The following is a 55,501-nucleotide window of genomic DNA, read 5'->3' as shown; positions in this document are numbered from 1 at the left end:
GGTTCGCGCGGGCTCATCCCTCGACGGTACCGTCCACCGACCGTCGGGCCCGGGTCTGCTCCGCCCGCTCCGCGAGCTCCGCGTCCGCCGGGTAGCCCACCTCGGTCAGGGTCAGTCCCTTCGCCGGCGCCGTCTTGAAGGCGCTCGTGCGTTCCTCGGCGACGCGCAGTTCCTCGAGGCGGTCGGGGCCGAAGCGGCCCTCGCCGACGGCGATGGTCGCACCGACCATGGCCCGCACCATCGAGTGGCAGAAGGCGTCGGCCTGGAGGCGCGCCACCAGCACGCCGTCCGGCTCGCGGTCCCAGCGGAACTGCTGCAACGTCCGGATGGTCGTCGCCCCCTCGCGCGGCTTGCAGAACGTCGCGAAGTCGTGCAGCCCGAGCAACGTCAGCGCACCGCGCTCCATCGCTGCCGGATCGAGCCGTGCCGCGTGCCAGACCGTGTGCCCACGCCGACGTGGATCGCGCGGGGCGTCGGCGTCCGCGATCCGGTACTCGTACCGGCGCCAGAGCGGGGAGAACCGGGCGTCGAACCCCGCGGGTGCCACCGAGGCACCGGTGACGACGACGTCCCCCTCGGGTGCCGCGATGCCGTTGACCCGCTTGAGCAACCCGTCGAGCGGTGACCGGCCCGTCCCGCGCTTGGCGGTGAGCGCTGCCCACTGTTCTGCCGACAGGTCCAGGTGCGCGACCTGCCCGGTGGCGTGCACCCCGGCGTCGGTGCGTCCGGCGACGGTGAGCAACGGCGGTTCGCCCCAGCGGGTGAACACGGTGCCGAGTGCGGCCTCGAGGGCGCCCTGGACAGTCCGGAGCCCGGGCTGCCGGGCCCACCCGGAGAACGCCGCCCCGTCGTAGGCGATGTCCAGCCGGAGCCGCACCTCACCCGTGCTGTCGGGGTTCTGGAAGCCGACCGTCTCGTCCACGTGACCACCGTAGCGGGGGTGATCCGTGCCTCCCGGCCCGCGCTCGGTCTGCCGGACGGCGGCCGCCCGTACCCGCTCAGCCGCGCGGACGGCCGAACGCCGACGGACCGGTCCGGGTGTCGAGGTCGTCGGTGGCGCGTCGCTCGGACTCGACGATCCCGCGCAGGGCGACGAGCGCGGCCGAGGTGACCGCGACGTGCGAGGGGTTCTCGCGCGACGCGTCGAGCGCGCTCTCGAGTCGTGCGATGGCCTCTTCGGCCTGGTCCTCCGGGGAGTCGCCGCGGATCGTGCTGGCGATCTTCCGCAGTGCCTCGGCGATGGGGGTGGCGAACGCGGGGTCCGGACGCCCGACGCCCTCGGACACCGGGCCGGAGCGTGCCACGAGCTCGGTGAGGTCGGTCGTGTACCAGGCGACCCGCTCCAGTGCGCGGAAGCGTCCGCCGTCCTTCTGGAGCCGTGCTCGCGACCCGCGCAGGGCACCGCGGGGGTTGAGCCGACGGCTCTCGTGCGCAATCGCCACCCGTGACCGGACGTCCGCGATCGCACGGTCCAGGCGGTCCTGCTGGTGGTCCCACGCCTTCTCGTCGCGCTTGCCCTCCTCGAGCACGGCTGCCAGCCCGTCGAGGTGGTCCGCCAGTACGCCGTTCACCGCGTCGATCCGGTGCTCGGCGTCCCAGAAGTGCAGCGGCGGGAACACCAGGAAGTTGACCAGCAGCCCGACCACGACGCCCACGGCCATCTGCACGAGGTACCCGAGCGAGTATCCCTCGGCGTGCGCACCGCCGACGAGCAGGACGAAGAGCGCCGCGGTGGACACCCACGAGCTGCCCTCGCCCAGCACGCGGAACCCGCCGACCAGCACCCCGACGCCGACCGCCAGCGCGATCGCGAGGAAGCCGGGATCGCCGACCCACATCGTGAACGCGGCGATGAGGATGCCGAGGGCGATCCCGACCAGGGTCTGCACGCCGCTCCGGATACCCGCGAACACCGTGGTCTGCATCGCGACGACGGCGCCGAGTGGTGCGTAGTACGGGTACTCGGCCGCGACGCCCGGGATGTGCTGCGCCACGAGCCAGGCGATGACTGCAGCAGCGGCGGCCTTGCCGGCGTGCAGCAGGCGCGGCTGTGTGCCCGAGGTCCGGCTCCACCGCCAGACCCTCGTCCCCAGACCCGCAACGTGCTGGAACGCCATGACTTCCTTCCGTCGCACCCGGCCCGTGACGGTACGCCGAGCAGTCGGTGTGCACGACCAGCCTCGGACGCGAGGAAGCCCCCGCGACCTGGGTCGCGGGGGCTTCCTCGTGGTGGTACAGCGCCCCGGAGGGCACCGGACTACTTGGTGTCGGCGTCGTCCGACTTCTCGGCGGCGTCGGCCTCGACCTCGGCAGCAGCCTCGGTCTCGGACTCGGTCTCGACCGGGGCGGACTCCTCGGTGGTCTCGGTCTCTTCGACCGGGGCCTCCTCGGTGGTCTCGTCGGCGGCGGGCTCGTCGACCGGCGCGGCAGCAGCGGCCGGAGCCGAGTTGCGCTTGACCGGAGCGGGCGTGCTCGAGACGGGCTCGAGGACGAGCTCGATCGACGCCAGCGGGGCGTTGTCGCCCTTGCGGAAGCCGAGCTTCGTGATGCGGGTGTAACCGCCCTGGCGGTCCTCGACCTGGGGAGCGATCTCGGTGAACAGCGTGTGCACGACGGACTTGTCGCGCAGGATGCTGATCACACGACGACGCGCGTGCAGGTCGCCGCGCTTCGCGAACGTGATGAGACGCTCGGCGACCGGACGGAGGCGCTTGGCCTTCGTCTCGGTGGTCGTGATGCGACCGTGCGTGAAGAGGGCGTTGGCGAGGTTGCTCAGGAGCAGGCGCTCGTGGGCGGGACCGCCACCGAGGCGGGGGCCCTTGGTGGGCTTCGGCATGTCAGTTCTCCAGTGGTGAAAGTGGTGCGCGCGGTGTCAGCGCGCTTGCGCGTGAGCGCGAGGTCAGTTGTTGGACTCGTCCTCGTCGTACCCGCTGTAGAAGTGGGCGCCGTCGAATCCGGGGACGGTGTCCTTGAGGGACAGGCCGAGCTCGGTGAGCTTGTCCTTGACCTCGTCCACCGACTTCTGACCGAAGTTGCGGATGTTCATGAGCTGCGTCTCCGACAGGGCGACGAGCTCGGACACCGTGTTGATGCCCTCCCGCTTCAGGCAGTTGTAGCTGCGGACCGACAGGTCGAGGTCCTCGATCGGGGTCTGCAGTTCGTTCGAGAGCACGGCGTCGACCGGCGCGGGGCCGATCTCGATGCCCTCTGCCGCCGTGTTGAGCTCGCGAGCGAGCCCGAACAGCTCGACCAGCGTGCGACCGGCCGACGCGATGGCGTCGCGCGGCGTGATGGCCGGCTTCGCTTCGACGTCGACGACCAGGCGGTCGAAGTCCGTGCGCTCACCGGCACGCGTCGCCTCGACGCGGTAGGTGACCTTCAGGACGGGCGAGTAGATCGAGTCGATCGGGATCTGACCGGCTTCGCTGAACTCGGAACGGTTCTGCGTCGCCGAGACGTAGCCACGGCCACGCTCGATCGTGAGCTCGAGCTCGAAGCGCGCGGTGTCGTTCAGGGTCGCGATGACGAGTTCCGGATTGTGGATCTCGACGCCGGCCGGAGCGGAGATGTCCGCTGCGGTGACCTGACCGGCACCCTGCTTGCGCAGGTACGCCGTGATGGGCTCGTCGTGCTCGCTGGAGACGACCAGGCTCTTGATGTTGAGGATGATCTCGGTGACGTCTTCCTTGACACCGGGAACGGTGCTGAACTCGTGGAGGACGCCGTCGATGCGGATGCTGGTGACAGCCGCGCCGGGGATCGAGGAGAGGAGCGTGCGGCGCAGCGAGTTGCCGAGGGTGTAACCGAAGCCCGGCTCGAGCGGCTCGATGACGAAGCGCGAGCGGTGCTCGGAGATCGGCTCCTCGGTCAGGGTGGGGCGCTGTGCAATGAGCACTGTGGGATTCCTTTCGGCGAAGTGTCCGCTATATGACACTTGGCGGTACGACGGGGCCGCATGGGCCCCGACGGGTCTGTTGAGTTGTGATCACGCGCACACACGTGCGCGATCGAACGACCAGGAATGGCCGCGGGCCCTGCCCGCCCTCGCCGGAACGGATCCGGTCAGGGGACGAGCAGGGCGCGGCCGGTTGCTCCTCGCGTCAGACGCGACGGCGCTTGGGCGGGCGGCACCCGTTGTGCGCCTGCGGCGTGACGTCGTTGATCGAGCCGACCTCGAGGCCAGCGGCCTGGAGGGAGCGGATCGCGGTCTCGCGACCCGAACCCGGGCCCTTCACGAAGACGTCGACCTTCTTGACGCCGTGCTCCTGCGCCTGACGCGCAGCGGACTCGGCAGCGAGCTGCGCCGCGAACGGCGTCGACTTGCGCGAACCCTTGAAGCCCACGGCACCCGAGGACGCCCAGCTGAGGACGGCACCCGACGGGTCGGTGATGCTGACGATCGTGTTGTTGAACGTGCTCTTGATGTGAGCCTGGCCCACAGCGACGTTCTTCTTCTCCTTGCGGCGCGGCTTGCGCGCGGCAGTCTTGGGGGTAGCCATCGGGGTCTCCTATCGAGCCTTCTTCTTGCCTGCCACGGTGCGCTTCGGTCCCTTGCGGGTACGAGCGTTGGTCTTGGTGCGCTGACCGCGCACCGGGAGACCACGACGGTGGCGAAGACCCTCGTAGCTGCCGATCTCGACCTTGCGGCGGATGTCGGCGGCGACCTCACGGCGGAGGTCACCCTCGACCTTGAAGTTGCCCTCGATGAAGTCACGGAGGGCGACGAGCTGGTCGTCGGTCAGGTCCTTGACGCGGATGTCACCGGAGATACCGGTCTCCGTCAGTGCCTGGACGGCGCGGGTACGGCCGACGCCGTAGATGTACGTGAGTGCGATCTCCACGCGCTTCTCGCGCGGGATGTCGACGCCTGCTAGACGTGCCATGTGATGGCTGCTCCTGTTGTCGATGGAGGTGTGGCGCAGTACCGGTGCTCGGGCCTCCGCCCCGAGGTGTCCCCCGGTCGTCGTGCGACCGGGTTCTGGTACTGCGTTGTCGATCTTCAGTTGTGGGTCGTGCTCGAGCAGCCTGGTGTCCGATGGACACCGTCGGCGCCGGTCACGCGCCCGGGACTAGCCCTGGCGCTGCTTGTGACGCGGGTTGCTCTTGCAGATCACCATGACGCGGCCCTTGCGGCGAATCACACGGCAGTGTTCGCAGATGGGCTTGACGCTGGGGTTGACCTTCATGGTTCTTTCCTCGTGCTCGCTGGCTTCGTGCTCGGCAGGATTGCCGTGCCGTTCCTTTCCAGCTCGCGGATCACTTGTAGCGGTAGACGATCCGGCCGCGGGTCAGGTCGTACGGGCTCAGCTCCACGATCACGCGGTCCTCGGGGAGGATGCGGATGTAGTGCTGGCGCATCTTCCCGGAGATGTGCGCGAGGACCTTGTGTCCGTTCGTCAGCTCAACGCGGAACATCGCGTTGGGCAGAGCTTCGAGCACCGAGCCTTCGATCTCGATGACGCCGTCTTTCTTGGCCATAGCCTCACTGTCGCTTGGTTGTGGAACAGGTGTGATCCCCGAACCGGTCTGCGGGTCGGTCGCCACACCCGAGAGGGCATGACACACCAAAGATCGATCTTATGTGGTAAACCCGCAATTGCCAAGTGGGGACGCGGAACACCCCACGTCTGGGGCTTCCGGGGCCGTGCCTGAGCGTTGCACAGTGGTTTGACGGCGCGCTCCGGGCGCACACATGCGCGCGAACCGTAGTTTTGCTCCGCAGCCACGTCCGTCGCACCCGCAGCTCGCGCCGGACCACCGAACGGAGAACACGTGCCCGACGCCATCCGACGCCCCTTCGCCAGCCACGGCAAGCAGGCCCGTCGCCGGGGTTGGGGCACGTTCGTCACCGTCGTCGCGTCCGCCGTCGCCGTCCTGCTCGTCAGCGGCACGAGCGTCGCCGCGATCGCCGGGGCACAGCTCGCCACCGCGCCGCAGACCGTCGCGCTGAGCACCGACGACCAGAGCACCGCGAAGACGGCGGACATCTCGGCGATCAAGGGCGGGGCGAACATCCTGCTCATCGGGAGCGACACCCGGGTCGGCCAGTTCGACTCCGACGAGGACGTCGAGGGCGCCCGCAACGACGTCACGATGCTCATCCACATCTCGGCGGACCACCAGCAGCTCACCGCGGTCAGCTTCCCCCGCGACCTGATGGTCCCCATCCCGGCCTGCACGAACCCCGCGACCGGCACGACCTACCCGGCTTCCACCTCGGCGATGTTCAACACCGCGCTCGGCAACGGCGGTGTCTCCTGCGTCGTGGACACGGTCGAGAACCTGACCGGCCTGAGCATCCCCTACGCCGGGCTCATCACGTTCGACGGCGTGATCGAGATGTCGAACGCCCTCGGCGGTGTGGACGTCTGCGTCGCCGAGCCGATCGACGACACGTTCACCGGCCTGCACCTCACGACGGGCTCGCACTCCCTCGAGGGCTCGGACGCCCTGGCCTTCCTGCGCACCCGCCACGGGGTCGGCGACGGCAGCGACCTCGCCCGCATCAGCTCGCAGCAGGTGTTCCTGTCGGCGCTCCTCCGCAAGGTCACCTCGGACGGCACGCTCTCGAACCCGATCACGCTCTACAAGCTGGCCGGCGCCGCCCTGTCCAACATGACGCTGTCCGACGGCCTGGCCCAGACCGGCACCCTCGTCAAGCTCGCGGCAGCCCTGCGCGGGATGAGCACGGCCAACATGCTCTTCGTGCAGTACCCGGTGGCCGACGACCCCGCCGACAGCGCCCGCGTGATCGTCGACCAGGAGACGGCCCACACCCTGAACGTGGCGCTGCAGAACGACGTCCGGTCGTCGCTGAGCGACTCGAGCACCGGTCGCGCCTCCGAGGAGTCGCCGTCGAGCGGCGGGACGTCGAGCAGCACCGGGTCGTCCGGCTCCTCAGGGTCGTCCGGCACCTCGGGTTCGTCCGGGACCTCGTCGTCCGCCGGCACACCGTCGGCGACGTCGAGCGCGACCGCCACGCGGACGCCGACCGCGTCGGCGACGCCGCTGCCCTCGTCGATCACCGGGCAGAGCGCCTCCGAGGAGACCTGCTCCGTCGGCAACTGACGCGACGCCACGGCGCGTGCGCCCGGCGGTGGTCGGGTGGGTCCACGCGACGTCTTCGACGCGGCGGACGCCAGCCGGGCCTCCCGGCCGTCGCATCGTACGGAGACACCCAGCGTGGGCACCGCGTGCGGACTGGAGGCCCGTCCTACGGGATCGGGACGGGCGTCACACCCAGCGGGGCCAGGCCCCGAGCGCCGCCGTCGGCGGCCGTGAGCACCCAGATGCCGGCCGCGTGCACCGCGACGCTGTGCTCCCAGTGCGCGGCGTCCGAGCCGTCGAGCGTCCGGACCGTCCACTCGTCGTCGTCCGTCGAGCTGTTGATGGCGCCGGCCGTGACCATCGGCTCGATGGCGACCACCAGCCCCGGCTTGACGGCAGGGCCGGCGCCACGGACGCGGTAGTTGAAGACCGGCGGTTCCTCGTGCATCGACCGGCCGATGCCGTGGCCGGTGTAGTCCTCGACGATGCCCCACGCACCGGTCTCGTCGATCGCGTCCTCCACGGCGGAGCCGACCTCGTGCAGGTTCTTCGCGTGGGCGAGCGCGGAGATGCCGTGCCAGAGCGACCGCTCGGTCGTGTCGCAGAGCGTCTGACGGGCTGCGGTGACCGCAGCGTCGCCGCCGGGCACGACGGTCGTGAACGCGCTGTCGCCGTTCCAGCCGTCGACCTCGGCGCCGGCGTCCACCGACACGATGTCGCCGGGCGCGAGCACGCGCTCACCGGGGATCCCGTGCACGATCTCGTCGTTCACCGACACGCACAGCGTGTGGCGGTAGCCGGGCACGAGCTGGAAGTTCGGGACTCCACCGCCGTCCCGGATGGTGCGCTCGGCGATCGCATCGAGTTCACCGGTGGTGATCCCGGGGCGGATCGCTGCACGGACGGCGTCGAGCGCCTCGGCGGTCAGCAGACCCGGCCGGACCATCGCCCGGAGCTCGTCCGGGGTCTTGTAGATCGAGGGCTTCTTGAACCGCACCACGCTGGTCAGACGGTCGCGGAGAGCCCGCGGCCCGCCAGTGCCGTCTGGATGCGGTCGCCGACCTCGTCGATGGCGCCGAGGCCGTCGACGTCGACGACGAGGCCACGCTCGCCGTACGCCGCCACGATGGGCGCCGTCTGCTCGGCGTAGACCTGCTGGCGACGACGGATCGTCTCCTCGTTGTCGTCGCTGCGGCCCTGGTCCTCGGCGCGCTTGAGCAGGCGACCGACGAGCTCGTCCTGGTCGGCGACGAGCTGCACGACGGCGTCGATCCCGGTGCCCTGCTCAGCGAGCAGTGCGTCGAGGTACTCGACCTGACCGACCGTGCGCGGGTAGCCGTCCAGCAGGAAGCCGTGCTCGGCATCGGGCTCCTGCAGGCGGGACTTCACGAGCTCGTTCGTCAGGGAGTCCGGCACGTAGTCGCCGGCGTCCATGATCGCCTTCGCCTGCACACCGAGGGGCGTGCCCTCTGCCACGTTCTTGCGGAAGATGTCCCCGGTCGAGATCGCGGGGATCCCGAAGGAGTCGGCGATGCGGCCGGCCTGGGTGCCCTTCCCGGCTCCGGGAGGTCCGACGATGATGAGACGTGCGCTCAACGGAGAAGCCCTTCGTAGTGACGCTGCTGCAGCTGCGAGTCGATCTGCTTCACGGTCTCGAGACCGACACCCACGATGATGAGGATGCTCGCGCCACCGAACGGGAAGTTCTGGTTCGCGCCGAACAGCGCCAGTGCTGCCAGCGGGATGAGCGCGATGAGACCGAGGTAGAGCGAGCCGGGCAGCGTCACCCGGGTGAGGACGTAGTCGAGGTACTCGGCGGTCGGACGACCGGCACGGATGCCGGGGATGAACCCGCCGTACTTCTTCATGTTGTCGGCGACCTCTTCGGGGTTGAAGGTGATCGCCACGTAGAAGTACGTGAACCCGACGATGAGCAGGAAGTACAGGACCATGTAGAACCAGTTGTCACCCGAGGTCAGGTTGTTCTGGATCCAGGTCACCCACGCGGCCGGCTCGGAACCGTCCGAGGGCTGGTTGAACTGCGCGATCAGGGCCGGCAGGTACAGCAGCGACGAGGCGAAGATGACGGGCACGACGCCGGCCATGTTCACCTTGATCGGGATGTAGGTGTTGTTGCCGCCGTACGTCCGCCGCCCGACCATGCGCTTGGCGTACTGCACAGGGATCCGCCGCTGTGACTGCTCGACGAACACGACGGCCATCATGATCACGAGTCCGACCAGGATCACGAACAGGAAGAGCTCGAACGACTGCGACTGCTCGATCGCCCAGAGCGCCGACGGGAACTGCGCCGCGATCGACGTGAAGATCAGGAGCGACATGCCGTTGCCGATGCCGCGCTCGGTGACGAGCTCGCCCATCCACATGATGAGGCCGGTACCGGCGGTCAGCGTGACGACCATCAGCATGATGGCGTACCAGCTGTCGTTCGAGATGATCGACGTGCAGGACGCGGAGGCGTTGGTGCCGAACAGGGCGCCGGAGCGGGCGACCGTGATCAGGGTCGTGGACTGCAGGACACCGAGCGCGATCGTGAGGTAGCGCGTGTACTGCGTCAGCTTGGCCTGGCCCGACTGGCCCTCCTTGTAGAGGGTGTCGAAGTGCGGGATGACCACACGCAGCAGCTGCACGATGATCGACGACGTGATGTACGGCATGATGCCGAGCGCGAAGACCGAGAGCTTCAGCAGCGCGCCGCCGGAGAAGAGGTTGATGAGGTCGTAGAGACCGCCGGAGGACGACGCGCTGGCGAGACAGCTCTGCACGGCGGCGTAGTCGACGAACGGTGCCGGGATGTACGACCCGAGACGGAACAGCGCGATGATCGCGAGGGTGAAGCCGATCTTCTTGCGAAGATCAGGGGTGCGCATGATGCGCGCGACCGCTCTGAACACGATGACTCCGAACTTGTGGGACCGGGGCCGTCGATCGCGGCCGGACCGGTTTCGGTCGGCAGGGCCGACCCGGCTGGCGGATGCCGGCCACTGTCAAGGAAACCGTAACGGCGGCCCGTGCGCAAACGCACGGGCCGCCGACGGGGGTTACTGGGAGACGGTGCCGCCAGCAGCCACGATCTTCTCGGCGGCGGACGCCGAGACCTTGTCGACCGTGACCGTGATCTTCACGGTGATGTCACCCTGACCGAGAACCTTGACCTTCTCGTTCTTGCGGACGGCGCCCTTGGCGACCAGGCCCGCAACGGTGACGTCGCCACCATCGGGGTAGAGCTCCGAGATCTTGTCCAGGTTCACGACCTGGTACTCGACCCGGAACGGGTTCTTGAACCCGCGGAGCTTCGGGGTGCGCATGTGCAGCGGCATCTGCCCACCCTCGAAGCCGACCCGGACCTGGTAACGGGCCTTCGTGCCCTTGGTACCACGCCCAGCGGTCTTGCCCTTCGAGCCCTCACCGCGACCAACACGGGTGCGGTCCTTCTTGGCGCCCTCTGCAGGACGGAGGTGGTGCAGCTTCAGCACCTGCACGCGCTCGTTCTTCTCGTCGCTCATGCGTCGACCTCCTCGACCTTCACGAGGTGCGCCACCGTCGCGATGTACCCGCGGTTCTGGGAGTTGTCCTCACGCTCGACCGAACGGCCGATGCGCTTGAGGCCCAGGCTGCGCAGGGTGTCGCGCTGGTACTGCTTCTCGCTGATAACGGACTTGATCTGCGTGATCTTCAGCATCGCCATCACGCACCTGCCTTCTCGGTCGCGGCACGCAGGGCTGCGGCCTCGGCCTGGAGCAGACGGGCCGGGACGACCCGCTCGACGTCGAGGCCACGACGGCTCGCGACGGCGCGGGGCTCCTCGAGCTGCTTCAGGGCCTCGACGGTCGCGTGCACGATGTTGATGGTGTTCGACGAGCCGAGCGACTTGCTCAGGACGTCGTGGATGCCGGCGCACTCGAGCACGGCGCGGACCGGACCACCGGCGATGACACCGGTACCGGGGCCGGCCGGACGCAGGAGGACGACGCCAGCGGCGGCTTCACCCTGCACCGGGTGCGGGATCGTGTTGCCGACGCGGGGGACGCGGAAGAAGTTCTTCTTCGCCTCTTCGACACCCTTGGAGATCGCCGTGGGGACCTCCTTGGCCTTGCCGTAGCCGACGCCCACGAGGCCGTTGCCGTCACCGACGACGACGAGCGCCGTGAAGCTGAAGCGACGACCACCCTTGACGACCTTCGAGACGCGGTTGATGGTCACCACGCGCTCGAGGAACTGGCTGTCGCCACCGCGGTTGTTGCGGTCGCGGCCCTGCTGACGGTCACGACCGCCACCACGACGGCCACGGTTGTCAGCGGAGTCGCGGTTGTTCGACGCGGAGCCCGCGGCGGTCTCGACCGGACGCTCGGCGACGGCAGGTGCCTCCGCCTCCTTGCCGGTCTTGGCGCCCTCGGTGGTCGCCTCGGCGGTTGCGTCGGTGGCCGTGGCCTCCGTGCTCGCCTCGGTGGTCTCCGTGGTCTCGACAGCCTCGGTCTCCGTGGCCTCGACGGCCTCGGTCTTGGCGTCTTCGTTGGTGTTCGCGTTGTCGCTCACAGGTTCAGCCCTCCTTCACGGGCACCATCGGCGATCGCGGCGACGCGACCGGCGTACTTGCTGCCACCGCGGTCGAAGACCACGGCCTCGACGCCAGCCGACTTCGCGCGCTCGGCGAGGAGCTCACCGACGCGACGGGCCTTGGCGGTCTTGTCGCCGTCGAACGAGCGGAGGTCTGCCTCCATCGTCGAGGCGCTTGCGAGGGTGTGACCCTTCGAGTCGTCGATGACCTGCACGAACACGTGACGCGACGAGCGGGTGACGGCGAGACGGGGACGAGCCTCGGTGCCGGTGATCTTCTTGCGGAGACGGTTGTGACGACGCGCCTTGGCGGCCGCCTTGCTCTTGCCTCGTGTCTTGAGGAGTCCCATGATCACTTACCTGACTTTCCGGCCTTGCGGCGCACGTTCTCGCCGGCGTAACGGACACCCTTGCCCTTGTAGGGCTCGGGCTTCCGGAGCTTCCGGATGTTCGCGGCGACCTCGCCGACAGCCTGCTTGTCGATACCGGCGACGGTGACCTTGTTGTTGCCCTCCACCGCGAAGCTGATGCCCGCCGGCGGCTCGACCGTGATCGAGTGGGAGTACCCGAGGGCGAACTCGAGGTTCGAGCCCTTGGCCGCGACACGGTAACCCGTACCGACGACCTCGAGGCCCTTGGTGTAGCCCTGGGTCACGCCGATGATGTTGTTGGCGATGAGGGTCCGGGTCAGTCCGTGGAGCGAACGCGACTCGCGCTCGTCGTCCGGACGGGTGACGAGGACCTGGTTCTCCTCGACCTTGGCCTGGATGGGCTCAGCGATGACGAGCGCGAGCTCGCCCTTCGGGCCCTTGACCGCCACGTTCTGACCGTCAACGGAGACGGTGACGCCGGCGGGGATGTCGATGGGGAGACGTCCGATTCGTGACATTGTCGATCACCACACGTAGGCGAGGACTTCCCCACCCACGCCCTTCTGCTCGGCTTCGCGGTCGGTCAGGAGGCCGGAGGAGGTCGAGAGGATCGCCACGCCGAGGCCACCGAGGACCTGGGGGATCTCCGTCGACTTCGCGTAGACCCGGAGGCCCGGCTTCGAGACGCGCTTGATGCCGGCGATCGAACGCTCGCGCTCGGGGCCGTACTTCAGGTCGATGGTGAGGGTCTGCCCGACTCGGGCGTCCTCCACCTTCCACTCGCTGATGTAGCCCTCACGCTTGAGGATGTCGGCGATGTTCTTCTTGAGCTTGGAGCTCGGGAGCGCGACTGCGTCGTGGTGCGCGGAGTTCGCGTTCCGCAATCTGGTCAGCATGTCTGCGACCGGATCGGTCATCGTCATGATGTTCGTCCATTTCTCGCCTGGTTTCGACACCCGTTCCACGAATGCCGACCTGAGCGATCGAGTGATCCCGGGGCGGTTCCCCGAGATCGGTGTGTTCGTGCGTGCGGGCCGGAGGACGTGAATCCTCCGGCCCGCACCGCCCGAAGTAGTTTAGACCGTCTGCTCGTTGGAGCGGAACGGGAAGCCGAGCTGGCGGAGCAGCGCGCGTCCCTCGTCGTCCGTCTTCGCGGTGGTGACGACAGTGATGTCGAAGCCGCGGACACGGTCGATGCGGTCCTGGTCGATCTCGTGGAACACGGACTGCTCCGTGAGACCGAACGTGTAGTTGCCGTTGCCGTCGAACTGCTTGTCGCTGAGACCGCGGAAGTCGCGGATGCGGGGCAGTGCGAGCGTCACCAGGCGGTCCAGGAACTCCCACGCGCGGTCACCACGGAGGGTGACGTGCGCGCCGATGGCCTGACCCTCGCGCAGCTTGAACTGTGCGATGGACTTGCGGGCGATGTTGACCTGGGGCTTCTGACCCGTGATCGCCGTGAGGTCCTTGATGGCCCCCTCGATGATCTTGGAGTCACGAGCGGCCTCGCCGACACCGGTGTTCACGACGACCTTGACCAGGCCGGGGACCTGGTTGACGTTCGCGTAACCGAACTGCTCGGTGAGGGCCGTCTTGATCTCGGCCAGGTACTTCTGCTTGAGGCGCGGCTGGATCTTGCCAGCGGGCGCAGCAGTCGTGTCAGTCATCAGAGCTTCTCACCAGACTTCTTCGCGTAGCGGACACGGACGGTCTTCTTGACGCCGTCCTTCTCCACCTCTTCGGTGCGGAAGCCGACACGCGTCGGCTTCTTCGTCTTCGGGTCGACGAGTGCGACGTTCGAGACGTGGATCGAGGCTTCGTGCTGCTCGATGCCACCGGTCTTCGAACCACGCTGCGTCTGACCGACGCGGACGTGCTTCGTGACGAAGTTCACGCCCTCGACGACGACGCGGTTCTTGTCCTTGAGGACCTCGATGACCTTGCCCTGCTTGCCACGGTCGCCGCCACGCTCCTGCGTCGCGCCCGTGATGACCTGGACGAGGTCACCCTTCTTGATGTTCGCCATGGCTTACAGCACCTCCGGCGCGAGCGAGATGATCTTCATGAACTTCTTGTCACGGAGCTCGCGACCGACCGGACCGAAGATGCGCGTACCGCGCGGGTCGCCGTCGGCCTTGAGGATCACTGCCGCGTTCTCGTCGAACTTGATGTAGGAGCCGTCCTGACGACGGGTCTCCTTCTTGGTGCGAACGATGACTGCCTTGACGACGTCACCCTTCTTCACGTTGCCGCCGGGGATGGCGTCCTTCACCGTGGCGACGATGACGTCACCGAGGCCGGCGTAGCGACGACCCGAGCCACCGAGCACGCGGATGGTCAAGATCTCCTTGGCACCCGTGTTGTCGGCGACCTTCAGGCGGGATTCCTGCTGAATCACTGCTGTCTCCTATTCCGAAGCAGGCCGAGGCCTACTTGGCCTTCTCGAGGATCTCGACCAGGCGCCAGCGCTTGGAGGCGCTGAGGGGACGGGTCTCGCTGATCACGACGAGGTCGCCGACACCAGCGGTGCCGAGCTCGTCGTGGGCCTTCACCTTGGACGTACGACGGATGATCTTGCCGTAGAGCGCGTGCTTCACGCGGTCCTCGACCTCGACCACGATGGTCTTGTCCATCTTGTCGCTCGTCACGTAGCCGCGACGCGTCTTGCGGTAGCCGCGAGTGAGGGCGGCGGAGTTCTTCTCTTCGTTCGCCATTACTTCTCCTCGGCGGTCTCGGCCTCGGTCGACTCGGCCGGCTTGTCAGCCTTCTTCGTCGTCTTCTTGGCCTTGGGGGCGGTCTCGACGGGCGCGGGAGTGGCACGGATGCCGAGCTCGCGCTCGCGGAGGACGGTGTAGATGCGGGCGATGTCGCGCTTGACGGCACGGAGACGACCGTGGCTCTCCAGCTGGCCGGTGGCCGACTGGAAGCGGAGGTTGAAGAGTTCCTCCTTGGCCTTCTTCAGCTCGTCAGCGAGACGCTCGTTCTCGAACGTGTCGAGCTCCGTCGGACGGAGCTCCTTGGAACCGATCGCCATTATGCGTCGCCCTCCTCGCGCTTGATGATGCGTGCCTTGAGGGGCAGCTTGTGGATTGCACGAGTCAACGCCTCACGGGCGATCTCCTCGCTGACGCCGGAGAGCTCGAAGAGCACCCGGCCCGGCTTCACGTTCGCGACCCACCACTCGGGCGAACCCTTACCGGAACCCATGCGGGTCTCGGCGGGCTTCTTGGTCAGCGGACGGTCCGGGTAGATGTTGATCCAGACCTTGCCACCACGCTTGATGTGACGCGTCATGGCGATACGAGCGGACTCGATCTGACGGTTGGTCACGTACGCCGGGGTGAGGGCCTGGATGCCGTAGTCGCCGAAGCTGACCTTGGTACCACCGGTGGCCTGACCCGAACGCTTCGGGTGGTGCTGCTTGCGGTGCTTGACTCGACGGGGAATAAGCATGGTTACGCCTCAACTCCTGCGCCGGCCGGCGCGTCCTGCGGGGCCTGCTGCGGACGACGGTCACCGCGGTCGCCGCCACGACGGTCGCCGCCACGGTCGCCACGCTCACCGCGCGGGCCGCCACGACGCTCCGGGCGCGACGAACGCTGGTTCGCCTGCTCGCGAGCGAGCTCCTTGTTCGTGATGTCGCCCTTGTAGATCCAGACCTTCACGCCGATGCGGCCGAACGTGGTCCGGGCCTCGTAGAAGCCGTAGTCGATGTTCGCGCGGAGGGTGTGCAGCGGCACACGGCCTTCGCGGTAGAACTCCGAACGCGACATCTCGGCGCCGCCGAGACGACCCGACACCTGGATGCGGACACCCTTGGCGCCGGCGCGCTGTGCACCCTGCAGGCCCTTGCGCATGGCGCGACGGAACGCGACACGAGCGGAGAGCTGCTCGGCGATGCCCTGCGCGACGAGCTGGGCCTCGGTCTCGGGGTTCTTGACCTCGAGGATGTTCAGCTGGATCTGCTTCTTGGTGAGCTTCTCGAGCTCACCGCGAACGCGCTCCGCCTCGGCGCCGCGGCGGCCGATGACGATGCCCGGACGAGCCGTGTGGATGTCCACGCGGACACGGTCACGGGTGCGCTCGAGCTCGATGCGTGCGACGCCGGCGCGGTCGAGGGTCTTCTTCAGGTACTCGCGCACCTTGATGTCCTCGGCCACGTAGTCGGCGTAACGCTGACCGGCCTTCTTGCTGTCGGTGAACCAGTGCGAGACGTGGTCCGTCGTGATCCCGAGACGGAAGCCGTACGGGTTGACCTTCTGGCCCATTACTTGCTCGCCTTCTTGCTCGTCGCGGCAACCTCGGCCTCGTCGGGCGTCGCGAGGACGACCGTGATGTGGCTGGTGCGCTTGTTGATGCGGAAGGCGCGGCCCTGGGCGCGCGGCTGGAACCGCTTCAGGGTCGTGCCCTCGTCGACGAAGACGCGGCTCACGTAGAGGTCGCGCTCGTCGAGGAAGCTGTTCGTCGAGTCCGCCTTGACCCGTGCGTTCGCGATCGCCGAGGCGACCAGCTTGTACACGGGCTCCGAAGCGCCCTGGGGGGCGAACTTCAGGATGGCGAGGGCCTCGTGGGCCTGCTTGCCGCGGATCAGCTCGATGACGCGACGGGCCTTCTGAGGCGTGACGCGGATGTGTCGCACGCGTGCGATCGACTCCACCATTTCGTTCCTCCTCTGCGTCGCCGCCTCAGCGGCGACGGCCCTTCTTGTCGTCCTTCACGTGACCACGGAAGGTGCGGGTCGGCGCGAACTCGCCGAGCTTGTGACCGACCATCGACTCGGTGACGAACACCGGGATGTGCTTGCGGCCGTCGTGGACGGCGATCGTGTGCCCGAGCATGTTCGGGACGATCATCGACCGACGCGACCACGTACGGATCACGTTCTTGGTGTTGGCCTCGTTCTGCGTGACGACCTTGCGGAGCAGGTGCTCGTCGACGAAGGGGCCCTTCTTCAGACTGCGTGGCATCTTCTGAACTCCTACTTGCGCTTCTTGCCGGCGTTACGGCGACGGACGATGAGCTTGTCGCTCGGCTTGTTCGGCTTGCGCGTACGGCCCTCGGACTGACCCCAGGGGCTGACCGGGTGACGACCACCGGACGTCTTGCCCTCACCACCACCGTGCGGGTGGTCGACCGGGTTCATGGCGACACCACGGACGGTCGGGCGGACGCCCTTCCAGCGCATGCGGCCGGCCTTGCCCCAGTTGATGTTCGACTGCTCGGCGTTGCCGACCTCGCCGATGGTGGCGCGGCAGCGTGCGTCGACGTTGCGGACCTCGCCCGACGGCAGACGGAGCTGCGCGTAGGGGCCGTCCTTGGCGACGAGACGCACCGAGGCGCCGGCGGAGCGAGCCATCTTGGCGCCGCCACCGGGGCGGAGCTCGATGGCGTGCACGACGGTACCCACGGGGATGTTGCGCAGCGGCAGGTTGTTGCCGGGCTTGATGTCGGCGCCGGGGCCCTGCTCGATGACGTCGCCCTGCTTCAGCTTGTTCGGCGCGATGATGTACCGCTTCGTGCCGTCCACGTAGTGCAGGAGCGCGATGCGCGCAGTGCGGTTGGGGTCGTACTCGATGTGAGCGACCTTGGCGTCGACGCCGTCCTTGTCGGAGCGACGGAAGTCGATCACGCGGTACTGGCGCTTGTGGCCACCACCGATGTGACGCGTGGTGATACGGCCGGAGCTGTTGCGACCACCGGTCTTCGGCAGCGGACGAAGCAGTGACTTCTCCGGAGTCGAACGGGTGATCTCAGCGAAGTCGGCGACCGACGAGCCGCGACGACCGGGGGTCGTCGGCTTGTAGTTACGAATAGCCATGATTTATCCCTCTGGTCCTCAGCCGACAGCCGTGAAGATGTCGATCGAACCGGACTTGAGCGTCACGATGGCGCGCTTGGTGTCCTTGCGCTTGCCGAGACCGAACTTGGTGCGACGGGTCTTGCCCGGGCGGTTCAGCGTGTTGATGCTCGCGACCTTGACGTCGAAGATCTTCTCGATGGCGAGCTTGATCTCGGTCTTGTTCGAGCGGGGGTCCACGATGAACGTGTACTTGCCCTGGTCGATGAGCGCGTAGCTCTTCTCCGAGACGACCGGCGAGATGATGACGTCGCGCGGGTCCTTGTTGAAGCCGCTCATGCGGTGATCTCCTTCGCGGTCTTCGACGCGATGAAGGCGTCGAGGGCGCTCTTGCTGAAGACGACGGCGTCCGAACGCAGCACGTCGTAGGCGTTGAGCTGGCCGTACGAGAGCGCGTGGACGTTCGACAGGTTGCGGATCGACTTGAGCGTCAGCTCGTCGTCCGTCTCGAGCACGACGAGCACGTTCTTGACGGGCGCGACCTTCTCGAGGAGCGTGCGGGCGGTCTTGGTCGACGGCAGTTCAGCCGCGACGAAGCCCTCCACAGCGGAGATGCGGCCACCGCGGGCGCGGTCCGAGAGCGAGCCGAGCAGAGCAGCGGCGATCATCTTCTTCGGGGTGCGCTGCGAGTAGTCGCGCGGGGTCGGTCCGTGGACGACGCCACCGCCGGTGTGCTCCGGAGCACGGACGGAACCCTGACGGGCGCGGCCGGTGCCCTTCTGCTTGAACGGCTTGCGACCGGCACCGCGGACTTCGCCACGGTTCTTGGTCTTGTGGGTGCCCTGACGCGCGGCTGCGAGCTGCGCGGTGACGACCTGGTGGATCAGCGGGACGTTGGTCTCGACGTCGAAGAGAGCTGCGGGGAGCTCGACGGTGCCGGACTTGGCACCCGATGCGTCGAGGACGTCGATCGTGGTTGCGGTCGTGGTGGCCATGATCACTTACCCTTCACGGCGGTGCGGACGAAGACGGAGCGGCCACGAGCACCGGGGACGGCGCCCTTGACGAGCAGCAGACCCTTCTCGGCGTCGACGGCGTGCACCGTGAGGTTGAGGACGGTCACGCGGTCGCCACCCATACGACCAGCCATGCGCATGCCCTTGAAGACGCGCGACGGGGTCGAGGAAGCACCGATCGAGCCGGGCTTGCGGTGGTTGCGGTGCGCACCGTGCGAGGCGCCGACGCCGTGGAAGCCGTGGCGCTTCATGACACCGGCGAAGCCCTTGCCCTTGGAGGTACCGACGACGTCGACCTTCTGGCCCGCCGTGAACGTGCCGTCCACGGTGAGCTCCTGGCCGAGCGTGTACTCAGCGGAGTCGTTGGTACGGATCTCGGTGAGGGTGCGACGCGGGGTCACGCCAGCGGCCTCGAAGTGGCCAGCGGCCGGCTTGTTGACCTTGCGCGGGTCGATGGCGCCGGCGGCGATCTGGATCGCCTCGTAGCCGTCGCGCTCAGCGTTGCGGATCTGGGTGACCACGTTCGGGCCGACCTCGATCACGGTGACGGGGATGAACTTGTTGTTCTCGTCCCACACCTGGGTCATCCCGAGCTTCTTGCCGAGGAGGCCCTTGACGGTCTTGGTTGAGTTCGCCATTGGTCAGCCCCCTTACAGCTTGATCTCGATGTTGACGTCTGCCGGCAGGTCGAGTCGCATGAGCGAGTCAACGGCCTTCGGCGTCGGGTCGACGATGTCGATGACCCGCTTGTGCGTGCGCTTCTCGAAGTGCTCGCGCGAGTCCTTGTACTTGTGAGGGGAACGGATCACTGCGATCACGTTCTTCTCGGTGGGGAGCGGCACCGGGCCGACCACGGTTGCACCGGCACGGGTCACCGTGTCGACGATCTTCCGGGCCGACGTGTCGATGACCTCGTGGTCATACGACTTGAGCCGGATGCGGATCTTCTGTCCCGCCATGTGTCTCTTGTCCTCTCTGCGCCGCGCACCCTCTGGCCGCCTGACGCCGCTCGGTTCCGCATTCCTGCGGACCGTGCTGTTTTCCTGAACCAACCGGCCGCATCCACTGGGGATGACCGCTGTTCACCTGTCAACCTCGCGGGCGACCGTGGCCGTCCAGCGTGGGCAATCGACTGCCTCGTGCTCCGGGCGCAGCAGTGGTACACCGCGTCCGTCACCCTTCGGGGAGTCGTGTTCTGCTGCCTGCGGCCCAACCCAGCCCTGCTGAACAAGGGGGTTGTGCACTGCCAGAGCAGTGATCCTGTGGGCGTACACCCACGGGGAATTCGGAACCGGACAAGTCTCGCATAGCCCTGGCCCACGTGCAACCCGGGCGTGTCGCGAATTGCCGGGCGTGTCCCGCCGGCTCGCTTGCCCGGATCCACGCGGATCGGACGGCCTGGAGGCCCGGCTCGGCCCCGCAACGCGGAGCACCCTCCGGACGGGGTCCGGAGGGTGCGTCGACACGGGTCAGGAGACCGTCACTCGGCGGTCACCGGGGGCACGAACCACGGCGGGAACACGGCCACTCGCGGAGCGTGTCCACCGTGGTCGGCGAGCACGGCGCGGACGGTCTGCCGGGCTTTGTCGTTCGGCACGCCGATGACCGCGACCGACGTGAACGGCACGCTCGGTCCGGCGAGCAGCTCGAGGCCGTGCATCTCCGGGTCCGTGAAGTCGGTGCGACGGATCAGGTTCGTGCCGGCGTCGGGACCGACGGCGAACCGGACGTCGTCGGCGTCGGCGTCCTGGTCGGCGACGATCACCGAGGCACCGAACGCGGAGACCGGCACGACGAGCACGACGTAGTCGATCGCCCGGGTGCGGCGGGCGGCGTCCGACCAGCGCTCGCCCTCGGCGCCCGTACGGAGCTCGTCCCAACGGGTGGCGTCGGGCGACAGCGTGAACGGCACGTGGCCGGCGATCGAGGAGCCGTCGGGCGCCTCGGCCTCGGCGCGGGCAGCGCGGGTGTCGGCGGAACTGACGTCCACGACCGGCTCGGCCTGGTCGGACGCCAGGATCGCGCCGGCGCCGACGATGCCGTCGAGGTTGTCGATGTGGGTGACGTGGTGGGCGCGGAGCGCTGCGAACTCACGTGCTTCGGGCAGGTCGGCGGACGACGAACGGAGCGACGTCGGCGACCGGAGCGACGTCCCGGGCCCGGAGGCCGGCGGGTCGACGCGCAGGTTGGTGGTGATGCGGGTCCGGCGGGGTGCCGGGGTGGCTGGGATCTCCGACGCCTCGCGCTGCCGGGGTGCGCAGATGTCGCAGAGCTCGGTGGGGAATCCGTGGATGCACTCGTCGGTCACGACTGTTGTGGGTCCTTCCGTGCCGTGTGGGGGTGGTCCGGCACGTCGACCAACGCTACGTCATCCGGACGGCCCCCGGGTCATTGTCGGTAGAGCAGTGCCCGGACCTCGGCCTCGGCGGACGCCAGGCGGTTCGGATCGATGGTCTCGCCGTGGTCGTACGCGTCGAGCAACCGGGGGTCGATGTAGCTCTGTCGGCACACCGTCGGGGTGTTGCCGAGCTCGTCGCTGGCGGCCTTCACCGCGTGCGAGACGGCCTTCTTCCGCTTGGCCTGGGACGACTGCGGTCCGGTCTTCGCCAGGTCGACCGCGGCCGCGACCGTCCCGTGCAGGGTCCGGAAGTCCTTCGCGGTGAACTCGTCGCCCGCGCGTTCCTTCACGTACGCGTTGATGTCCTCGGCGGAGAGCGGCTCCCACTCCGCACCGCGACGCTCGCGGAACGAGAGCAACCGCGCGTTGGGCCCGCGACGCTTCATGCCGGCGATGACCCGCGCCAGGTCGTGGTCGTGGATCGACGACGACCACTCCTGCCCGCTCTTGCCGGGGAAGTCGAGCTCGATGTCGTCGCCCGACACGTGGGCGTGCGCGCACAGCAGCGTGGACAGCCCACGACTGCCGTGCTCGGTGGCGTACCGCTCGGACCCGACCCGGAGGGACCCCTGGTCGAGCATGCGGAACGCTGCGGCCAGCGCACGGCGGCGGTCCGGCTCGGGGCGACGGAGGTCCTGCGTGACACCGCGGCGGGCGACCGGCAACGACTCGGCCAGTGCCAGCGCACGGTCGTACTTGATCCGGTCCATCCGTTCACGCCAGGACGGGTGGTACATGTACTGGCGGCGCCCCGCACCGTCCGTGCCGGTGGCCAAGATGTGGCCGTTCGCGTACGGGGAGATCCAGACGTCGTCCCACGCCGGCGGGATCACGAACTCCTCGAGTCGACGGCGCTCGTCCGGGTCCGTCACGGTGTTGCCGTCGGGGTCGCGGAACGAGAAACCGCGTCCGGAACGGACGCGGTGGTAGCCGCGACCGGAGGTCGCGGATCTGCGGAGGCGGGTCACGCGGTCGAGCCAACTCCGTGACGCCTGTGACGGGTCACGGGGCGGACAGGAGGCCCGTGGCGGGCGCCGCCCCGGACCTCCTGTCCGGCGCTCTGTACGGCCCGCCAGTGGCCGCGTACGACGAAGCGGGGCCGGGCCCGAAGGCCTGACCCCGCTGTCGCAAGGAACCGGAGTTACTTGATGATCTTCTCGACCGTACCGGCACCGACCGTACGACCACCCTCACGGATGGCGAAACGGAGGCCCTCTTCCATGGCGATCGGCTGGATCAGCTCGACCGTCATGGCGACGGTGTCACCGGGCATGACCATCTCGGTGCCCTCGGGCAGCGTGATGACGCCGGTGACGTCCGTGGTGCGGAAGTAGAACTGCGGGCGGTAGTTCGCGTAGAACGGGTTGTGACGCCCACCCTCGTCCTTGGTCAGGATGTACGCGTTCGCCTGGAACTCGGTGTGCGGCGTGACCGAACCCGGCTTCACGACGACCTGGCCGCGCTCCACGTCCTCACGCTTGAGGCCACGGATGAGCAGACCGGTGTTGTCACCGGCGACCGCCTGGTCGAGCAGCTTGCGGAACATCTCGATGCCCGTGACGGTGGTCTTCTGCGTCGCGCGGATGCCGACGATCTCGACCTCGGCGTTCAGGTTGAGCGTGCCACGCTCGACGCGACCGGTGACGACCGTGCCACGACCGGTGATCGTGAAGACGTCCTCGATCGGCATCAGGAACGGCTGGTCGGTGGCGCGCACCGGGTCCGGCACGTGCTCGTCGACCTGGGCCATGAGGTCCTGGACCGACTTGACCCACTTCTCGTCGCCCTCGAGCGCCTTGAGCGCCGAGACCTGCACGACGGGGGCGTCCTCGTCGAACTGCTGCGAGCCGAGGAGCTCGCGGACCTCGAGCTCGACGAGCTCCAGGATCTCCTCGTCGTCCACCATGTCGGACTTGTTCAGTGCGACGACGATGTAGGGGACGCCGACCTGGCGGGCGAGCAGGACGTGCTCACGCGTCTGGGGCATCGGGCCGTCGGTGGCGGCGACCACGAGGATCGCGCCGTCCATCTGTGCCGCACCCGTGATCATGTTCTTCACGTAGTCGGCGTGACCGGGGGCGTCGACGTGCGCGTAGTGACGCTTCTCGGTCTGGTACTCGACGTGCGAGATGTTGATCGTGATGCCGCGCTGGCGCTCCTCGGGAGCGTTGTCGATCTGCGCGAAGTCGCGGGCCTCGTTGAGGTCCGGGTACTGGTCGTGCAGAACCTTGGTGATCGCCGCCGTGAGCGTGGTCTTGCCGTGGTCGACGTGACCGATGGTTCCGATGTTGACGTGCGGCTTGGTGCGCTCGAACTTGGCCTTGGCCACTGTGGGTCCTCCTCAGGACTCGGAAGCGTCACCCCCGGCCGGCCCTGGATGGGCTCGGGACCGTTGGTGCGCGGTGTGTGTCTGTACTTTACTTGGTGGCGAGGGGCCCGTCGCCGGGCGCCCCCGCCTGTGGAGAAGCGCTGAGCGCTACTCCCCCGCGTTCTTCGCGATGATCTCCTCGGCGACCTTGGCCGGGACCTGGCTGTAGGTCTCGAAGGTCATCGAGTAGACCGCACGACCAGAGGTCTTCGACCGCAGGTCGCCGACGTAGCCGAACATCTCGGACAGCGGCACGCTCGCGCGGACCACCTTGACGCCCGAGGCGTCCTCCATCGAGGCGATCTGGCCACGACGGGAGTTCAGGTCACCGATGACGTCGCCCATGTACTCCTCAGGAGTACGGACCTCGACGGCCATGATCGGCTCGAGGATCGCCGGACCGGCCTTGCGAGCCGCTTCCTTGTAGGCGATCGAGCCGGCGATCTTGAACGCCATCTCGGACGAGTCGACGTCGTGCGCCGCGCCGTCCTTGAGGATGGCCTTCACGCCGACCGTCGGGTAGCCCGCAAGGATGCCGACCTGCATGGCGTCCTGGATACCGGCGTCGACCGACGGGATGTACTCGCGCGGGACACGGCCACCGGAGGTCGCGTTGACGAACTCGTAGACCTTCTCGCTCGTGACCTCCATCGGCTCGAGCGCGATCTGCACCTTCGCGAACTGGCCGGAACCACCGGTCTGCTTCTTGTGGGTGTAGTCGTAGCGCTCGACGATCTTGGTGAGCGTCTCGCGGTAGGCCACCTGGGGCTTGCCGACGCTCGCCTCGACGTGGAACTCACGCTTCATGCGGTCGACGAGGATGTCGAGGTGGAGCTCGCCCATGCCCTTGATCGTCGTCTGACCGGTCTCGGCGTTGAGCTCGACGCGGAACGTCGGGTCCTCTTCGGCGAGCTTCTGGATGGCCGTGGAGAGCTTCTCCTGGTCGGCCTTCGTGTTCGGCTCGATGGCGACCTCGATGACCGGCTCCGGGAACGTCATCGACTCGAGGACGACCTGGTTGGTCGGGTCGCACAGGGTGTCACCGGTGGTGGTGTCCTTGAGGCCGATGACCGCGTAGATGTGGCCAGCGGTCACGTTGGCGACCGGGTTCTCCTTGTTGGAGTGCATCTGGAAGATCTTGCCGATGCGCTCCTTCTTGCCCTTGGTCGAGTTGATGACCTGGGCACCGGACTCGATCGAGCCGGAGTAGACGCGCACGTAGGTCAGACGACCGAAGAACGGGTGCACCGCGACCTTGAACGCGAGGGCCGAGAACGGCTCCGACGCGTCGGGCTTGCGGATGATCTCCTTCTCCTCGTCCTTGACGTCGTGGCCGATCATCGGCGGCACGTCGAGCGGGGACGGGAGGTAGTCGATGACGGCGTCGAGCATCGGCTGGACACCACGGTTCTTGAACGCGGAACCGCAGAGGACCGGGTAGAGCGTGCTGCTCACCGTGAGGGCACGGATGGCTGCCTTGATCTCTGCGACCGAGAAGTCGGTGTCGCCCTCGAGGTAGCGCTCCATGAGGACGTCGTCCGCCTCGGCCACGCGCTCGATGAGCTTCTCGCGGTACTCGGCGGCGCGGTCCTGCAGGTCGGCCGGGATCTCTTCGATCTCGTACTTCGCGCCCATCGCGACGTCACCCTTGGCGTCGCCGCGCCAGGTGAGTGCACGCATCTGGACGAGGTCGACGACGCCTTCGAACGAGCTCTCGGAACCGATCGGCAGCTGGAGCACGAGCGGCTCCGCGCCGAGGCGGTTCACGATGGTGTCGACGGTGTAGTAGAAGTCGGCGCCCAGCTTGTCCATCTTGTTGACGAAGCAGATGCGCGGGACGTCGTACTTGTCGGCCTGACGCCAGACGGTCTCGGACTGGGGCTCGACGCCCTCCTTGCCGTCGAAGACGGCGACCGCACCGTCGAGGACGCGGAGCGAGCGCTCCACCTCGACCGTGAAGTCCACGTGACCGGGGGTGTCGATGATGTTGATCTGGTTGTTGTCCCAGAAGCAGGTCGTCGCGGCCGACGTGATCGTGATGCCGCGCTCCTGCTCCTGCGCCATCCAGTCCATCGTGGCAGCGCCGTCGTGGACCTCACCGATCTTGTGCGTGATGCCCGTGTAGAACAGGATGCGCTCGGTCGTCGTGGTCTTGCCGGCATCGATGTGCGCCATGATGCCGATGTTGCGGACCTTGTTCAGGTCGGTGAGCACGTCCTGTGCCACAGGGTTCCTCCGGAAGAGTTGTAGGAGAGGTTGGCGGCCGTCCGGGCGCCGGGGTTCTTGACCACCGGCACCCGGACGGTGCCGGGACTACCAGCGGTAGTGGGCGAAGGCCTTGTTCGACTCGGCCATCTTGTGCGTGTCCTCGCGGCGCTTGACCGCGGCACCGAGACCGTTCGACGCGTCGAGGATCTCGTTCATGAGACGCTCGGTCATCGTCTTCTCGCGACGAGCCTTGGCGTACGAGGTGAGCCAACGGAGCGCGAGGGTGTTCGCGCGGTGCGGCTTGACCTCGACCGGGACCTGGTAGGTCGAGCCACCGACGCGGCGGCTACGGACCTCGAGGGTCGGACGGACGTTGTCGAGCGCCTTCTTCAGCGTCACGACGGCGTCCTGCTGGTTCTTGGCGGAAACGCCCTCGAGTGCACCGTAGACGATGCGCTCGGCGAGGCCCTTCTTGCCGTCGAGCAGGATCTTGTTGACGAGCTGGCTGACGATCGGCGCACCGTAGACCGGGTCGGCGACGACGGGACGCTTGGGGGCGGGACCCTTACGAGGCATCTAACTCAACCCTTCTTCGCGCCGTAGCGGCTACGAGCCTGCTTACGGTTCTTGACTGCCTGGGTGTCCAGGGCGCCACGGATGATCTTGTACCGCACACCCGGGAGGTCCTTCACACGACCGCCGCGGACGAGCACCATCGAGTGCTCCTGGAGGTTGTGGCCCTCACCGGGGATGTAGGCCGTGACCTCGGTGCCGTTCGAGAGCTTGACACGAGCGACCTTGCGCAGTGCCGAGTTCGGCTTCTTGGGGGTGGTGGTGTAGACGCGGGTGCACACACCACGCTGCTGGGGGTTCGCCTTCAGGGCGGGCGCCTTGGTCTTGGTGACCTTCGGCGTACGACCCTTGCGAACCAGCTGCTGAATAGTAGGCAACTGTTCTCCTGGTTCTTCGCTCGTGCTCTCTGGCCGGCGCGTTCCGCCGGCTTCCTCGTCCCACGCTGAGCACCGCCGGACGGCGGGTGTTCGAGTGGGGGACGGAGTGGTCCGGCTGGGCGATCCCGCTCACCGGACTTTTCGGGCGCGCCCGAGGGCGCACACCCGGTAGAGACTACCCGCGTAACGGGACGAAATCAATCCGGGTCACCCCGGGAACCGACACCGTCATGTGCCGGTGTCGGACGACCCGTTGCCCACCGCCGAGCGGAACGTGGCGCCGTCGCTCGAGAAGCCCGTGACGTACCCGCTCGCGTTCACGTTGAGCGGCCCCGCGGAGGCCGTCCCGGTGCCGGCAGCACCCGAGATGTCGGCCGTGTACTTCGCCCGGCCGGGTGCCGTCGTCGTGATCAACCAGCCGTTCGTCGTCCAGCTGCCGACCCGGACCGTCGGCCGCGTCTCGAGCGTCCACTTCTGGTTCGAGTACGTGTACGCCGGGTTCTGCCCGTACGCGTAGAAGCTGCACCCGGCGGGGGCGGCGTCGGTGGAGGCGATGCAGCCGTCCACCCAGTCGTCCACCGCCCGCTTGGCGGCCTGCTGCCCGGCGGTGGTCAGGGTCGTGGTCATCTGCACCGGGGTCGAGGTCGACCGACCGAACCCGCTGACGCTCGCCGATCCCCCACGGGCCGTGGTCCACTTGCCGCCGTCGAAGGCGACGTCGTACGTGCCTGGCAGCGCGCGGAGGCTCACCGTGCCGTCCTTCGCGGTCTTCACGTTCCGGCCGGCGACGGTGACCGCCGCACCGGACGGCCCCCGCACGGCGACGGCGACCGATCCGAGCTCGGGGGCCTGCAGCTCCCAGATGGGGAACACACCCCAGTCCGTCCCGGTCTTGTCCAGTGTGAAGGTCGCAGCGACGTCCTGCCCGCCCTGGCGCAGGTACGCGCGGACCGTCGCGGTGTCGCCGTCCGTCCGCGTCGCGGCGACGCGGTAGCCGGTGACCTTGTCCGATGCCTTCGCGTAGGCGGCTTCGCCGAGCAGCACGTCGGTCTTCTCGCGTTCGATGCCCGCGTCGTCGAGGGCGTCGGCCACGCGTCCGGCCGTCAGGTCGTCGAGGAACGCCCGCACCGGGCGGTCCGCCGAGTGCGAGGAGGAACCGACCGAGTAGCCGACGACACCGGCGACGAGCAGCAGGACGACCGCCGTGCCGCCCGAGATGATGCCGATGAGCTGACCGCGGCGGAGCTTCCGGCGAGGACGCTGCGGCACCGGTCCGGGCATCCCGGGGAATCCGGGGGCTCCTGCGCCGGGACCCGGACCGAACCCCTGGGCCGCTGCCTCGGACGTTCCGTCGGTCCCACGGATCGAGGCCACCGGCGGGACGGCACCCCAGCCGCCCTGCTGGTCCGGATCCTGCGCGTGCTGGTCGCTCATCGTTCCCCCGTTGCGTGTGCGTCGTGCCCTGCGAACACTACCGTCCGGCGGGTTCCTCGCCCGCGTTCGTCCGGTTGTGCCCGGAGCGCTCGTCAGGCCCGTCCAGACGCGCCGCCCCGGCCGCGCCCGAGCCGCCATCGGTCCGTGCCTGGTGGCGAGCCATCGTGATCCCGCCGAGCACCGACAGGAGCGCCACCACGACGGACCCGACCACGAAGGGCCCGAGGGCGTACCCCGCGGGGAAGACGAGGAGCTCCGTCGCGTCCGAGCGGACGAGCGCGTAGCCCACGGCTCCGACGCCGAGCATGACCAGGTAGACCGTCGCTGCGGCCACCAGCGCGGTGACCCCGGGGTTGCCGTCGCGCACGCCGGCCGCGGTCGCGAGGAAGACCACCACCGCGCCACCCACCACCATCGCGGGCCCGAGGTACGGGGTGGCGTCGGGCTGCGAGATGACCTCGACGTCGGCGAGCAGGGCTTCGAAGCCCGTGACGGCGATCACGAGCGCGATGAAGAGGACGGACGTCATCGTCGCGATCAACCACCGGGACATGGGCCGATCGTATCGCCGACCGGCTGGTCAGCGAGCGGGTTCGGCGTGGTCCGTGTCGTCCGCGTGCTCGCGACGGTCCGCCCGGTCGGACTGCTCCTGCGCTGCGGCGACCAGGGCGAGCGCGATCGTCGCCGTGATGATCGGGACGGTTTCCGTCATGGGGGCAGGCGCAGCATCCGGCGTCTTCTCGTCCGCCGCGTCCGTCGGGTCGTCGGACTGGAGGCCCGTGGTGCCGTCCGCACCAGCGGCCTCCTCCGGCTCGTGGTCACGCAGCGCCGGGCCGATGACCGGCAGGACCCCGGTGGTCGCGGCCGGTTCAGCGCGCAGGACCGGCGGCTCGGTGGACACGGATCCGTCGCGCTTCGCCGCGCGGCGCGCTCGGCCCATCTTCACCAGGACGACGACGGCGACGATCGCCCAGATCCCGTTGACGATGGTCGAGGGGACGGCGTGGTGCGCGGCGACGTTGATGGCCACCGCGAGGCCGCCGACGAGGTTGAACAGCTGGTAGAGCGGGCCGTTCGGGATCTTGCCGGTGGAGAACAAGATGTAACCGGCTAGAACGGTTACTGCACCGAACCAACCCAGGAATTCCACGATTCCGACCAACACGCGCGACTCCGGGCACGACGAGGAACGGCCGGTTCGAGCCGACCGTTCGAGAGGGGATGAGCAGCCGCGATCACGGCGTCTGGTGCATCGTAATCACAACGACGGGTGTCGCGGAAGTGGGGTCGGCGTGGCGCGGACGACCCCAGTCCGTGGGGGTCGGGTCAGCCCTTCGCAGCGGTGTCCGATTCGGCGGTCAGGACGTACACGTAGCCACCGAACGTCCACGTCGTCGCAGCCGCCGCGGCCGGGTCGGTCGAGTCCTGCGAGATGGAGGACGACACCGTGGTGACGAGGAAGAGTCGAGCGCCGTCCTGCATGCCGCCGACGAAGGACAGGGCCTGGTCGAACGACCCGTCGACCGACACGGAGACGGGGATGGCCGAGAAGTTCGCGGCCGAGATCGCCGGATCGGTCACGGGCGCCGTCGCGGCGCCGGTGGATGCCGCGGTCGGATCGGGCGTCGCCGCGTCCGTCGCCTCGTCCGTCGCGGAGGCCGACGAGTCCTCGGTGCCCGCGGCAGTCGAGGCTGCGACGGGGGCGGTGTACGCCACAGCGTCCGACGTCGTGATCGCGGACACCTTCACGCCCGCCCGGGCTGCCACGCCGTCGACTGCGCCGTAGAAGGAGGACATGTTCGCACTCGACGGCACCGAGGTGGTGAGCTCCGCGAGTTTCGCCTTCATCGCCGGCAGGGACTTCGCGCGGTCCTTGAGCCGGGCGAGTTCCGCCGCCGTCGTCCGGTTCGTCGCGTCCACCGACACCTGGTCGGTACGGTCACTCGCGGCCTGTGCGAGATGTGGCTGTACGCCGAGGAAGAACCCCGCGAGTGCCACCACGACCATCGCCACGACGGCGAGGAGCATGTTGAGTCGGTTGCGGGTCATCTCACTCGCCCTCGTCCTGGTACTTGCCGTCGAAGGCGGCCTGGTCGACGTGGATCGTCATGTTCACCGTGTACGTCCCGGTCGTCGGGTCGAGCGTGACCGAGTTCGCGGTCGCGTCGACGAAGCCCTTGAGCCCCTTGACGGCATCGAGCCACGACGGAACGGACGGCAGCGTCGGGCTCTGCGCGTCGATGGTCAGGGTCGCGACACGCTGCCCCTGGAGCGGGGTGTCGGCCTGCGCGTAGGTCTCCAGCGGCGTGGCCGAGTCGATCGCGACGCCGGTGATCTCGACTCCCGCCGGGAGCGACGCCTTCAGCGAAGCGAGGTACGGCTGCCAAGCGATCTCCGTGGCCCCGCCGACGGACTGCGCGGCTTCACGCAGCGCAGTACCGGCCTCCGTGTCCCGGACCTCGCGGTAGTTCGCCTGCTGCTGCAGGAGCGACAGGGTCTCGTCCTGCGCGTGGGTCAGGTCGTCGTGGGCCTGGCTGGACAGGAGGCTGGCTCCGGCGGTCGCGATCCCGACCACGATCGCCACGAGGACGACGCCCGCCCACATCCGACGGACGACACGGCTGCTGCGTCGGTCGGCGAGGACCTCGGTGGGCAGCAGGTCGACACTGGGGCGGCCCCCGACGACGATCTCGCTGGGCGTGGTCCGACGCTGGCGCTTGACGCGCTCCGCGGTCTCGGCGGCGACGCGCAGGGCGGGGTCGGGCGCCGCTCCTCGGCGGCGACTCCGTCCAGAGCGCGAGGGCTTCGACTTGGTCGACTGGCTCATGCTGCCTTCCCTCCCGCGGCGAGTCCCCATGCCACGGCGATCGATGCGCCGTGCGCGTGCAGGTCCTCGACCCGGATGGACTTCGCGAGCGCGACGTTGGCGAACGGCGCCCCGAACCGGACGGGCGTCCGGGTGAACTCCGAGAGCGCTGCGGCGAAACCGGGGAGCGCAGCTGCAGCGCCGCAGAGCAGGATCTCGCCCACGGGCTCGGCAGGGTGGGTGTTGACGAAGTAGTTGACGGTGTTGCGGAGACTCGAGAGCAGTTCGCCCATCGTCTCGCGGACTGCCGCGACCGCGAGCGCGTCGTCGCCGGTCCGCGCCCGCTCCGGATCCATGCCCAGGTGGCGCTTGACGGCTTCGGCCGCTCCCTCGTCGATCGTCAGCCGGCCGGCGAGGAGCCGCGTGATGTCATCGCCGCCGGTCGGCACGATGCGGACGAACTTCGGGACGCCGTCGGTGACGATGACGACGGTCGTCGTGTTGCCGCCACACTCGACGATGGCCACGGTGCCCGGCCTGTTCGCCGGCGCGAGGACACGTGCCAGGGCGAACGGGATGAGGTCGACACCGACCGGCTTGAGCCCGGCGTTCTGGACCGCGCGGACGTTGGCGAGCACGGCGTCCTTCACGGCGGCGACGAGGAGACCGCTCACGGTGGGGCCGTTCTCCCCCGTCTCCTCGCTGGTCGGGTAGAAGTCGAGGATGGCGTCGCCCACGGGCACCGGGAGCATGTCCTGCACCTGGAAGGGCAACGATTCGCGGATCTGCGCGATGGGGGCCTTCGGGACCGTCAGGTCGCGCGACAGCACGCGCTGGTTGCCCATGCCGAGCACGACGTCCTTCGAGCGGAAGCGCCCGAGCGACCAGAGCTGTCGGAGCGCACCCGCGACCGTGTTGGGCTCGAGCACCTCCCCCTGCTTCGTCGCGCCCGGGGGCACGGGCACCTCGGCGAACCGCAGGATCGTCGGTCTCGGCTTGTCGGCGTCCTGGACCTCGACAGCACGGATCGCGGCGGCGCCGATGTCGACGCCCACGATGCTCTTCGACATGGGTGGTCCTTCCGTGACCGTCTTCGGGTCGGTCTGGTGGGTCAGCGCGCGACGAGGCGTCAGGCGAGTCCGAGGAGGCGCAGGTAGCCGCCCCAGGCGGGGGCACCGACGGCGATGCCGAGCCACGCACCCGCGAGCATCCAGGGGCCGAACGGGATCCCGCTGCGACGGCCCGCCCGGCGCACGACCAGGAGGACGACTGCGAAGGTACCTCCGAGCAGGAACGCCGCGAAAGAACCCACTGCGAGGGGTCCCCATCCGAGGTACGCCAGCACGAGGCCGAGCACGCCGGCGAGCTTCACGTCGCCGAGCCCCATCCCGCCGGGCACCGCCAGCGCGAGCACGAGGTAGACGCCGCCGAGGACGACCAGGCCGATGAGGCCCCGGAGCGCGGCGCCCCAGTCCCCGGACGCCGCCGACGCCGCCAGCAGGAGCACGGGCAGCACGACGTAGGCCGGCAGCACGATCCGGTTCGGCAACGTGTGGGTGTCGAGGTCGATGAGCGTCAACGAGATGCTGATCGCCATCAGGTACAGGAGTGCGACGAGCAGGATCGCAGCGTGGATCGTTCCGGGGACGCCGTCCGGCCCCGCCAGCGGCGACCACGGAGCGAGTACCGAGAGCAGCGTCATCGCGACGAACAGGAGGCCCGTGGCGGCTTCGACGAGCGGGTACCGGGCCGAGATGGGCGCGCCGCAGTCGCGGCACCGGGCGCGCAGGACGAGCCATGAGATCACGGGCACGTTGTCGCGACCTCGGATCGCGTGACCGCATCCGGGGCAGGAGCTGGCCGGCGCGACGACGGACATGCCCGCGGGCACCCGGTACACGACGACGTTCAGGAACGACCCGATCGCGAGACCGAGCACACCGACCAGCGCGGCGACGAGGGGCGCCACCGAGGCGAAGGAAGCCACGGTCACTTCCCCGTCGGGGTGCCGTCGGCGCGGAAGGCCGTCGCGGACTCGGTCTCGGTCGTCACACCGTAGGTGGTCGAGACCGGCTGCAGGAACTTGGGCGGGGCCGAGGACTTGAGTCTGCTGTCGTACGAGTACGCCTTCGCGTACCCCGTCAGCAGGCCGTTGCCGTACGAGGTGCGGACCGAGCCGCGGAACTGCTGGGCGATCGATCCGTAGATCGTGAGGATGCCGAGGTTCGACCCGTACTGGCTGTTCTGGACGTTGAACGTGCCGAGGTTGCTGGCGATGGCCGCGTCGATCTCGATGTTCTTGGTCGGCGCCGTGTTCGTCGAGTAGGAGCTGCTGCCCGTGTTGCACACCGTGTTCGACCAGCCGGAGTAGCTCGAGCACGACACGGGGTTGTAGACGGAGACCGCCTTCTGCCCGACGAGCCCGAGCATGTCGTCCGAAGTCCGGCCGTTCTGGTAGACGATGTTCCCGGTGACGTACAGGAAGTTCTCCGCGGCGAGGGTCATCTGTCCGCCGAAGGACCCGGACACGAAGGCATCACCGCTGCGGCACCCGTAGTACCCGGCATCCCCGCGCGTTCCGGTGAACTCGCCGTTGAGCGGGTACCCCAGGCCGTTGCCGTAGTCCGAACTCGTCGAGTTCCCCGACTTGACCGTCTGCTGGCAGTAGACCGGCGAACCCGCGTTCACGGTCCCGTTGACCGTGCCGGACGGTGTCGCGCTGGACGCCCAGTAGTTCGGGTCACCGACCGTCGACGGCACGCTCTGCACGTAGACCAAGTTCGCGGGCAGCGTGGGGATGACGGCACCGGTTCCCCGGAGGGCAGCGACCGAGCCGCACAGGGCGTCGTTCCCCGGACCCGGCGCGATGGCGCTGCCCGTGGCGTTGCCCTTGACCTGTGTGGAGATGGTCCACGGTGAGACCACGCGCATCTTGCCCCCGGCGAGGAACGTGATGGACGTCGGACCGGTGTACAGGCACCCGGGCTTCGCCACCTTCTCGGGGATGTCGGTCCGTGCCTCCTGCTTCATGTTCGCGTTGGTGCTCGGCATGGGGAGCGTCCCGACGTTCTTGATCTTCCCGCCGATGAACTTCGTGGACGAGCGGCAGGCGGAGTCGATGGTCGTCGCCTTGCTCGTGTAGAAGAAGTCGGCGGGCCCCGTGTCCTGCACGCTCGAGTTGAACGTCGCTCCGCAGGCGGTGATGACGTCGTTCGACCGGACCGGCCCGTCGAGGACGTCACCGCTGGCGAACGTGACCGCTTCACAGCTGCTGCTGGAGCTCCAGTCGTCGTCGTTGCGGTGGTTCGAGACGCAGCCGGCGTTCGTCAGGCTCGGGTCCTGGGACTCGTAGTTCGTGAAGTACAGGTAGTTGACGAAGCCGTCACCGCGGAGGTCCACGACGATGGTCCTCGTCGTGGCACCGGCCTTCCCCGTCACGCGCAGGCGGACCTTGCCGGTCGTCGAGTAGTCGGAGTTGTCGACCTCGTACCGGTAGGACTGGTCGGTGCTCCCGACCACGTTCGCCCACGAGCCGTCCTTCGCGGTGCCGAAGGCCTTGTTCGCCGGATCTGCCGTGTACGTGCTCGTCGACGAGAACGCGGTGCGCACGCCGTACTTGACGTAGGCGTTGTCGGCTGCGAGGCGGCCCTGGTAGTCGGAGAGACCCGCGTACGCGGCCGCGATCGCCTTGTTGTAGTTCGTGTCGGTCGTCGCCTTCGTCGCACCGCTCGTCGCGGTGGCGACGACGAGGGACAGCACGATCATGAGCACCGCACCGATCCCGATGACGGCCGCGAGGGCGACCCCGCGTTCGTCGTCTCGGGCACGCAGGCCTCGGAGGATCCGGATGAGCATCATGACTCCGTGGCTGCGCCGTAGTCGAGGTTGCGCAGGTTGATGGTGGCCTGGAACGTGCTGTCGTTGGTGGTCACGCCGTCCGTCGACCCCACCGTCAGCGCCACGCGGACGGACCGGATCGTGTCGTAGGTGGCGTTCGCCGGCGCAGACACGGGGCCGTTGTCCGCGTCGACGTACGAGAAGAGCGTGCCGGCACGGACCACGTCGGCGAGCCACAGCGTCCGGGTGGCGCCGGTGAACGTGCAGTACCCGCCGGTCGGGCAGTCGCCCCGCTGCAGCTGCATGCGCAGCCGGTTCGACACGACGTCGACCGTCACCTTGGTGAGCCCGGCCCGCGCGCTGGACAGGTCGACACCCGAGTAGAACTGCACGCTCCGGCCAGTGGCGCTCACGATCGCGGGCGCGCTGACCGTCTTGCTCACCTGCCAACGAGATGCCTCACGCAGGTACCGACTGAGCTGCGTCATCGACGTGGTGCCCTGTCGGGTGCTGTCGTTGACCGAGGACACCGTGCGCTGCGCCTTCGAGATCGACACGAAGAAGCTCCCGACCAGGGTGAGCAGCAGCGACGTCACGAGCATGGCGACGAGGAGCTCCACGAGCGTGATCCCGCGTTGATCGCCACGCAGACGACGGAGGAGCGCGCGCATCAGCTGGCCGGCCTCGGGTCGACGAGGACGACGCCATCGGTGACGGCACCGTTGCTGACCATCGCGGTGTTGGTGGCGGTGAGCGTGAGCGGCGTCGTCGCCGCGCCCGCGGTGCCGCCCGTGAACAGCTTCCAGGTTCCCCAAGGCAGGGCGATCGTCATGCTGTCGGACGTCGGCTTCGGGAAGCTCAGGGTCATCCCCTTCGCGCAGCCGGGATCGCCGTTCACGGCCGTCGTGGTCTTCGCGGTGATGAAGAGCGCCTTGTCCGGCTTGGCGAGCGTGATCGCGCCCATGCTGATCGAGATCGGCCCGGTCGCGTCCTTGAACTCCGTCGCCGTCCCCTTCTTGCCGGCCTTGTTGGCGGTCGTCCAGGCACCTGGTTCCGGGCCCAGGCAGGTCGCTGCGGCGTCGGACGACACGTCTGCGGAGTACAGCCCCGCGACCGCCTGGTACCCCGAGGGGAACGGGAACAAGGCCGCGCTCGTCGGGGCGGGGTTCAACACGGTCGTGCCCGACGTCCCGTTGGTGATCGACAACGGCAGGTTGGTCGGCAGGATAGCGGACGATGCCGGCGAGGTCAGGTACTTGAACGAGTAGGTCGTCACCTTGTCGAAGGTGAAGGCGGCGGCACCGGAGCTCCCGACCGACACCGTCACCGACTGCGACGACGGACTCGGCTGTTGGGTCGAGTCGATGTACCCGGTGCGGGCGACCGACACCTTGTAGGTCCCCGGCGCGACGCCGGCCACGTAGGTGCAGCCCTCCGCGTCCGTTGCCGGGAACGTGACCCCGGCGGGGCCACCGCTCACGGTCGGCACGATCCCGGACACACCGATCCCGTTCGCGTTCGTCACGCCGACGAGGATCGAGCCCGTGGTGTCCGAGTTGATGTTCGTGAGTGGAGCGATGGCACTCGACATCTCGACCTGCTGGGTCCCGGACGCTGCGGCGCTGGTCTTCCAGCGCACCGTGACCGTCACGGCCTTGTACGACAGGCTGCCGTCACCCGTGCCGCAGGCGGTGGCCGCGCCGGACGACCGGGTCCACGAGACCTTGCGGGTCAGGTCGAAGACCTGGTTGCCGACCTGCTTGGTGGCGGTGCCGCTCTTCACGTTGAAGATGCTCGGGGTGTCCCGGAGGTCGTCGATGTCCTCCATCGCGATCGTCGATGCGACCTCGCGCGCACGGGTGTCCTTCGACAGCACCAGTGAGGCAGCGATGCCGGCGGCGATCCCGGCGGCGATCAGGGCGAAGATCGTCATCGCGACCATCACCTCGATGATCGTGAAGCCGTCCTCGTTGTCCCGTGCGGAACGCAGTCGCTCGGCGATGCGCGAGATCATGGCGTCCCTTCTGGATGGAGTGCCTGGACGTCGGGGCGGACGACGACCGATCAGTCGCCGCCCGCCCCGAGTGCTGTGTTAGGAGGCCTTCTTCGTGAACACGCCCGAGGCGCAGGTGCCCTCGGCGACACCCGAGGAGTCGGTTGCGCCGAAGGTCTTGGTGGTCGCCGTGCTCCTGCCCTGGATGCAGAAGGCGGTCTTGTCGGCGTTGACCGTGTAGGTCAGCGTCGTGTCCGACCCGGCAGTCGAACCAGCCTTCTTGTAGTCGGCCGAAGTCAGGTCAGCGCTGTCCGGGAACGCCCCGGTGCCATTGGTCGCGATGCTCACCACGGCGGTCTTCGCGTTGGTGACGTCCGACTTGACTGCCGAGTCCTTCGCGTTGTTCTGCACGCCGATGTACACCGGGATGGCGATCGCGGCGAGGATGCCGATGATGATGACGACGACGAGGAGCTCGATGAGCGTGAAGCCCTTCTCGCCGTCCTTCAGGAGACCCTTGCGGCGAGCGTCGAGCTTGCCCATGAGAGCGAAGTACATGGTTGTTTCCATTCTGCGGGGAATGTCGGGGAAATGATTTCGGGGCTTGCTCGGCCGCCGCAGATCAGCGTATTGGGGGCACATCGAGCGGCCAATCCCGAGAACGGGGGCCATGCTGGGCACAAAACACCCCCAGTGCGGGGGAGGGTCGATATCGACAATGCCCCCGCATGGGGGTGGGATGACTAGGAAGCGTTCTGCACGACGTTGGTGATCTGGAAGATCGGCATGTACAGCGCGATGATCATCCCGCCCACCACCACCCCCAGGAACGCGATGAGCAGCGGCTCGATCAGCGAGGTGAGGGCATCGGTGGTCGCCTCGACTTCGGCGTCGTAGAACACCGCGATCTTCTCGAGCATGATCTCGAGGGAACCGGCGTCTTCACCGACCGCGACCATCTGCGTCACCATTGCCGGGAAAACCGATTGTGCGGCGAGCGGCACCGCGATTGATTCACCTTTCCGCACGGCCTCTGCGACATTGTCGAGCGCGCGCTTCACGACGAAGTTGTTCGACACTTCCCCGACGATCCGCAATGCCTGCAGAATGGGAACGCCGGCGCCGATCATGTTCGAGAAGTTGCGCGCGAACCGAGCAATGACGATCTTCTTCTGCAGCGGGCCGAACACCGGGAGTTTCAGGGTGATCGGATCGATGAACGCTCGGACGCGTTCGGTGTTCTTGTTCGCTCGCCACCACAACCACGCCAGCACGACGACGATCGCGAGCGGGATCGCGACGTACCGCATGGCGTGTGACAGCGTCACGAGGATCTGCGTCGGCAGCGGGAGCGTGCCGCCGAGCGACGAGAACATGTCCTGGAAGATCGGGACGATGAAGATGAGCATGATGGCGACCGCCACCAGTGACATCACGAGCACGACCACCGGGTAGGTCATCGCCGACTTGATCGTCGAGCGGAGCTTGTGCTCCTTCTCGAAGTTCGTCGCGATGGAGTCCATGGCCTGGTCGAGGAACCCGCCGGTCTCCCCCGCACGGATCATGTTGATCATGATCGGCGGGAAGTCGACCGGGTACTTCGCGACGGCGTCGGAGAACGAGACGCCGCGCTCGACGTCGTCGCGGACCTTGCCGAGGATGTCCTTGAGCTTCTTGTTCTCGGTCTGGTCGGACAGGATCGTCAGGGTCCGCAGGAGGGAGAGCCCCGAGGTGAGCATCGTCGAGGCCTGTCGCGACATGATCGCGAGGTCCTTGAGGCCGACGCCCTTCTCGAACCCGGGGATCTTGATCTCGGTCTGGAGCCCGGTGCCGGCCTTGGCCTCGGTGATGGCGATCGGTGAGACGCCCATCCCCCGGAGACGCTGGACGACGGCCCCCTCGGACGCGGCGTCGAGGCGGCCCTTGACGAGCTTGCCGGCGCCGTCACGCCCGCGGTAGTCGAACGCGAGTGACATCAGTAGCCTCCGGAGAACTTGTCGCCGAAGTCGATGCCGCTGGCGGCGATCGCGGCGGCCGAGGAGTCGGACGGGGACTCGACGCGCTGGACGAGCCGGTCGAAGCCCTCTTCGTCGTGCACCTTCTCCATCGCGGCCTTGCGCGAGATCGTGCCGACGTTGACCAGTTCGGCGAGGTCCTGGTCCATGGTGTGCATGCCGAGGTCACGGCCGGCCTGCATGGCGGAGGTGATCTGGTACGTCTTGCCCTCGCGGATGAGGTTGCCGATGGCCGGGGTGATCGTCATGATCTCGGTGGCGACGACCCGGCCGACGCCGTTGGCCTTCGGGACGAGGGTCTGGCAGACGACACCCTGCAGGGTGGCCGCGAGCTGGGTGCGGATCTGCCCCTGCTGGTGCGGTGGGAAGACGTCGATGACGCGGTCGATCGTGCCGGGTGCGCTCTGCGTGTGCAGGGTGGCGAACACCAGGTGACCGGTCTCGGCGGCGGTGAGCGCGACGGAGATGGTCTCGAGGTCGCGGAGCTCACCGATCAGGATGACGTCGGGGTCCTGCCGCAGCACGTGCTTGAGCGCGGAGGCGAAGGAGTGGGTGTCGGCGCCGACCTCGCGCTGGTTGATGATCGACCGCTTGTGGTCGTGCATGAACTCGATCGGGTCCTCGACCGTGACGATGTGGTCGGCACGGCTCTCGTTGACCAGGTCGATGAGCGCCGCGAGGGTGGTCGACTTGCCCGAGCCGGTCGGGCCGGTGACGAGGACCAGGCCACGGGGCAGGCCGGCGAAGTCACCGACGTGCGCGGGGATGCCGAGCTGCTTGAGCGTCTTGATCCTGGTGGGGATGATGCGGAACGCGGCGCCCCAGTTGCCGCGCTGCTGGTAGTAGTTCACGCGGAAGCGGTACTCCGGCGACAGCGAGTACGCGAAGTCGAGCTCCTGGTGGTGGTCGAACTGCCCGGCCTGTTCGACGGACAGCAGCGTCTTGAGTGCCGCGATGACCTTGCCACGCGACCACGCGCCTCCGGGCACGGCCGGCCGGAGTGAGCCGTCGACGCGGACGGTGGGCGGGGCGTCGGCCGTGACGTGCAGGTCGGAGGCCCCCTGGTAGACGACCTGTGCGAGTGCGGTGATGAGGTCGGGGTCGGCGACCTCGCGTGCGTGCCGGGCGAAGTCGATGTCACCCGCCGAGGCCGCGGCGGGGGCCGGAGCAGGTGCCGGCGGTGCGGCGTGGTGCGCGCCGCTGTAGGCGATGGCCGGCAGCTGCTGGGTCGCCGGCTCGGCGTACCCGTAGGTGGCCGTCGACGACGGCACCGCGGCGGGCGGCGTCGCCGGAGCAGTGGCGGACTGCGCCACGGGAGCGGCGACCGGAACGCCCACGGGCCCGGCAACCGGGCTCGCCACGGCCGTGCCGGTGGGCGCGGGCCACACCGCCGAGTCGTCCGTCAGGTCGTAGACCTGCTCGGGCGGAGCGGCGGCGGCGGCCAGACGCGCGGCACGGCGGGAGCCGACCTCGGCGCCGGGCGTGCCGGGGTGCCACCCGGCGACGGGCTCGTCGCCGGGCATGGTGATGTCGTACACGGAGTCGGTCATCTGCTCGTCCTGTTCCCCGGTCACGCGACGACGCGCAGGATCTCGTCGACGCTCGTCATGCCGAGCTTGACCTTCTCGAAGCCGTCCTGGCGGAGCGTGAGCATGCCCTGCTGCTGGGCGACGCGGCTGATCTCCGCGCTCGAGGCGCGGCCGACGGCGAGCCGCTCGATCTCCTCGGTCACGGTCATGACCTCGTGCAGGGCGATGCGGCCGCGGTAGCCGGTGTTCGAGCAGACCGCGCAGCCGACCGGGGCGAAGAACGCGGGCATCTCGTCGCCGGGGGCCAGGAACCCGAGTGCCCGGAGCTGCTCGATCTCGTACACGGCGGGCGCCTTGCACCGGTCGCACAGCCGGCGGGCGAGTCGCTGGGCGACGACGGAGTCGAGGGCGGACCCGACCAGGAACGGCTCGATGTCCATCTCGGTCAGACGGGTCACGGCCGACGGGGCGTCGTTGGTGTGCAGGGTCGAGAGCACGAGGTGCCCGGTCAGCGACGCCTCGATCGCGATCTGGGCGGTCTCGTGGTCGCGGATCTCACCGAGCAGCACGACGTCGGGGTCGGAGCGGAGGATCGAGCGGAGCGCGGAGGCGAACGTCAGGCCGGCCTTCGGGTTGACCTGCACCTGGTTGATGCCGGCCATCCGGTACTCGACCGGGTCCTCCACCGTGATGACGTTGATCTCGGGCTTCGCCACGGCGTTGAGGGTCGTGTACAGCGTCGTCGACTTGCCCGAACCGGTGGGACCGGTGACCAGGATCATGCCGTACGGCTTCGAGTAGGACCGCTGGTACGCCTGGAAGTTCTGCTCGAGGAGGTTGAGGTCCTTGAGGGTCAGCGAGGTGTTCGTGTTGTCGAGGATCCGCATGACGACCTTCTCGCCCCACACGGTGGGCAGCGTCGCGACACGGAGGTCGATCTGCCGGCCGCCGTGCCGCACGGACATGCGGCCGTCCTGCGGCTTGCGACGCTCGGCGATGTCGATGTCGCTCATGATCTTCAGGCGGCTGATCACGCCGTTCTGGATGTTCTTCGGCGCCGGCGCCATCTCGTGCAGCACGCCGTCGATGCGGTACCGGATCCGGACCTCGTGCTCGCCGGGCTCGATGTGGATGTCGGACGCGTGGTCCTGGATGGCCTGCGACACGAGCAGGTTCACGAACCGGACGATCGGGACGTCGTCGAGGGCGCCGTCGGCGATGTCGATCTGCGCCTTCGAGGTCGTCGATGCTTCTTCTTCCAGCGACGACGTCAGGTCGTTCAGCTCGTCGTCGGCACGCAGGTACCGGTCGAGGGCAGCGACGAGGTCACGCTCCTCGACCTGCAGCGGCTTGATCGCGCGACCAGACGCCGTCCGGGCGTCGTCGATGGCGAGCACGTTCGTGGGGTTCACCATCGCGAGGATGAGCAGATCGCCCTCGAACCCGACGCCGAGCACACCGTGACGACGGCACAGGGCCGCCGGCAGGATCGACACCGCGGTGCCGTCGACGGGGTAGTCGCTCAGCGGGACGGTGCGTGAGTTGTTCGACGCGGCCCGGGCGGTGATGAACTGGGCCTCGCTCACGACGCCCTGGTCGACCAGGCCACGGATGGCGCGCTCGTCGAGGTCCTCGTCACCCGTCATCGCATCGAGGTGCTCGATGGGCAGGGCGCCGTTCAGGATGAGGATCTCGGACAGGGTCGCCATGAGTCCCGTGCCTCCTTGGACTCGCGCACGGCGAGACGTCGTCGGGTGATGCGCCACCAGGGATGTGGCGCCCGACCACGCTACTTCTGGGGCCCTCGCCGACCGCAGTCCCAGAAAGAGGGGGCGGAGGGGGTCCGGCTGCACCCAGAACTGGGGTCCACGACCGGTTCGGCCCCGGTCCGGGGGACGCCTGGGCCGGTTCGCGGTGGCCGTCGGAGGGTGCATGTCCGCCAGCCTCCCGGACCCCGCACGGCTGCCGGAGTCCTGGCGAGCGGTCCGTGGAGAACGTCGGTGTCACACGGGGGTGTGGAGGAACGAGGCCGTCGTCCGACGCGGGCCGGACAGCGCGGCGCCGCGGAATCCCTCTCGACGCGCGCCCCCACCCGGGCACATGATGAGACATGGACATCACGAGCGTGACCGTGGGGTTGCCCGTCAGCGACATCGAGGCGTCCTGCCTCTGGTACGGCGCGGTCTTCGAGCGCACCGAGCCGGACCTCGAGCCCGAGGACGGCGTCGCCGAGTACGAGGTCGGCGGCATCTGGATCCAGCTCTACGTCGACGAACAGGCCGAGGAGAACCCGGTCAGCGTCCGATTCGGCGTCGACGACGTCGCCGCGCAGCACGCACGCATCGGCGCGCTCGGCATCGACATCGGCCCCGTCGAGTGCGTCGACGGGGCGGTCGACTGGTTCGACGTCCGCGACCCCGACGGCAACGTGCTGAGCCTGTTCTCGCTGGTCGACGAGACCGGACGCGGTTCCGGCCGCGACAACGGCGCGGGCCGCGCGCTCTAGCCGCGACCCCACGGCGGACGGGAGGCCCGTGGCGGCCCCGCACCGCGCCTCCAGGCCGTCACGGGGTGACGACACGACGAAGGCCCCGCCTCCTTGCGGAGACGGGGCCTTCGTGGGATCACATCAGGCTCAGTTGTACGTGCCCGGCGTGAAGTCGTCCGACGAGAAGCTGTCGAAGTCGACGAAGCTCAGGTCGGCGTCCGAGAACGACGAGTCGTCAGCGAAGATGCGGTTGGGGTACCGCTCCGCCTTCGCCTCTTCGGTCGCGTTCACGTCCACGTCACGGTACCGGCTGAGGCCCGTCCCGGCGGGGATGAGCTTACCGATGATGACGTTCTCCTTGAGGCCGACGAGGTGGTCCTGCTTGCCCTCCATGGCCGCCTGCGTGAGCACGCGGGTGGTCTCCTGGAAGGAAGCGGCGGACAGCCACGACTCGGTCGCGAGGGACGCCTTCGTGATGCCCATGACCTCCTGGCGAGCCGAGGCGGTCTTGCGACCCTCCTGCAGCGCCGCACGGTTCAGCGCGTTGTAGCGCGACCGGTCGACGAGCTCACCCGGAAGCAGGTCGGTGTCGCCGTGGTCGACGACGGTGACCTTGCGGAGCATCTGGCGGACGATGACCTCGATGTGCTTGTCGTGGATCGGCACACCCTGCGAGCCGTAGACGTCCTGCACACCGTTGACCAGGTGCTTCTGGACCTCTCGGACACCCTTGACCCGGAGGACTTCCTTCGGGTCGACGGTGCCGGCGATGAACTGCTCGCCGAGCTCGACGTGCTGGTTGTCCTCGATGAGGAGCGTCGCACGCTTGAGCACCGGGTAGATGAACGGCTCGTCGCCGTTGTCCGGCGTGAGGATGATCCGACGACCCTTGTCCGTGTCCTCGACCACGACGCGGCCGGGGGCCTCGGCGATCGGGGACGCGCCCTTGGGGGTACGCGCCTCGAAGAGCTCCGTGACACGCGGCAGACCCTGGGTGATGTCGTCGGCCGAGGCCGAACCACCCGTGTGGAAGGTACGCATCGTCAGCTGGGTACCGGGCTCACCGATGGACTGCGCGGCGATGATGCCGACTGCCTCACCGATGTCGACCAGGTTGCCGGTGGCGAGCGAACGGCCGTAGCACTTCGCGCAGACACCGACGGCCGACTCGCAGGTCAGGACCGAGCGCACCTTGATGCTCTCGACACCGGCTGCCAGCAGCTTCTCGAGGAGCACGTCACCGACGTCCTCGCGAGCCTCTGCCACGACCGTGCCCTGTGCGTCCACGGCCTCGGTGGCCAGGGTGCGGGAGTACACGGTGTTCTCGACGCGCGGGTCGCGGACGAGCTTGCCGTCGGCGTCCACGGTCGCGATCGGCAGCTCGAGGCCACGCGTCGTGCCGCAGTCGTCCTCGCGGATGATGACGTCCTGCGAGACGTCCACGAGACGACGGGTGAGGTACCCGGAGTCCGCGGTACGGAGCGCGGTGTCGGCAAGACCCTTACGAGCACCGTGGGTGGCGATGAAGTACTCCGCCACGGTCAGGCCCTCGCGGTACGAGTTGATGATCGGGCGGGCGATGATCTCGCCCTTCGGGTTGTTCACCAGACCACGCATACCGGCGATGTTGCGGACCTGGAGCCAGTTACCACGAGCACCGGACGACACCATGCGGTTGATGGTGTTGTCGACCGGGAAGTTGTCGCGCATCTCCTGCGCGATCTCGTTCGTGGCCTCGGTCCAGATCTTGATCAGGTCGGCGCGACGCTCGGAGTCGGTGATCAGACCCTTGTCGAACTCGCCCTGCACCTTGGCGGCCTGGATCTCGTAGCCCGCGATGATCTCCTTCTTGCGAGGAGGCGTCACGACGTCCGACAGGGCGACGGTCACACCGGAGCGGGTGCCCCAGTAGAAGCCGGCGTCCTTGATCCGGTCCAGCGCAGCGGCCGTCTCGGTCTTGGAGTAGCGCTCGGCGAGGTCGTTGACGATCGCGGAGAGCACGCCCTTGTCGGTGACCTTCTGGACGAACGGGTAGTTCGCCGGGAGGGTCTCGTTGAAGAGCGCACGGCCCAGGGTCGTCTCGAGCAGCACGGTGTCGCCCTGCTCGTAGCCCTCGGGAGCTTCACCCTCGGCGAAGTGGACACCCGTCATGCGGATCTTCGCCATCGCGTTGAGGTGCAGCGTGTGCTGGTCGTTGGCCAGGATCGCCTCGGCGACCGAGGAGAACGCACGGCCTTCACCGACGGCGCCCTCGCGGACGGTCGTCAGGTGGTGCAGACCGATGATCATGTCCTGTGCAGGCAGGGTCACCGGACGGCCGTCGGACGGCTTCAGGATGTTGTTCGAGGCGAGCATCAGGATGCGGGCCTCGGCCTGGGCCTCGACCGACAGCGGCAGGTGCACGGCCATCTGGTCACCGTCGAAGTCCGCGTTGAACGCAGCACACACGAGCGGGTGGAGCTGGATGGCCTTGCCCTCGACGAGCTGCGGCTCGAACGCCTGGATGCCCAGACGGTGCAGCGTCGGCGCACGGTTCAGCAGGACGGGGCGCTCGCGGATGATCTCCTCGAGCACGTCCCACACCTGCGGACGCGAACGCTCGACCATGCGCTTGGCCGACTTGATGTTCTGCGCGTGCGACAGGTCGATGAGGCGCTTGATCACGAACGGCTTGAAGAGCTCGAGCGCCATCTGCTTGGGCAGACCGCACTGGTGCAGCTTCAGCTGCGGGCCGACGATGATGACCGAACGGCCCGAGTAGTCGACGCGCTTGCCGAGCAGGTTCTGGCGGAAACGACCCTGCTTGCCCTTGAGCATGTCGCTCAGGGACTTCAGGGCACGGTTGCCGGTACCCGTGACCGGACGACCACGACGACCGTTGTCGAACAGCGCGTCAACGGCTTCCTGCAGCATGCGCTTCTCGTTGTTCACGATGATCTCGGGGGCACCGAGGTCGAGCAGGCGGCGGAGACGGTTGTTGCGGTTGATCACACGACGGTAGAGGTCGTTGAGGTCCGACGTGGCGAAACGGCCACCGTCGAGCTGCACCATCGGGCGCAGCTCCGGCGGGATGACCGGCACGACGCCGAGCACCATCGCGGCCGGCGAGTTGCCGGTGGCGAGGAAGGAGCTGACGACGCGCAGACGCTTGATCGCGCGGATCTTCTTCTGGCCCTTGCCCTCGGCGATCTGCAGACGCAGTGCCTCGGCCTCGGCGGCCAGGTCGAACGCCTCGAGCCGGAGCTTGATCGCCTCGGCGCCCATGTAGGCGTCGAAGTAGATCCCGAACCGGTCCTGGAGCTCGTGGAAGACGGCGTCCTCGGGCTTGAGGTCGCCCACCTTGAGGTTGCGGAAGTCCTCCCACACACGCTCGAGACGGGTGATGTCCTCGTCGAACGACTTGCGGACCTGGGACATCTCCTTCTCGGCGGTGTCCTTGGTGCGGCGCTTGACGTCGGCCTTGGCACCCTCTTCCTCAAGGGCTGCGAGGTCGTCCTCGAGCTTCTTGAGGCGGTCGGCGATGATCGAGTCGCGCTGGCCCTCGAGGGTCTTGATCTCGAGACGCATCTCGTTCTCGAGACCCGGCATGTCCGCGTGACGGCCCTCTTCATCGATGTCGATGATCATGTACGCCGCGAAGTAGATGACCTTCTCGAGGTCCTTCGGCGCCATGTCGAGGAGGTACCCGAGGCGCGATGGGACGCCCTTGAAGTACCAGATGTGCGTGACGGGGGCAGCGAGCTCGATGTGGCCCATGCGCTCACGACGGACCGAGGACTTGGTGACCTCGACGCCGCAGCGCTCGCAGACGATGCCCTTGAACCGGACACGCTTGTACTTGCCGCAGGCGCACTCCCAGTCGCGGGAAGGACCGAAGATCTGCTCGCCGAACAGACCGTCCTTCTCGGGCTTCAGGGTGCGGTAGTTGATGGTCTCCGGCTTCTTGACCTCGCCGTACGACCACTGACGGATGTCCTCGGCGGTCGCGAGGCCGATCCGAATGGCGTCAAAGGAAGTTGCTTCGAGCAATGTTCTTCTCTCTTGCTGATTCAGGCTTCGATGTACGGGCGGGATCAGATGTCGTCGACAGAGGACGACTCGAACCGCGAGGAGATGTTGATGCCCAGCTCCTCCGCAGCGCGGAAGACCTCGTCATCGTTGTCGCGCAGGCTGACCGCCTGGCCGTCAGCCGAGAGGACCTCGACGTTCAGGCAGAGCGACTGCATCTCCTTCATGAGGACCTTGAAGGACTCGGGGATGCCGGGTTCCTGGATGTTCTCGCCCTTGACGATCGCCTCGTAGACCTTCACGCGGCCGAGGATGTCGTCGGACTTGATCGTCAGGAGCTCCTGGAGGGCGTAGGCGGCACCGTACGCTTCGAGCGCCCACACCTCCATCTCACCGAATCGCTGTCCACCGAACTGCGCCTTACCACCCAGCGGCTGCTGCGTGATCATCGAGTACGGACCGGTTGAACGCGCGTGGATCTTGTCGTCGACCAGGTGGTGCAGCTTGAGGATGTACATGTAGCCGACCGAGACGGGCTCCGGGAACGGCTCGCCGGAGCGGCCGTCGAAGAGCTGCGCCTTGCCGGACGAGCCGATCAGGCGCTCGCCGTCGCGGTTCGGGAGGGTCGAGTCGAGGAGGCCCTCGATCTCGCGCTCGTACGCACCGTCGAACACCGGGGTGGCGACCTTGGTGCCGGGCTCGGCGCTGTGCGCTGCCTCCGGCAGGTTCTCGGCCCAGTCCTGGATGCCCTCGACGTTCCAGCCCTGCTTGGCGAGCCACCCGAGGTGGATCTCGAGCACCTGGCCGAAGTTCATGCGGCCGGGGACGCCGAGCGGGTTGAGGACGATGTCGACGGGGGTGCCGTCGGCGAGGAACGGCATGTCCTCGACCGGGAGGATGGTCGAGATGACGCCCTTGTTGCCGTGACGACCGGCGAGCTTGTCACCCGCGGTGATCTTGCGCTTCTGGGCGATGTAGACGACCACGCGCTGGTTGACACCAGAGCCGAGTTCGTCGTCACCGTCCTGCGAGTCGAACACCTTGACGCCGATGATCGTGCCCTCTTCACCGTGGGGCACCTTGAGCGAGGTGTCGCGGACTTCGCGCGACTTCTCGTTGAAGATGGCACGGAGCAGACGCTCCTCGGCGCTCAGCTCGGTCTCGCCCTTCGGCGTGACCTTGCCGACGAGGATGTCGCCGGGGCGGACCTCGGCACCGATGCGGATGATGCCGCGCTCGTCGAGGTCGGCCAGCAGGTCCGGGCTGACGTTGGGGAGGTCACGGGTGATCTCCTCCTTGCCGAGCTTGGTGTCGCGGGCGTCGACCTCGTACTCCTCGATGTGGATCGAGGAGAGCGTGTCGTCCTTGATGAGGTTCTGCGACAGGATCATCGCGTCCTCGTAGTTGTAGCCCTCCCACGGCATGAACGCGACGAGGAGGTTCTTGCCGAGCGCGAGCTCGCCGTTCTCCGTCGCGGGACCGTCGGCGATGACCTCGCCCTGCTCCACGCGCTCGCCTGCGGAGACGATGACGCGGTGGTTGTAGCTCGTGCCCTGGTTGGAGCGGTCGAACTTGCGCAGGTAGTAGGTCTGCGTGCCGCCCTCGTCGAGCTGCAGGGTGACGGCGTCGGCCGAGACCTCGGAGACGACACCGGCCTTGTCGGCGGTGACGACGTCGCCGGCGTCGATGGCCGTGTAGCCCTCCATACCGGTACCGACGAGCGGCGACTCGGAACGGAGCAGCGGGACGGCCTGACGCTGCATGTTCGCACCCATCAGGGCGCGGTTCGCGTCGTCGTGCTCGAGGAACGGGATGAGCGACGTCGCGACCGACACCATCTGGCGCGGGGAGACGTCCATGTAGTCGACCTCGTCCTTGGCGACGAGTTCGACCTCGCCACCCTTCTTGCGGACGAGCACCTTGTCGTCGGCGAAGTGGAAGTCGTTCGTCAGCGGGGCGTTGGCCTGAGCGACGACGAAGTCGTCCTCTTCCGAAGCGGTGAGGTAGTCGATGGTCTTCGTGACCTCGCCGTTGACGACGCGACGGTACGGGGTCTCGATGAAGCCGAAGGAGTTGATCCGACCGAAGGACGCGAGCGAACCGATCAGGCCGATGTTCGGGCCTTCCGGGGTCTCGATCGGGCACATGCGGCCGTAGTGCGACGGGTGGACGTCACGGACCTCGACGCCGGCACGCTCACGGGACAGACCACCCGGGCCGAGGGCCGAGAGACGACGCTTGTGCGTCAGGCCCGCGAGCGGGTTGTTCTGGTCCATGAACTGCGACAGCTGGGACGTTCCGAAGAACTCCTTGATCGCGGCGACGACCGGACGCACGTTGATGAGCGTCTGGGGCGTGATCGCCTCGATGTCCTGCGTGGTCATGCGCTCGCGGACGACGCGCTCCATGCGGGACAGACCCGTGCGGACCTGGTTCTGGATGAGCTCGCCGACGGCGCGGATGCGACGGTTGCCGAAGTGGTCGATGTCGTCCACGTCGAGGCGCAGCTGCACCGGCTCGCCGTCACGGACGCCGTCGATCGTGGTGCGCTCAGCGTGCAGCGACACCAGGTACTTGATCGTCGCGACGATGTCCTTGACGGTGAGCACCGAGTCGGACAGCGGGGCGTCCATGCCGAGCTTGCGGTTGACCTTGTAGCGGCCGACCTTCGCCAGGTCGTAGCGCTTCGGGTTGAAGTAGAAGTTGTCGAGGAGCGCACGCGCGGCCTCGGCAGCGACCTGCTCGCCGGGACGGAGCTTGCGGTAGATGTCCTTGAGCGCCTCTTCCTTCGTGAGGACGGCGTCCTTCTCGAGGGTCGACTCGATCGACGCGAAGCCCTGGAACTCGTCCATGATCTCTTCGCTCGTCAGGCCGAGGGCCTTGAGGAAGACGGTCACGGACTGCTTGCGCTTGCGGTCGATGCGCACGCCCACCTGGTCGCGCTTGTCGATCTCGAACTCGAGCCAGGCACCACGCGACGGGATGATCCGCGCCGAGTAGATGTCCTTGTCGGAGGTCTTCTCCTGCTGGCGCTCGAAGTACACGCCGGGCGAACGGACGAGCTGCGACACGACGACGCGCTCGGTGCCGTTGATGATGAACGTGCCGCGTTCGGTCATGAGCGGGAAGTCGCCCATGAAGACCGTCTGCGTCTTGATCTCACCCGTCATGTGGTTCATGAACTCGGCGTTGACGTACAGCGGAGCGGCGTAGGTCTTGCCGCGCTCCTTGCAGTCGTCGATCGAGTACTTCGGGTCTTCGAGCTCCGGCGCGGTGAACGAGAGCTGCATGGTCTCGCCGAGGTCCTCGATCGGGGAGATCTCCTCGAAGATCTCCTCGAGCCCCGAGTGCAGCGCGAGGTCGGTACGACCCTGCTCCTGCCCTTCGGCGAGGCGGGCCTTCCAGACGTCGTTGCCGACGAGCCAGTCGAAGCTCTCCGTCTGGAGTGCGAGCAGATCAGGAACCGTGAGGGTGTCCGTGATCTTGGCGAACGAGAGTCGCGAGTGGTTGCGACCGTTCTTGGGGTTGGTGGATGCGTTGGGCGCAGCAGCCAAGGGTGTGACCTCCGGTAGGCCCCGTCGGGCCGACACTGACGAGCAGTGTGTAGGTGAGTGGATTGATCGCTCGGCGAACCCTGAGATGCAAGCCCTGCGACCACGCCGACGCGTGCCTGACGCGGAACGTCGGTGCACGTGTGGGATGATCTCCGTGAGCGGTACCCGCCGCCATATACGGGTCCGGCTGCACCAGGGCGAGATGAGTTTCTGTCTCAGAACTCTGCGTCGACCGCAATATGACGACACGGATGCCAGGGAGCGCGAACTGTCATCATAGTTCGCTCCGTGGCGCGCTGTCCAGTCCCGGCTTGACCGGATTCGGCAGTGGCGTGTATAAGCCGCCACACGCCGCTTCCATTCCCGGGCTCAGCCGGCACCCTGCTCAACAGGGCCCCTGCTCAGCCGAGCCCCTGATCAACCGAGACGCTCGCGCTCGACGCGATCCGCGCCTCCCGGCCCGCCCGGCAGTCCGGCCAGCGCACGGAACGCGTCCTCCGGGCGACGTGTGCGGACGAACGTGACCCGGCCCCGGTCGTCCGTGAGCTCGATCCCGAGCCCCGGCGTGAGGATGAGCGCACGCTCGCCGCGACGGATCCGCAGGCCGACACCGCCGTAGGTGGCAGCGTCCGCCTCGACCAGGCGGACGTCGGTGATCCGCCGGCGCGGGATGCGCCGCGGCGGGAGCGGACGGAAGTGCAGGGTCACGTGCCGCTCGGTGACGGTGAACCCGGCCCGGGCGAGCAGGAGCAGCGACCCGAGGGCGACGGCGAGCAGGGCCGGCACCAGCAGGGCGACCTCCGGCGCGTCCCCGGGCCAGCCGAGCACGGCGGCGGACAGCCCGGCGCCGCCGAGGAGCAGCGCCGTGCCGACGACCCGCATCCAGGTGGGTGCGGTCTCGCGGTCGGCGTGGAACGGCAGGGCGGCGCTGGACGGATGGGCGGCACGGGACGGCCGGGAGGCCCGGATCACCCGGGTGGGTCGGGTTCCGGACCGGTGGGTGTCCGGGGTGGTGAGGCGTGCGGTGGGCACGCTCATGGTGTCGGCGGTCATGACGGAGGTCTCCTGCGGCGGATCAGCAGTGGTGCACTCGTCATCGGGTGCGGTGCGTTCGACGGCCAGCGCGCGCGGGTGGCCGGAGGGGTGGCGCGCAGCAGCACGCCGACGGCGCGCACGCTCGAGCGGTGGGGGCGCTCACGGGCACGTCGTGGTCACGGTGTCCGGGCGGACGCGTGGAGTGTGGGGCACACACGCATCGACGCTCTGGCGTCGTGACGACAGGCGTCAACGGTACGCAACGAGTCTTGGCGTCCGCTGGTCGTCCATGTGTACGCATTCACGTGTCCGCAGCGCGTCGCCCGGGGACGACGGGGTGCTGCGGGTGGTCAGCGCAGGACGCGGGCGACGGCCTCGGCGCGGGTCCGGACCCCGAGCTTCGCGAACACCTGGTTCACGTACGACTTCACGGTGGGCACCGTCAGGAACAGTTCGGCGGCGATCTGCGGGTTCGTCCGGCCGTCCGCGATCCGCTCGAGGACGTCCACTTCGCGCGGGGTGAGGTCCGGGAACCGAGCACCGAGCGACGGACCGGGATCGGTTGACGCAGGCGCCGCGGAACCAGCAGCGACACCGGCACCGGCACCGCCGGCGAGGCGCGCCACCAGCCGGGCCCCCACGGTCGCGTCGAAGGTCGACTGCCCGGCGGCCACCGCACGCACCGCGGTCGCGATCTCCGCCCGTCCGGCGTCCTTCGTCAGGTAGCCGCGGGCTCCCGCCCGCAGCGCGGTGACGATGGAGTCGTCGTCGGCGTAGGTCGTCAGCACCAGGACCGCGACCCCGGGGTGCTCGGCGACGATCCGCGCGGTGGCGGTCGGCCCGTCGACCCCCGGCATCCGCAGGTCCATCAGGACGACGTCGGGCACGTGCCGGTCGACGGCGGCGATCGCCTCGGCACCGTCGGCCGCCTGCCCGACGACCTGCAGGTCGGGCACGAGCGACAGCACCGTCACCAGGCCGTCGCGGACGATGGCCTGGTCGTCGACCACGAGCACCCGGATGGTCACGAGCGGTCGTCCTCCGCGGCGACCGCAGCGTCCGCAGTGTCCGCGTCGCGCGTGCCGTCGACGGGCAGGTGCATGGCGACGACGAACTCGTCGTCGGAACGCTCGGCCTCCACCGTGGCCTCGCTGCCGAGTTCCGCGAACCGCTCGCGCATCCCGAGCACCCCCTGCCCGCCGCTCGGCAGCGGGTTGGCCACGACGACGTCCACGGCGTCGCCGTCCCGGATCACGGACAGGGAGACTGGGCGGCCGGGAGCGTGCCTGCGGGCGTTGCTGAGGGCCTCCCGGACGACCTGGACCACGGCGGCACGGTGGACGTCGTCGAGGACCGCGAGGGTCGCGTCACCCTGCACGACGGCCTCGCCGCCGAACGAACGGTGCGCGTCGAGCAGGGCCGTCAGGCCCGACGCGTGGTCGGCGGACGGACTGGAGGCACGGGTCGGCTCCGGCTGACCGGGCTGCGGTTCGTCGCGGAGCGCGTGCACCGCACGCCGTGCCTCGGCCAGGCCGTCCGCGGCCAGCGCGCGTGCCTCGCCGGCTCTGCGGGTGGCCTCGTCGACGCGGCCGGCCTCGAGCAGGGCCTCGACCGCGTCGAGCTGCAGGACCAGGCCGCCGAGCGAGTGGGCGAGGACGTCGTGGATGTCCCGGGACGCCCGGGACCGGTCGGCGAGGAGCCGTGCGCGCTGCTGCTGCCGCTCGGTCTCGCGGGCCTGCGCCGTCGTGATCCGGACCTGCCGACGACTGAAGCCGACGAGCACGCCGAGCAGCAGCCCGCCGCTCACGCCGAGGACGAACTGCACCGACGTCTGCGCGAGCGTCGCGGTGACGGCCACCACCACGACGGCGGCGAGCGCGGCGACCGCGGCCGTCCAGACCGGCAGACGCAGGTCCGCGCCGAGGATGACGAGCCCGACGATCACCGGGACCACCAGCAGCGAGTCGGTCGGCACCACGGCGAGCGATCCGGCGGCGATCATCACGCCGGCTGCGGCGACGAGGACGCGGGGCGTGCGTGCCCCTTCGCGGACGGCCCAGGCGGCGAGCGCCACGGCCCCGACGGCCCAGACCCACGCGGGGTGGTGGAGCAGGAGGCCGTTCCGCACGAACCAGAAGGCGACCACGGCGATCCCGACGGCGTTGAGTCCCCAGGAGAGCACCGAGGCGGACCGGACCCCGGCGGGGTCGGTCCGGTCCGGGTCGGTCGGCAGGCTCACCGCACCATCATGCCGCGGCGGGCGGCCGCCGACCGGTCGCCGCCACGGGGGATGCGCTGGTCGACGACCAGGGCACGGGCTGCACGGTTCAGGGCGAGCACGAGCAGGATCGTGCCGGTCGAGGTGAGCAGGTGCGCACCGAGGTGGCCGCCGAGGACGTCGAGCCCGACGCGGGCGGCGATCAGGACGATCCAGAGCGCGGCGCCGAGCCACCCGGTGCGGGACTGCAGCGTGCGGCCCTTGTCGTCCGGCGTCGTGACCGTGCGGAACCGGGTCATGGCCCCCATCGCGAGGCCGACGCCGACGGTGAGCAGGGCCTCGAGGCCGAGGAACACGACATCGGTGGTGGTGACGCTCGTCGTGGTCTGTGCGAGGACGACCACGCCGACGATCGCCATCACGAGCGGTCCCCGCCAGATGCGCGCCGGGTCGAGGGACCGCCAGGTCGCCTGCCGGTACGCCAGGAAGGCGACGAGGGCGAGGCCGATGAGCACGTTCGCGAGGAGCTGGACCGACATGGTGTGCCTTTCGAGGTGGTCCGGCGGAGTGTTCCGACCGGTGACATCAGCCTCGTTCCAGGTGCTCCGCGGGCACACCAACCAGGGGTGGGGACGCGGGTGGTGATCGCGGTGGTGTTCCATTGACGGCATGGCTGATGCGTTCGACGGGTTCCGGATCGGTGCGGGGTACTCGGTGGTGGAGCCGGACCGGCACCGACCGGGGTCCTTCACCCTGGTGGTGGACGGCACCCCGCAGTCGCACGTGGACCTCGAGGACCCGACCCACCTGGCGTTCGAGTACATCCGGCGGATCGGGCACGCGATCGACCTGCTGCCGGACGGCCCGATCACGGCACTGCACCTGGGCGCCGGCGCCCTCACCCTGCCCCGCTACGTCGCGGTGACCCGCCCCGGTTCGCGGCAGCAGGTGATCGAGCTCGAGCGTGACCTGGTCGAGCACGTGCGCGAGGCCCTGCCGTTCCCCCGCGGTGCCTCGATCCGGGTGCGGTACGGCGACGCCCGGGAGGTCCTCGGCAAGCTGCCCGCCGGACTCCGCGGCAGGGTGGACCTGGCGGTGGTGGACGTCTTCGGTGGTTCGCAGATCCCCGCCCACGTGACGAGCGTCGAGTTCTACCGCGAGGTCGCCGCGTTCCTGTCGCCGACGGGCATCGTCGCGGTGAACGTGGCCGACGGCGCCGGGTTGGCGTTCGCCCGCGGGCAGGCCTCGACGCTGCAGTCGGTGTTGCCGTCGGTCGCAGCGGTCGCGGACACCGGCATGCTCAAGGGCCGGCGGTTCGGGAACATCGTGCTGCTCGGGTCGCCGACCGACCTGCCGGTGTCGGACATGCCGAGGCGGTACTCGTCCGACCCGATGCCGGCGAAGGTCGTGCACGGTGCGGAGCTCAGGGCGTTCATCGCCGGGGCGCCGATCGTCACCGACCAGACGGCGGTCGCGTCGCCGGAGCCGAACCGGAGCGTGTTCGGGGGCTGATGCCCGCGCGGCACCGCCGGGGACGGACTTCGGGCACTCGGCGGGTCCGGCTGTCAGGATGGTCTGAACGACCGCGCAGGTGCGCGACCGAGCGATGGGAACCCTGATGACGAACGACGACCGGAACGACCAGGACCGGACGGGCGACGGCCAGGCGCCGCGCTGGGGCGACGCCCCGCAGCAGCCCGACGCCGAGGCCCCGCGGTACGGCGAGCGGGTGGACCCGGCGCCGACCTCGACCCCGCAGTACGGCGAGCAGTACGGGCAGGGCCAGCAGCAGCAGTACGGGCAGCAGTCCGGGCAGGGTCAGCAGTACGGCCAGCCGAACGGCGAGCAGCA

General features: G+C 68.5%; 62 protein-coding genes (2 of these 62 only partly in view). 4 read left to right on the top strand and 58 right to left on the bottom strand.

Annotated features, from left to right (window positions below):
* The 9 genes from DEJ01_RS03685 to infA all read right to left on the bottom strand — a co-directional run.
* A protein-coding gene (locus DEJ01_RS03685; protein ID WP_111092225.1) for an MBL fold metallo-hydrolase crosses the window boundary here: on the bottom strand, window positions 1–17 show its 5' end (the start). Its footprint begins 727 nt before the window's first position; the window shows 17 of its 744 coding nt (coding positions 1–17); it begins with the start codon at window positions 15–17; its stop codon lies beyond the left edge, outside the window.
* Window positions 14–922, bottom strand: a complete 909-nt coding sequence (gene truA / locus DEJ01_RS03680) for a tRNA pseudouridine(38-40) synthase TruA (RefSeq protein ID WP_258375632.1) — start codon at window positions 920–922, stop codon at window positions 14–16. The genes DEJ01_RS03685 and truA overlap by 4 nt, the downstream gene beginning before the upstream one ends.
* A gap of 76 nt (window positions 923–998) precedes the next feature.
* Window positions 999–2,135 carry an aromatic acid exporter family protein gene (locus tag DEJ01_RS03675; RefSeq protein ID WP_139196613.1) on the bottom strand — a complete coding sequence of 379 codons (1,137 nt, stop codon included), beginning with the start codon at window positions 2,133–2,135 and terminating at the stop codon, window positions 999–1,001.
* A 122-nt stretch (window positions 2,136–2,257) separates the two neighbouring features.
* Entirely contained in the window at window positions 2,258–2,836 is a 579-nt protein-coding gene (rplQ, locus tag DEJ01_RS03670) for a 50S ribosomal protein L17 (protein WP_071245471.1), read from the bottom strand.
* Window positions 2,837–2,899: 63 nt separating this feature from the next.
* Window positions 2,900–3,895, bottom strand: coding sequence for a DNA-directed RNA polymerase subunit alpha (locus tag DEJ01_RS03665; protein WP_017885506.1), 996 nt, complete (start codon window positions 3,893–3,895; stop codon window positions 2,900–2,902).
* Window positions 3,896–4,100: 205 nt separating this feature from the next.
* Window positions 4,101–4,499, bottom strand: a complete 399-nt coding sequence (gene rpsK / locus DEJ01_RS03660; protein WP_017885507.1) for a 30S ribosomal protein S11 — start codon at window positions 4,497–4,499, stop codon at window positions 4,101–4,103.
* A gap of 9 nt (window positions 4,500–4,508) precedes the next feature.
* Complete coding sequence (gene rpsM, locus DEJ01_RS03655) at window positions 4,509–4,883, bottom strand: 30S ribosomal protein S13 (protein ID WP_017885508.1); 375 nt, start codon at window positions 4,881–4,883, stop codon at window positions 4,509–4,511.
* Window positions 4,884–5,069: 186 nt separating this feature from the next.
* On the bottom strand, window positions 5,070–5,186 hold the full coding sequence (gene rpmJ / locus DEJ01_RS03650; RefSeq protein WP_022903266.1) for a 50S ribosomal protein L36: 117 nt from the start codon (window positions 5,184–5,186) through the stop codon (window positions 5,070–5,072).
* A gap of 70 nt (window positions 5,187–5,256) precedes the next feature.
* Window positions 5,257–5,478: a translation initiation factor IF-1 gene (infA, locus tag DEJ01_RS03645; RefSeq protein ID WP_017885509.1), complete on the bottom strand. Its 222-nt coding sequence runs from the start codon at window positions 5,476–5,478 to the stop codon at window positions 5,257–5,259.
* A 294-nt stretch (window positions 5,479–5,772) separates the two neighbouring features.
* Between infA and DEJ01_RS03640 the strand changes: the two genes are divergently transcribed.
* On the top strand, window positions 5,773–7,068 hold the full coding sequence (locus DEJ01_RS03640; protein WP_111053731.1) for an LCP family protein: 1,296 nt from the start codon (window positions 5,773–5,775) through the stop codon (window positions 7,066–7,068).
* A 145-nt stretch (window positions 7,069–7,213) separates the two neighbouring features.
* Here DEJ01_RS03640 and map read toward each other — a convergent pair whose 3' ends face one another.
* The 43 genes from map to DEJ01_RS03425 form a co-directional block, all read right to left on the bottom strand.
* Complete coding sequence (map, locus tag DEJ01_RS03635) at window positions 7,214–7,993, bottom strand: type I methionyl aminopeptidase (protein ID WP_375342374.1); 780 nt, start codon at window positions 7,991–7,993, stop codon at window positions 7,214–7,216.
* A 59-nt stretch (window positions 7,994–8,052) separates the two neighbouring features.
* Window positions 8,053–8,643, bottom strand: coding sequence for an adenylate kinase (locus DEJ01_RS03630; RefSeq protein WP_110863215.1), 591 nt, complete (start codon window positions 8,641–8,643; stop codon window positions 8,053–8,055).
* A complete protein-coding gene (gene secY, locus DEJ01_RS03625) occupies window positions 8,640–9,962 on the bottom strand; it encodes a preprotein translocase subunit SecY (protein WP_027466722.1) in 1,323 nt (440 codons plus the stop codon). Before secY ends, DEJ01_RS03630 begins: the two co-directional genes overlap by 4 nt.
* A gap of 147 nt (window positions 9,963–10,109) precedes the next feature.
* Window positions 10,110–10,574 (bottom strand): 50S ribosomal protein L15, encoded by a 465-nt coding sequence (gene rplO / locus DEJ01_RS03620; protein WP_027466723.1) that lies wholly within the window; start codon window positions 10,572–10,574, stop codon window positions 10,110–10,112.
* Window positions 10,571–10,756, bottom strand: a complete 186-nt coding sequence (gene rpmD, locus DEJ01_RS03615; protein WP_017885515.1) for a 50S ribosomal protein L30 — start codon at window positions 10,754–10,756, stop codon at window positions 10,571–10,573. Before rpmD ends, rplO begins: the two co-directional genes overlap by 4 nt.
* Window positions 10,756–11,604 carry a 30S ribosomal protein S5 gene (rpsE, locus tag DEJ01_RS03610; RefSeq protein WP_071406161.1) on the bottom strand — a complete coding sequence of 283 codons (849 nt, stop codon included), beginning with the start codon at window positions 11,602–11,604 and terminating at the stop codon, window positions 10,756–10,758. Before rpsE ends, rpmD begins: the two co-directional genes overlap by 1 nt.
* Window positions 11,601–11,975 carry a 50S ribosomal protein L18 gene (gene rplR, locus DEJ01_RS03605; RefSeq protein ID WP_027466725.1) on the bottom strand — a complete coding sequence of 125 codons (375 nt, stop codon included), beginning with the start codon at window positions 11,973–11,975 and terminating at the stop codon, window positions 11,601–11,603. The genes rpsE and rplR overlap by 4 nt, the downstream gene beginning before the upstream one ends.
* Before the next feature lie 2 nt (window positions 11,976–11,977).
* Window positions 11,978–12,514 (bottom strand): 50S ribosomal protein L6, encoded by a 537-nt coding sequence (gene rplF / locus DEJ01_RS03600; RefSeq protein ID WP_017885518.1) that lies wholly within the window; start codon window positions 12,512–12,514, stop codon window positions 11,978–11,980.
* 6 nt (window positions 12,515–12,520) lie between these two features.
* Window positions 12,521–12,919: a 30S ribosomal protein S8 gene (gene rpsH, locus DEJ01_RS03595; RefSeq protein WP_017885519.1), complete on the bottom strand. Its 399-nt coding sequence runs from the start codon at window positions 12,917–12,919 to the stop codon at window positions 12,521–12,523.
* Between the two features lie 153 nt (window positions 12,920–13,072).
* Window positions 13,073–13,663, bottom strand: coding sequence for a 50S ribosomal protein L5 (gene rplE, locus DEJ01_RS03590; RefSeq protein WP_042537502.1), 591 nt, complete (start codon window positions 13,661–13,663; stop codon window positions 13,073–13,075).
* Window positions 13,663–14,022, bottom strand: coding sequence for a 50S ribosomal protein L24 (rplX, locus tag DEJ01_RS03585; RefSeq protein ID WP_017885522.1), 360 nt, complete (start codon window positions 14,020–14,022; stop codon window positions 13,663–13,665). Before rplX ends, rplE begins: the two co-directional genes overlap by 1 nt.
* A 3-nt stretch (window positions 14,023–14,025) precedes the next feature.
* The gene (gene rplN, locus DEJ01_RS03580; RefSeq protein WP_017885523.1) at window positions 14,026–14,394 is read right to left on the bottom strand and encodes a 50S ribosomal protein L14; all 369 of its coding nucleotides are present in this window, start codon (window positions 14,392–14,394) and stop codon (window positions 14,026–14,028) included.
* A gap of 31 nt (window positions 14,395–14,425) precedes the next feature.
* Complete coding sequence (gene rpsQ / locus DEJ01_RS03575) at window positions 14,426–14,710, bottom strand: 30S ribosomal protein S17 (RefSeq protein WP_017885524.1); 285 nt, start codon at window positions 14,708–14,710, stop codon at window positions 14,426–14,428.
* Window positions 14,710–15,030, bottom strand: a complete 321-nt coding sequence (rpmC, locus tag DEJ01_RS03570; RefSeq protein ID WP_017885525.1) for a 50S ribosomal protein L29 — start codon at window positions 15,028–15,030, stop codon at window positions 14,710–14,712. The genes rpsQ and rpmC overlap by 1 nt, the downstream gene beginning before the upstream one ends.
* Window positions 15,030–15,449, bottom strand: coding sequence for a 50S ribosomal protein L16 (gene rplP, locus DEJ01_RS03565; RefSeq protein WP_017885526.1), 420 nt, complete (start codon window positions 15,447–15,449; stop codon window positions 15,030–15,032). The genes rpmC and rplP overlap by 1 nt, the downstream gene beginning before the upstream one ends.
* Before the next feature lie 2 nt (window positions 15,450–15,451).
* Complete coding sequence (rpsC, locus tag DEJ01_RS03560) at window positions 15,452–16,264, bottom strand: 30S ribosomal protein S3 (RefSeq protein WP_017885527.1); 813 nt, start codon at window positions 16,262–16,264, stop codon at window positions 15,452–15,454.
* Window positions 16,264–16,656, bottom strand: a complete 393-nt coding sequence (rplV, locus tag DEJ01_RS03555) for a 50S ribosomal protein L22 (RefSeq protein WP_035809257.1) — start codon at window positions 16,654–16,656, stop codon at window positions 16,264–16,266. The genes rpsC and rplV overlap by 1 nt, the downstream gene beginning before the upstream one ends.
* 25 nt (window positions 16,657–16,681) lie before the next feature.
* Window positions 16,682–16,963: a 30S ribosomal protein S19 gene (gene rpsS, locus DEJ01_RS03550; RefSeq protein ID WP_017885529.1), complete on the bottom strand. Its 282-nt coding sequence runs from the start codon at window positions 16,961–16,963 to the stop codon at window positions 16,682–16,684.
* 11 nt (window positions 16,964–16,974) lie between these two features.
* Complete coding sequence (gene rplB / locus DEJ01_RS03545) at window positions 16,975–17,814, bottom strand: 50S ribosomal protein L2 (protein WP_027466728.1); 840 nt, start codon at window positions 17,812–17,814, stop codon at window positions 16,975–16,977.
* A gap of 18 nt (window positions 17,815–17,832) precedes the next feature.
* Window positions 17,833–18,132, bottom strand: a complete 300-nt coding sequence (gene rplW, locus DEJ01_RS03540; RefSeq protein WP_027466729.1) for a 50S ribosomal protein L23 — start codon at window positions 18,130–18,132, stop codon at window positions 17,833–17,835.
* Window positions 18,129–18,788 (bottom strand): 50S ribosomal protein L4, encoded by a 660-nt coding sequence (gene rplD / locus DEJ01_RS03535; protein WP_027466730.1) that lies wholly within the window; start codon window positions 18,786–18,788, stop codon window positions 18,129–18,131. The genes rplW and rplD overlap by 4 nt, the downstream gene beginning before the upstream one ends.
* A gap of 2 nt (window positions 18,789–18,790) precedes the next feature.
* Entirely contained in the window at window positions 18,791–19,447 is a 657-nt protein-coding gene (gene rplC / locus DEJ01_RS03530) for a 50S ribosomal protein L3 (RefSeq protein ID WP_027466731.1), read from the bottom strand.
* Between the two features lie 12 nt (window positions 19,448–19,459).
* Window positions 19,460–19,768, bottom strand: a complete 309-nt coding sequence (rpsJ, locus tag DEJ01_RS03525) for a 30S ribosomal protein S10 (RefSeq protein WP_017885534.1) — start codon at window positions 19,766–19,768, stop codon at window positions 19,460–19,462.
* Between the two features lie 521 nt (window positions 19,769–20,289).
* Complete coding sequence (locus DEJ01_RS03520) at window positions 20,290–21,117, bottom strand: DarT ssDNA thymidine ADP-ribosyltransferase family protein (protein ID WP_084741336.1); 828 nt, start codon at window positions 21,115–21,117, stop codon at window positions 20,290–20,292.
* Between the two features lie 80 nt (window positions 21,118–21,197).
* The gene (locus DEJ01_RS03515) at window positions 21,198–22,175 is read right to left on the bottom strand and encodes a DNA topoisomerase IB (protein ID WP_111023287.1); all 978 of its coding nucleotides are present in this window, start codon (window positions 22,173–22,175) and stop codon (window positions 21,198–21,200) included.
* A 173-nt stretch (window positions 22,176–22,348) separates the two neighbouring features.
* Entirely contained in the window at window positions 22,349–23,536 is a 1,188-nt protein-coding gene (gene tuf, locus DEJ01_RS03510) for an elongation factor Tu (protein WP_027466734.1), read from the bottom strand.
* 147 nt (window positions 23,537–23,683) lie between these two features.
* On the bottom strand, window positions 23,684–25,801 hold the full coding sequence (gene fusA / locus DEJ01_RS03505; protein ID WP_027466735.1) for an elongation factor G: 2,118 nt from the start codon (window positions 25,799–25,801) through the stop codon (window positions 23,684–23,686).
* Between the two features lie 87 nt (window positions 25,802–25,888).
* On the bottom strand, window positions 25,889–26,359 hold the full coding sequence (gene rpsG, locus DEJ01_RS03500; protein WP_017885539.1) for a 30S ribosomal protein S7: 471 nt from the start codon (window positions 26,357–26,359) through the stop codon (window positions 25,889–25,891).
* A 5-nt stretch (window positions 26,360–26,364) separates the two neighbouring features.
* The gene (gene rpsL, locus DEJ01_RS03495; RefSeq protein WP_017885540.1) at window positions 26,365–26,733 is read right to left on the bottom strand and encodes a 30S ribosomal protein S12; all 369 of its coding nucleotides are present in this window, start codon (window positions 26,731–26,733) and stop codon (window positions 26,365–26,367) included.
* Between the two features lie 228 nt (window positions 26,734–26,961).
* Window positions 26,962–28,167: a hypothetical protein gene (locus DEJ01_RS03490; protein WP_111092224.1), complete on the bottom strand. Its 1,206-nt coding sequence runs from the start codon at window positions 28,165–28,167 to the stop codon at window positions 26,962–26,964.
* A gap of 37 nt (window positions 28,168–28,204) precedes the next feature.
* Entirely contained in the window at window positions 28,205–28,720 is a 516-nt protein-coding gene (locus DEJ01_RS03485) for a DUF6121 family protein (RefSeq protein ID WP_111092223.1), read from the bottom strand.
* Between the two features lie 27 nt (window positions 28,721–28,747).
* Complete coding sequence (locus tag DEJ01_RS03480; protein ID WP_111092222.1) at window positions 28,748–29,266, bottom strand: hypothetical protein; 519 nt, start codon at window positions 29,264–29,266, stop codon at window positions 28,748–28,750.
* 227 nt (window positions 29,267–29,493) lie between these two features.
* Complete coding sequence (locus DEJ01_RS18045; RefSeq protein ID WP_181438343.1) at window positions 29,494–30,216, bottom strand: hypothetical protein; 723 nt, start codon at window positions 30,214–30,216, stop codon at window positions 29,494–29,496.
* A 1-nt stretch (window position 30,217) separates the two neighbouring features.
* Window positions 30,218–30,994: a hypothetical protein gene (locus DEJ01_RS03470; RefSeq protein WP_111092221.1), complete on the bottom strand. Its 777-nt coding sequence runs from the start codon at window positions 30,992–30,994 to the stop codon at window positions 30,218–30,220.
* Window positions 30,991–32,043 (bottom strand): type IV pilus assembly protein PilM, encoded by a 1,053-nt coding sequence (gene pilM / locus DEJ01_RS03465; RefSeq protein WP_111046462.1) that lies wholly within the window; start codon window positions 32,041–32,043, stop codon window positions 30,991–30,993. Before pilM ends, DEJ01_RS03470 begins: the two co-directional genes overlap by 4 nt.
* 59 nt (window positions 32,044–32,102) lie before the next feature.
* On the bottom strand, window positions 32,103–32,966 hold the full coding sequence (locus DEJ01_RS03460; protein ID WP_375342373.1) for a prepilin peptidase: 864 nt from the start codon (window positions 32,964–32,966) through the stop codon (window positions 32,103–32,105).
* Window positions 32,963–34,831, bottom strand: coding sequence for a hypothetical protein (locus DEJ01_RS03455; RefSeq protein WP_111092220.1), 1,869 nt, complete (start codon window positions 34,829–34,831; stop codon window positions 32,963–32,965). Before DEJ01_RS03455 ends, DEJ01_RS03460 begins: the two co-directional genes overlap by 4 nt.
* A complete protein-coding gene (locus tag DEJ01_RS03450; RefSeq protein ID WP_111092219.1) occupies window positions 34,828–35,481 on the bottom strand; it encodes a PilW family protein in 654 nt (217 codons plus the stop codon). Before DEJ01_RS03450 ends, DEJ01_RS03455 begins: the two co-directional genes overlap by 4 nt.
* Window positions 35,481–36,824, bottom strand: coding sequence for a prepilin-type N-terminal cleavage/methylation domain-containing protein (locus DEJ01_RS03445; RefSeq protein WP_111092218.1), 1,344 nt, complete (start codon window positions 36,822–36,824; stop codon window positions 35,481–35,483). Before DEJ01_RS03445 ends, DEJ01_RS03450 begins: the two co-directional genes overlap by 1 nt.
* Window positions 36,825–36,902: 78 nt before the next feature.
* On the bottom strand, window positions 36,903–37,361 hold the full coding sequence (locus DEJ01_RS18515; RefSeq protein ID WP_309146940.1) for a prepilin-type N-terminal cleavage/methylation domain-containing protein: 459 nt from the start codon (window positions 37,359–37,361) through the stop codon (window positions 36,903–36,905).
* 185 nt (window positions 37,362–37,546) lie between these two features.
* Window positions 37,547–38,779 (bottom strand): type II secretion system F family protein, encoded by a 1,233-nt coding sequence (locus tag DEJ01_RS03435; RefSeq protein WP_111023277.1) that lies wholly within the window; start codon window positions 38,777–38,779, stop codon window positions 37,547–37,549.
* Window positions 38,779–40,368, bottom strand: a complete 1,590-nt coding sequence (locus tag DEJ01_RS03430; protein WP_309147055.1) for a type IV pilus twitching motility protein PilT — start codon at window positions 40,366–40,368, stop codon at window positions 38,779–38,781. The genes DEJ01_RS03435 and DEJ01_RS03430 overlap by 1 nt, the downstream gene beginning before the upstream one ends.
* 20 nt (window positions 40,369–40,388) lie before the next feature.
* Window positions 40,389–42,056, bottom strand: coding sequence for a GspE/PulE family protein (locus DEJ01_RS03425; protein ID WP_111023276.1), 1,668 nt, complete (start codon window positions 42,054–42,056; stop codon window positions 40,389–40,391).
* A gap of 401 nt (window positions 42,057–42,457) precedes the next feature.
* Between DEJ01_RS03425 and DEJ01_RS03420 the strand changes: the two genes are divergently transcribed.
* Entirely contained in the window at window positions 42,458–42,853 is a 396-nt protein-coding gene (locus DEJ01_RS03420; RefSeq protein WP_071245506.1) for a VOC family protein, read from the top strand.
* A gap of 129 nt (window positions 42,854–42,982) precedes the next feature.
* On the opposite strand, the gene rpoC is transcribed toward DEJ01_RS03420, so the two are convergent.
* The 6 genes from rpoC to DEJ01_RS03390 form a co-directional block, all read right to left on the bottom strand.
* Window positions 42,983–46,864: a DNA-directed RNA polymerase subunit beta' gene (rpoC, locus tag DEJ01_RS03415; RefSeq protein ID WP_110863230.1), complete on the bottom strand. Its 3,882-nt coding sequence runs from the start codon at window positions 46,862–46,864 to the stop codon at window positions 42,983–42,985.
* Between the two features lie 44 nt (window positions 46,865–46,908).
* Window positions 46,909–50,397 carry a DNA-directed RNA polymerase subunit beta gene (gene rpoB, locus DEJ01_RS03410; RefSeq protein ID WP_071406174.1) on the bottom strand — a complete coding sequence of 1,163 codons (3,489 nt, stop codon included), beginning with the start codon at window positions 50,395–50,397 and terminating at the stop codon, window positions 46,909–46,911.
* A gap of 417 nt (window positions 50,398–50,814) precedes the next feature.
* Entirely contained in the window at window positions 50,815–51,450 is a 636-nt protein-coding gene (locus DEJ01_RS03405; RefSeq protein ID WP_111092217.1) for a hypothetical protein, read from the bottom strand.
* Between the two features lie 332 nt (window positions 51,451–51,782).
* The gene (locus DEJ01_RS03400) at window positions 51,783–52,460 is read right to left on the bottom strand and encodes a response regulator transcription factor (protein WP_111092216.1); all 678 of its coding nucleotides are present in this window, start codon (window positions 52,458–52,460) and stop codon (window positions 51,783–51,785) included.
* Window positions 52,457–53,671 (bottom strand): sensor histidine kinase, encoded by a 1,215-nt coding sequence (locus tag DEJ01_RS03395; protein ID WP_111092215.1) that lies wholly within the window; start codon window positions 53,669–53,671, stop codon window positions 52,457–52,459. Before DEJ01_RS03395 ends, DEJ01_RS03400 begins: the two co-directional genes overlap by 4 nt.
* Window positions 53,668–54,189 carry a hypothetical protein gene (locus DEJ01_RS03390; RefSeq protein ID WP_111092214.1) on the bottom strand — a complete coding sequence of 174 codons (522 nt, stop codon included), beginning with the start codon at window positions 54,187–54,189 and terminating at the stop codon, window positions 53,668–53,670. The genes DEJ01_RS03395 and DEJ01_RS03390 overlap by 4 nt, the downstream gene beginning before the upstream one ends.
* A 130-nt stretch (window positions 54,190–54,319) precedes the next feature.
* Here DEJ01_RS03390 and DEJ01_RS03385 point away from each other — a divergent pair, with 130 nt between their 5' ends.
* Both DEJ01_RS03385 and DEJ01_RS03380 read left to right on the top strand, forming a co-directional pair.
* Complete coding sequence (locus DEJ01_RS03385) at window positions 54,320–55,162, top strand: spermidine synthase (RefSeq protein ID WP_111092213.1); 843 nt, start codon at window positions 54,320–54,322, stop codon at window positions 55,160–55,162.
* Between the two features lie 106 nt (window positions 55,163–55,268).
* Window positions 55,269–55,501: the 5' end (the start) of a DUF308 domain-containing protein gene (locus DEJ01_RS03380; protein ID WP_111092212.1), read on the top strand. Its footprint extends 535 nt past the window's final position; 233 of the gene's 768 nt are visible here — the first part of the coding sequence; its start codon is at window positions 55,269–55,271; its stop codon lies beyond the right edge, outside the window.

This window comes from Curtobacterium sp. MCLR17_040, from assembly GCF_003234735.1.
Taxonomy (GTDB): Bacteria; Actinomycetota; Actinomycetes; order Actinomycetales; family Microbacteriaceae; genus Curtobacterium; species Curtobacterium flaccumfaciens.
The sequence above is the reverse complement of the archived record's forward strand: the minus strand, read 5'-3'. Positions and strand labels throughout refer to the sequence as shown.

What these genes read in the sequence shown, in the direction of transcription:
- DEJ01_RS03430 (WP_309147055.1), bottom strand. Translation starts at nt 40,368, where the DNA reads ATGACCGACTCCGTGTACGACATCACCATGCCCGGCGACGAGCCCGTC.
- DEJ01_RS03445 (WP_111092218.1), bottom strand. Translation starts at nt 36,824, where the DNA reads ATGATCTCGCGCATCGCCGAGCGACTGCGTTCCGCACGGGACAACGAG.
- rplR (WP_027466725.1), bottom strand. Translation starts at nt 11,975, where the DNA reads ATGGGACTCCTCAAGACACGAGGCAAGAGCAAGGCGGCCGCCAAGGCG.
- DEJ01_RS03390 (WP_111092214.1), bottom strand. Translation starts at nt 54,189, where the DNA reads ATGTCGGTCCAGCTCCTCGCGAACGTGCTCATCGGCCTCGCCCTCGTC.
- DEJ01_RS03420 (WP_071245506.1), top strand. Translation starts at nt 42,458, where the DNA reads ATGGACATCACGAGCGTGACCGTGGGGTTGCCCGTCAGCGACATCGAG.
- rpsC (WP_017885527.1), bottom strand. Translation starts at nt 16,264, where the DNA reads ATGGGCCAGAAGGTCAACCCGTACGGCTTCCGTCTCGGGATCACGACG.
- rpsH (WP_017885519.1), bottom strand. Translation starts at nt 12,919, where the DNA reads ATGACGATGACCGATCCGGTCGCAGACATGCTGACCAGATTGCGGAAC.
- DEJ01_RS03470 (WP_111092221.1), bottom strand. Translation starts at nt 30,994, where the DNA reads ATGAGCCAGTCGACCAAGTCGAAGCCCTCGCGCTCTGGACGGAGTCGC.
- DEJ01_RS03450 (WP_111092219.1), bottom strand. Translation starts at nt 35,481, where the DNA reads ATGCGCGCGCTCCTCCGTCGTCTGCGTGGCGATCAACGCGGGATCACG.
- rpsQ (WP_017885524.1), bottom strand. Translation starts at nt 14,710, where the DNA reads ATGGCGAACGAAGAGAAGAACTCCGCCGCCCTCACTCGCGGCTACCGC.
- DEJ01_RS18515 (WP_309146940.1), bottom strand. Translation starts at nt 37,361, where the DNA reads ATGTACTTCGCTCTCATGGGCAAGCTCGACGCTCGCCGCAAGGGTCTC.
- pilM (WP_111046462.1), bottom strand. Translation starts at nt 32,043, where the DNA reads ATGTCGAAGAGCATCGTGGGCGTCGACATCGGCGCCGCCGCGATCCGT.
- DEJ01_RS03490 (WP_111092224.1), bottom strand. Translation starts at nt 28,167, where the DNA reads ATGAGCGACCAGCACGCGCAGGATCCGGACCAGCAGGGCGGCTGGGGT.
- rplO (WP_027466723.1), bottom strand. Translation starts at nt 10,574, where the DNA reads ATGAGCGACGAGAAGAACGAGCGCGTGCAGGTGCTGAAGCTGCACCAC.
- DEJ01_RS03485 (WP_111092223.1), bottom strand. Translation starts at nt 28,720, where the DNA reads ATGTCCCGGTGGTTGATCGCGACGATGACGTCCGTCCTCTTCATCGCG.
- rpmJ (WP_022903266.1), bottom strand. Translation starts at nt 5,186, where the DNA reads ATGAAGGTCAACCCCAGCGTCAAGCCCATCTGCGAACACTGCCGTGTG.
- DEJ01_RS18045 (WP_181438343.1), bottom strand. Translation starts at nt 30,216, where the DNA reads ATGACCCGCAACCGACTCAACATGCTCCTCGCCGTCGTGGCGATGGTC.
- rplC (WP_027466731.1), bottom strand. Translation starts at nt 19,447, where the DNA reads ATGGCGAACTCAACCAAGACCGTCAAGGGCCTCCTCGGCAAGAAGCTC.
- rplQ (WP_071245471.1), bottom strand. Translation starts at nt 2,836, where the DNA reads ATGCCGAAGCCCACCAAGGGCCCCCGCCTCGGTGGCGGTCCCGCCCAC.
- DEJ01_RS03405 (WP_111092217.1), bottom strand. Translation starts at nt 51,450, where the DNA reads ATGACCGCCGACACCATGAGCGTGCCCACCGCACGCCTCACCACCCCG.
- rplW (WP_027466729.1), bottom strand. Translation starts at nt 18,132, where the DNA reads ATGAGCGGCTTCAACAAGGACCCGCGCGACGTCATCATCTCGCCGGTC.
- rplX (WP_017885522.1), bottom strand. Translation starts at nt 14,022, where the DNA reads ATGGCGAACATCAAGAAGGGTGACCTCGTCCAGGTCATCACGGGCGCG.
- DEJ01_RS03435 (WP_111023277.1), bottom strand. Translation starts at nt 38,779, where the DNA reads ATGTCACTCGCGTTCGACTACCGCGGGCGTGACGGCGCCGGCAAGCTC.
- rplP (WP_017885526.1), bottom strand. Translation starts at nt 15,449, where the DNA reads ATGCTTATTCCCCGTCGAGTCAAGCACCGCAAGCAGCACCACCCGAAG.
- rplV (WP_035809257.1), bottom strand. Translation starts at nt 16,656, where the DNA reads ATGGTGGAGTCGATCGCACGCGTGCGACACATCCGCGTCACGCCTCAG.
- rpmD (WP_017885515.1), bottom strand. Translation starts at nt 10,756, where the DNA reads ATGGCGATGCTGAAGATCACGCAGATCAAGTCCGTTATCAGCGAGAAG.
- map (WP_375342374.1), bottom strand. Translation starts at nt 7,993, where the DNA reads ATGGTCCGGCCGGGTCTGCTGACCGCCGAGGCGCTCGACGCCGTCCGT.
- rpsS (WP_017885529.1), bottom strand. Translation starts at nt 16,963, where the DNA reads ATGCCACGCAGTCTGAAGAAGGGCCCCTTCGTCGACGAGCACCTGCTC.
- rplE (WP_042537502.1), bottom strand. Translation starts at nt 13,663, where the DNA reads ATGACTGACACGACTGCTGCGCCCGCTGGCAAGATCCAGCCGCGCCTC.
- DEJ01_RS03385 (WP_111092213.1), top strand. Translation starts at nt 54,320, where the DNA reads ATGGCTGATGCGTTCGACGGGTTCCGGATCGGTGCGGGGTACTCGGTG.
- rpmC (WP_017885525.1), bottom strand. Translation starts at nt 15,030, where the DNA reads ATGGCGATCGGTTCCAAGGAGCTCCGTCCGACGGAGCTCGACACGTTC.
- DEJ01_RS03425 (WP_111023276.1), bottom strand. Translation starts at nt 42,056, where the DNA reads ATGGCGACCCTGTCCGAGATCCTCATCCTGAACGGCGCCCTGCCCATC.
- rpsG (WP_017885539.1), bottom strand. Translation starts at nt 26,359, where the DNA reads ATGCCTCGTAAGGGTCCCGCCCCCAAGCGTCCCGTCGTCGCCGACCCG.
- rpsM (WP_017885508.1), bottom strand. Translation starts at nt 4,883, where the DNA reads ATGGCACGTCTAGCAGGCGTCGACATCCCGCGCGAGAAGCGCGTGGAG.
- rpsJ (WP_017885534.1), bottom strand. Translation starts at nt 19,768, where the DNA reads ATGGCGGGACAGAAGATCCGCATCCGGCTCAAGTCGTATGACCACGAG.
- DEJ01_RS03455 (WP_111092220.1), bottom strand. Translation starts at nt 34,831, where the DNA reads ATGATGCTCATCCGGATCCTCCGAGGCCTGCGTGCCCGAGACGACGAA.
- rplF (WP_017885518.1), bottom strand. Translation starts at nt 12,514, where the DNA reads ATGTCACGAATCGGACGTCTCCCCATCGACATCCCCGCCGGCGTCACC.
- rplD (WP_027466730.1), bottom strand. Translation starts at nt 18,788, where the DNA reads ATGGCCACCACGACCGCAACCACGATCGACGTCCTCGACGCATCGGGT.
- infA (WP_017885509.1), bottom strand. Translation starts at nt 5,478, where the DNA reads ATGGCCAAGAAAGACGGCGTCATCGAGATCGAAGGCTCGGTGCTCGAA.
- rplB (WP_027466728.1), bottom strand. Translation starts at nt 17,814, where the DNA reads ATGGCTATTCGTAACTACAAGCCGACGACCCCCGGTCGTCGCGGCTCG.
- rpsK (WP_017885507.1), bottom strand. Translation starts at nt 4,499, where the DNA reads ATGGCTACCCCCAAGACTGCCGCGCGCAAGCCGCGCCGCAAGGAGAAG.